A 57,671-nucleotide genomic window follows, 5' to 3' on the forward strand; every position below is an offset into this window, starting at 1 on the left:
CAACGCGGTCATTCAGAAAAACCGTGTCCACCGCTATTGCGACTGCTGCGCAGCCGGACGGGGATAAATCCCCTCACCACAGGGATTCATCCCCGCTGGGTTGCGAAGCGGCCCCAAAACCATTCAGCGCGGTGATTCAGAAAAACCGTGTCCACCGCTATTGCGACTGCTGCGCAGCCGGACGGGGATAAATCCCCTCACCACAGGGGTTCATTCCAGATTGTTCATGGCCGGGCCTTACTGTGGCGAGGGGATTTATCCCCGCTGGGTTGCGAAGCAGCCCCAAAACCATTCAGCGCGGTGATTCAGTCAGATCTGGCAAGCAGGATTTACGACTGCTGCGCAGCCGGACGGGATAAATCCCCTCGCCACAGGGGATTCATCCAGATTGTTTATGGCCGGGCCTTACTGTGGCGAGGGGATTTATCCCCGCTGGGTTGCGAAGCAGCCCCAAAACCATCCAGCGCGGTGATTCAGTCAGATCTGACAAGCAGGATTTACGACTGCTGCGCAGCCGGACGGGGATAAATCCCCTCACCACAGGGGTTCATTCCAGATTGTTCATGGCCGGGCCTTACTGTGGCGAGGGGATTTATCCCCGCTGGGTTGCGAAGCAGCCCCAAACCATTCAGCGCGGTGATTCAGTCAGATCTGGCAAGCCGGATTTACGACTGCTGCGCAGCCGGACGGGGATAAATCCCCTCACCACAGAGGTTCATTCCGATTGTTTATGGCCGGGCCATATTGTGGCGAGGGGATTTATCCCCGCTGGGTTGCGAAGCAGCCCCAAAACCATTCAGCGCGGTGATTCAGTCAGATCTGGCAAGCAGGATTTACGACTGCTGCGCAGCCGGACGGGGATAAATCCCCTCACCACAGAGGTTCATTCAGATTGTTTATGGCCGGGCCATACTGTGGCGAGGGGATTTATCCCCGCTGGGTTGCGAAGCAGCCCCAAAACCATTCAGCGCGGTGATTCAGTCAGATCTGACAAACAGGATCTACGACTGCTGCGCAGCCGGACGGGGATAAATCCCCTCACCACAGGGATTCATCCCCGCTGGGTTGCGAAGCGGCCCCGAAACCATTCAGCGCGGTGATTCAGGCAAATCTGGCAAGCCGGATTTACGACTGCTGCGCAGCCGGACGGGAATAAATCCCCTCACCACAGGGGATTCATTCCAGATTGCTTATGGCCGGGCCTTGAGCTGCGCTTCAGCCGCCGACGCCAGATCCGGCGGCAGGAAGTCCTTGTCCGGGTTGTAGTCGGCTTTCAGATAGCGCCGCAGATCTTCCAGGTCACCCGGATTCAGCGTTCCCGCCGCCTGCTTCAGGCGCAGGTTGTCGAGGATGTAGTCGTAGCGGGTGTTGTTGTAGTTGCGCACCGAGGTGTACAGCTGGCGCTGCGCGTCGAGCACGTCGACGATGTTGCGCGTGCCGACCTGATAGCCGATTTCCGTGGCTTCCACTGCACTTTGGTTGGAGATGATCGACTGGCGGCGCGCCTGCACCTGCTCAACGTCGGTGTTCACCGCGCGGTGCAGATTGCGGGTGTTTTCCACTACTTGCCGGCGCAGCGATTCGCGCTGCTTTTCGCTCTGATCCAGTTGCGCATAGGACTGACGCACTTGCGAACTGGTCAGCCCGCCGCTGTAGATCGGGATGTTCAGTTGCAGGCCCAGGGTGCTCTGCTCGACGTTACCGCCATAAGGCGCGCCGAACGAGTTGGGGTTGGCGAAGCCGAGGGCGTCGTTGTCGCCTTTCTCGTATTTCGCCACGGCGTCGAGGGTCGGCAAGTGGCCGGCCTTGCGCTGCTTGAGCGTCTGTTCGGCGGAGCTGACCGCGTAGTTGCTGGCGAGCAGATTGAGGTTCTGCCGCGCCGCCGTGTCGACCCAGGATTTCGCATCGTTGGGTGCCGGCGGCAGGATCGGCAGCGTGTGGACGATACCCTGGATCGAGTTGTACTGACGGTTGGTCAGGGTGATCAACGCCTGGAACGCATCATCGACCTGACGCTGGGCGACGATACGGTTGGCTCGCGCGGTGTCGTAACTGGCTTGCGATTGCAGCACGTCGGTCTTGTCCGAGAGGCCGACATCGAAACGCTCGTTGGACTGGTCGAGCTGACGTTTGAACGCCGCTTCTTCAGCCTTGGTCGAGGCCAGATTGTCCTGGCTGCGCAGCACGTTGAAGTAGCTTTCGGCCGATTGCAGGATCAGGTTCTGTTCGGTCGCCGACAGTTGCAGCGCGGCCTGTTCGTTGACGTCCTTGGCTGCTTGATACTGGAACCAGCGATCGGCGCGGAACAGCGGCTGCGCCAGTGTCGCCTGATAGGAATGCGCGCTGCGGTTGGCGATGGCCGAGGGTTGGTCGATCGAGGTGCGCACGTCGGCGACTTCGGCGCCACCGGACAGGTTCGGCAGCAGACCGGCGCGGGCCTGCGGCACCACTTCTTTCTGCGCGCCATACTGGGCGCGGGCCGCCGCGAGGTCGGCGTTATTGTCGACCGCTTCCTGGTAGACGCTGACCAGATCGGTTTTGGTCGACAAGGGTGCTTCCGCTGCCCAGGCCATTGTGTTGGACGCACAGGACACGGCAACAGCCAGTGAAAGTTTGCGCAGCATGAGGCGATCCCTAGCATGAATATTATGGAAGTAATCCGGGCGCCAAAGGTAAGGCGCAGCCCGCACAGCGTCAAGGCTGAGCAGGCCAAGCGAGTGTAGTTGCGCATTGCTCCGGCAACAATCGGCCAGCCTGGGTATTTACGCCATTCATCATGGCGTTTGCTGCGGTGTTGGCGTTCCTCGGTGGTTGTGTCTAGACTGGCCGGGTTCTTGTCGGGGTGCCTTGCTATGAGGCTGAGATCGAATAATTTCGGATCCCGTTGAACCTGATCAGGTTAGCGCCTGCGTAGGGAACAAGATTTCTCGTCACCCGGCGAGTCCTCTTGTGCTTCGTCCGGGATATTGTTCGACAATCGAACGCCATGACGAATGCACAGCACCGGTCCTGGTGCGTCCGTGCCTTTCAGGTTCTGCTCCGACAATCCACTGCTGGATGCTGTCTGGAGAGCCCGTGATGACAACAAAAGAAAAAAACGCGATCAACCTGAGTGACTCGGCCAAGGTCGACGAGCAGTCGGTCAAGCCGTTCACCCGTTCGCAAAAAGTCTACGTTCAGGGTTCGCGCCCGGACATCCGCGTACCGATGCGCGAAATCAGCCTCGATGTAACCCCGACCGATTTCGGCGGCGAGATCAACGCCCCGGTCACGGTCTACGACACCTCCGGCCCGTACACCGATCCGAACGTGGTGATCGACGTGCGCAAAGGCCTCGGCGATGTGCGTTCGGCGTGGATCGATGACCGTGGCGACACCGAGCGCCTGCCGGGCCTGAGTTCGAACTTCGGTCAGCAGCGTCTGGCCGATGCCGAACTGACCAAACTGCGCTTTGCCCACGTCAACAACCCGCGCCGCGCCAAGGTCGGGGCCAACGTCAGCCAGATGCACTACGCGCGCAAAGGCATCATCACTGCCGAGATGGAATACGTCGCCATCCGCGAAAACATGAAGCTGCAAGAGGCCCGCGCGGCTGGCCTGCTCAAGCAGCAACACGCCGGCCACAGCTTCGGCGCAAGCATTCCGCAAGAAATCACCCCTGAATTCGTCCGCGAAGAAATCGCTCGCGGCCGCGCAATCATTCCTGCCAACATCAACCACGTCGAACTGGAACCGATGATCATCGGCCGTAACTTCCTGGTGAAGATCAACGGCAACATCGGCAACAGCGCCCTGGGTTCTTCGATCGAAGAAGAAGTGGCGAAGCTGACCTGGGGCATTCGCTGGGGCTCGGACACGGTGATGGACCTGTCCACCGGTAAACACATTCACGAAACCCGCGAGTGGATCATCCGCAACTCGCCGGTGCCGATCGGTACCGTGCCGATCTATCAGGCGCTGGAGAAGGTCAACGGCGTCGCTGAAGACCTGACCTGGGAGCTGTTCCGCGACACCCTGATCGAACAGGCCGAGCAGGGCGTCGACTACTTCACCATTCACGCCGGCGTGCTCCTGCGCTACGTACCGCTGACTGCCAAACGCGTCACCGGCATCGTCTCCCGTGGCGGCTCGATCATGGCCAAGTGGTGCCTGGCGCACCACAAAGAGAACTTCCTCTACACCCACTTCGACGAAATCTGCGAAATCATGAAGGCCTACGACGTCAGCTTCTCGCTGGGCGATGGCCTGCGTCCGGGCTCGATTGCCGACGCCAACGACGAAGCGCAATTCGGCGAACTGGAAACCCTCGGCGAGCTGACCAAGATTGCCTGGAAGCACGACGTGCAATGCATGATCGAAGGCCCGGGCCACGTGCCGATGCAGTTGATCAAAGAGAACATGGACAAGCAGCTCGAATGCTGCGACGAGGCGCCGTTCTACACCCTCGGCCCGCTGACTACCGACATCGCGCCGGGCTACGACCACATCACCTCCGGTATCGGCGCGGCGATGATCGGCTGGTTCGGTTGCGCGATGCTCTGCTACGTGACGCCGAAGGAGCACTTGGGCCTGCCGAACAAGGATGACGTGAAGACCGGGATCATCACTTACAAGATCGCCGCGCATGCGGCGGACCTGGCCAAGGGACACCCGGGCGCGCAGATCCGCGACAACGCACTGAGCAAGGCGCGTTTCGAATTCCGCTGGGAAGACCAGTTCAACCTCGGCCTGGACCCGGACACCGCACGTTCCTATCACGACGAAACCCTGCCGAAGGACTCGGCCAAGGTCGCGCATTTCTGCTCGATGTGCGGGCCGAAATTCTGCTCGATGAAGATCACCCAGGAAGTCCGCGAGTATGCGGCCAACCAGCGCATCGACGCGGTCGACGTGGACGTCGCCAAAGGTCTGGCGGAACAGGCCGAGCGGTTCAAGAAGGAAGGCAGTCAGCTGTACAAGAAAGTCTAGCCACAAGCGGCAAGCTACAAGCTGCAAGATTAGAAGCAGTCCGCGTACCGCTTTAACTTGCGGCTTGCAGCTTTTTCACTGATCGTTCCCACGCAGAGCGTGGGAACGATCAAAAGTCTAGCCACAAGCGGCAAGCTGCAAGCTGCAAGCTGCAAGATTAGAAGCGGTCCCCGTACCGCTTTTAACTTGCAGCTCGCAGCTTGCAGCTTTTTTCTGCTCCTCTTTGAGATAACACCCTTGAGCATTCAACCCGGCACTTATTCCCCCGACCTCGCCGTGCCCGCTGACAAGCGTGTCTTCGGCGGTCGCGATCTGTTTTCCCTGTGGTTCTCCCTCGGCATCGGCCTGATGGTTTTGCAGACCGGCGCATTGCTCGCGCCGGGTCTGGGTCTGTCCGGTTCTTTGCTGGCGATTTTCCTGGGCACGCTAGTCGGCGTGCTGTTGCTGGCCGCCGTCGGCGTGATCGGCAGTGACACCGGCCTGTCGTCGATGGCGGCGCTGAAACTAAGCCTTGGCAGCAAAGGCGCGAGCCTGCCGGCGCTGCTCAATCTGCTGCAACTGATCGGCTGGGGCTCGTTCGAAATCATCGTCATGCGCGACGCCGCCAGCCTGCTCGGCACCCGCGCCTTCAGCGAAGGTTCGCTGTGGTCGAACCCGGTGTTGTGGACGCTGTTTTTCGGCGCGCTGGCAACGTTGCTCGCGGTCAGCGGGCCGTTGACATTTGTGCGGCAGATTCTGCGCAAGTGGGGCATCTGGCTGTTGCTCGCCGCGTGCCTGTGGCTGACCTGGAACCTGTTCGCCAAAGCCGACCTCGCGGCATTGTGGGCGCGCGCCGGTGACGGCTCGATGCCGTTCGCGGTGGGCTTCGACATTGCCATCGCCATGCCGCTGTCGTGGCTGCCATTGATTGCCGACTACTCGCGTTTCGGCAAGCGCGCGAAGAATGTGTTTGGTGGCACGGCTGTGGGTTTTTTCATCGGTAATTTCTGGCTGATGAGCCTTGGCGTGGCCTACACCCTGGCGTTCGCGCCGAGCGGTGAAGTCAATGCGTTGCTGCTGGCCTTGGCTGGCGCCGGTCTGGGCATTCCGCTGTTGCTGATTCTGCTCGACGAGTCGGAAAACGCTTTTGCCGATATACATTCGGCAGCGGTCTCGAGCGGGATTCTGTTGCGTCTGAAAGTCGAGCATCTGGCCTTGGCCATCGGCGTGATCTGCACGCTGATCGCACTGCTGGCGCCGTTGGCGCAGTACCAGAATTTCCTGCTGTTGATCGGCTCGGTGTTCGCGCCGCTGTTCAGCGTGGTGCTGGTGGATCACTTCATCCTGCGCAAGCGCAGTGCTCAGGTCGCGTCAGCCGCATTGCGCTGGCCGGCGTTGCTGGCGTGGCTGGGTGGCGTGAGCACCTACCACTTGCTGGCGAATCTGTATCCGGATGTCGGCGCAACCCTGCCGGCGCTGGTGCTGGCAGGGTTGCTACAACTGGTGCTGGGCCGGGCCTTCAGTTACGGCCGGGAAACAGCTCGGGCTTGAGAATGCCGTTCAGGCGCGGGTAAGGAATCTTCAGTTCGACGTGGCCCAGCGCATAGGGCGCGATGGTAGTCACGTCGTACTTGAGAATCACGCCACCGTAGGTCAGCGCCACGTGCGGGGTTTTCACGAACGGCCAGTTCGCAACGAATTCCGCCTCCTGATCGAGCTTGGTGCTGATCAGCCAACTGTTGTGCGCCACTTGCGCGGCTTTCCAGAATGCCTCTTCCTGACCCGGCAGCAACATGTCGGACAGGTTCAGCACCTTGTGCTGCTGGCGCGAATAGTTGATGAAACCGCGACCCGGCGTGCCGTGGGCGCCGCCGGTGTCGAGGTAGCTCGACAGCTCGATGATCACCAGTCCGTCATGCTGCTCGCGTACTTTCGCTTGCAGATAGCTGCTGTTGCGCGGGCCGGCACTGGCGAGGAACTGCTCGCGGTAGGCGGCCAGGGTTGGCGCGACCGGTGCGTTCTTCTCGGTGCGGGTCATTTGCAGCAGACGTTTTTCGATGATGCCGTCCAGTGCCGGCTCGTCCGGGAAGCGCAGGGTGTCGATGTTCACCAGCGGGCAATCGGGATTGGAACAGCCGGGTTTGAGTTGTTCCGAGGCGTCGCGGGTGGTTTCCAGCGGCGTGCGATAGTTGGGCTGGAACAGGCTGGCACAAGCGCCCAGAGTCAGGGCAATAGCGGCCACAGAGGCAATTTTGAAAAGCGACATGGGCGTCCTTTCGAAAGCAGGGGAAGGCGAAAAGTTACCGCTTCGACTCTCAACGGAGCAGTCAGTTCGCCACTAAGCTGATTAGAGTGTGTTTCACCGTCACCGTCCATCCCGCTGACGGTAAAGGGGCTGCATCAAACGGTGCGGGCGCGTTAGGATGGCGCGAAGTCGAGGTTGCCGGTTGTACATGGAAACCCCGTAAAGGATATGCAGTAAAGAGGATGATCATGACTGATTTTGCCAACGCCATTCCGACCGCCGTCGATATCGTGCGGCGCGAAAAATGCTACGAGGGCTTCTACAAGCTCGACCGTGTGCACTTGCGCCATGAGCTGTTCGCCGGTGGCATGAGCCGCGAGATCAACCGGGAAATCTTCGTGCGCCACGATGCCGTGTGCGTCCTGCCTTACGATCCGCAGCGCGATGAAGTGGTGCTGATCGAGCAGTTTCGCGTCGGCGCCATGGGCAAGACCGATAACCCGTGGCTGGTCGAACTGGTCGCCGGTCTGATCGACAAGGATGAGCAACCGGAAGAAGTTGCTCACCGCGAGGCGCAGGAGGAAGCTGGGCTGGACATCAAGGCGTTGTGGCCGATGACCAAGTACTTCCCCTCGCCGGGTGGCAGCAACGAGTTCGTGCATTTGTATCTGGGGCGTTGCAGCACCGACGGTGTCGGCGGTCTGCACGGCCTGGAAGAAGAGGCCGAAGACATTCGCGTAACGGTCTGGGCATTCGAAGATGCCTTGCAGGCCGTGCGTGACGGACGGATTGCCAACGCGGCGAGCATCATCGCCTTGCAGTGGCTGGCGCTCAACCGCGCCGAAGTGAGGGGGCTATGGTCGTAAACAAGCTGCGCGATCGTTATCGGGTTGACCTTGTGGGGCTGCAAGCCGCCTGCGAGGCCAACTACGCGCGCCTGATGCGACTGCTGCCGGACATGCGCAACGAACCCGAAGCGCGGCGTATCGCTGTGACCCAGGGCGAGCAGATGCTCGGCGTGCTCGCCCTCGAAGTGCTGCAGACCTGCCCGTACACCACGACCTTGCAGGTACGCCAGGAGCACAGCCTGCCATGGCTGCCGGTGCCGCAACTGGAAGTGCAGGTCTATCACGACGCGCGCATGGCCGAAGTGGTCAGCGCCGAACATGCACGACGCTTTCGCGGCATCTATCCTTACCCGAACGCCGCCATGCACCAGCCCGATGAAAAGGCCCAGCTCAATGTGTTTCTGGGCGAATGGCTGAGTCATTGCCTGGCGTTGGGGCACGAGTACGAAGTCGTTCGCTAGTTGTGAACTGCGTCCGCTTCGGCGGTTTCCCCTTTGTGTCATCCCCCAGCATAATTGCCGCACCCATCCATTGCGTGCCTAGCCCCGGGAGAGCGCCTTGCCCAGCGTATCGACATTGACCAGCGCCGACCCGGCGCTGCTGGTGCAGTTGTCCGACAGCCACCTGTTCGCTGAAGCGCACAGCAAGCTGCTGGGCATGAAGACCCGCGAGAGCCTGCAACAGGTCATCGACCTGGTGTTGGCGCAACAGGCGCAGATCGACCTGCTGCTGGCCACCGGTGATATTTCCCAGGACGGCACGCTGGAGTCGTATCGAGCCTTCCGCCAACTGAGCGCGCAGATCAATGCCCCGGCGCGCTGGATTCCCGGCAATCACGACGAGCCGATGGTCATGGCCGAGGCGGCGGTGCAGAGCACCTTGCTCGAATCGGTAGTCGATATCGGCAATTGGCGGGTGACGATGCTGGATTCGGCGGTGCCGGGTTCGGTGCCGGGCTATCTGCAGGATGATCAGTTGCAACTGCTGGCCCGCGCGCTGAGCGAGGCGCCGGAGCGTCATCATCTGGTGTGCCTGCATCATCATCCGGTGTCGATCGGCTGCGCGTGGATGGAGCCGATCGGCCTGCGTAACCCTGAAGCGTTCTTTGAAGTGCTGGATCGCTTTCCCCAGGTTCGCGCGGTGTTGTGGGGGCATGTGCATCAGCAAATCGATCGCGAACGCAATGGCGTGCGTTTGATGGCCTCGCCTTCGACGTGCATCCAGTTCGAGCCGGGGAGTGCGGATTTCAAAGTGGGCGAGCAGGCGCCGGGGTATCGGTGGTTGCGGCTGTTGCCGGATGGGCGACTGGAAACTGGCGTCGAAAGAGTGACCGACTTCGAGTTCACAGTCGATTACGGCTCCAACGGCTACTGAACTGACAATCAAAAACCCTCACCCCAGCCCTCTCCCGGAGGGAGAGGGGGCCGACCGCGGTGTCTTTGGCTGTGCATCGACCTGAAACAGCGATATCGATTATGGATTCGCAGCAAAACGTCAGGTCGGTGTAGCTCTCCAATATCCCCCATTCGGTCCCCTCTCCCTCCGGGAGAGAGGGGGCCGACCGCGGTGTCTTTGGCTGTGCATCGACCTGAAACAGCGATATCGATTATGGATTCGCAGCAAAACGTCAGGTCGGTGTAGCTCTCGAATATCCCCCAATCGGTTCCCTCTCCCTCCGGGAGAGGGCTAGGGTGAGGGCTGCTCTTGCTGTTACACCAATTTATCGAGCCCACCCCCAATCCGGCTCTTCTCACTGTAAACTCCGCTATCTTTCGCCGACAGCCAGGGAGCTCAAATGTCCGGTTCGATCCTCTATATCCACGGTTTCAACAGCGCGCCGGCCTCGAAGAAGGCCTGTCAGCTGGTCGCGGTCATGGAGCGGCTGGGTTTGAGCGAGCAATTGCGCGTGCCGGCGCTGCATCACCATCCGCGTGAAGCCATCGGTCAGCTCGAGCAGGCAATCGCCGAGCTGGGCCGGCCGCTGCTGGTGGGAAGTTCGCTCGGCGGCTACTATGCGACTCACCTGGCCGAGCGCCATGGCCTGAAAGCCCTTCTGGTCAATCCGGCGGTCAGCCCGCACCGGATGTTCGATGGTTATCTGGGCACGCAGAAGAACCTCTACACCGATGAAACCTGGGAATTGACCCACGACCACGTCACGGCGCTGGCCGAACTGGAAGTGCCACCACCGCAGGATCCGCAGCGTTATCAGGTCTGGTTGCAAACCGGCGACGAAACGCTGGATTATCGCCTCGCCCAACAGTATTACCGCGCCTGTGCCTTGCGCATCCAGGCTGGCGGCGACCACAGTTTTCAGGGCTTTGCCGGGCAATTACCGGCGTTGCTGAGTTTTGCCGGCATGGCTGCCGATATGTATCAGGCAATCGATTTCACCACGCTGTGAAGTCTTGCCCCTCTTTCATGAATGACTGACGACGAGACCTTATGGCCACTCCCAGCGCTAGTTCTTATAACGCCGACGCCATCGAAGTCCTCTCGGGCCTCGACCCGGTGCGCAAACGCCCCGGCATGTACACCGACACCAGTCGGCCGAACCACCTCGCCCAGGAAGTCATCGACAACAGCGTCGACGAAGCCCTGGCCGGCCACGCCAAATCGGTGCAGGTCATCCTGCACGCCGACCATTCGCTGGAAGTCAGCGACGACGGCCGTGGCATGCCGGTCGACATTCACCCGGAAGAGGGTGTGTCCGGCGTCGAGCTGATCCTCACCAAGCTGCACGCGGGCGGCAAGTTTTCCAACAAGAACTACCAGTTCTCCGGCGGTCTGCACGGCGTGGGTATTTCCGTGGTCAACGCGCTGTCCACCGAAGTGCGCGTTCGCGTCAAACGTGACGGCAACGAATACCAGATGACCTTCAAGGACGGCTTCAAGGCCTCCGAGCTGGAAATCGTCGGCACCGTCGGCAAGCGCAACACCGGCACCAGCGTGTACTTCGCGCCGGACCCGAAATACTTCGACTCACCGAAATTTTCCATCAGCCGCCTCAAGCACGTGCTCAAGGCCAAGGCTGTGTTGTGCCCGGGGCTGCTGGTCAGCTTCGAGGACAAAGGCACCGGCGAGAAAGTCGAGTGGCATTACGAAGACGGCCTGCGTTCTTATCTGGTTGATGCGGTCAGCGAATTCGAACGTCTGCCGAACGAGCCGTTCTGCGGCGCTTTCGCCGGTAATAAAGAAGCGGTCGATTGGGCACTGTTGTGGCTGCCGGAAGGCGGCGACGCGGTACAGGAAAGCTACGTCAACCTGATCCCGACTGCGCAGGGCGGCACGCACGTCAACGGTCTGCGTCAGGGCCTGCTCGATGCGATGCGCGAGTTCTGCGAATTCCGCAGCCTGCTGCCGCGCGGCGTGAAACTCGCGCCGGAAGACGTCTGGGAGCGCATCGCTTTCGTCTTGTCGATGAAGATGCAGGAACCGCAATTCTCCGGCCAGACCAAAGAGCGTCTGTCTTCCCGTGAAGCGGCGGCGTTCGTTTCCGGTGTGGTCAAGGATGCGTTCAGCCTGTGGCTCAACGCCAACCCGGAAACCGGTCTGGCCCTGGCCGAACTGGCGATCAATAACGCCGGTCGTCGCCTCAAGGCGAGCAAGAAAGTCGAGCGCAAACGCGTCACTCAAGGCCCGGCATTGCCGGGCAAACTGGCTGACTGCGCCGGGCAGGACCCGATGCGTTCCGAGCTGTTCCTGGTCGAGGGTGACTCCGCCGGCGGTTCGGCCAAGCAAGCGCGGGACAAGGAGTTCCAGGCGATCCTGCCGTTGCGCGGCAAGATCCTCAACACCTGGGAAGTCGACGGCAGCGAAGTGCTCGCCAGCCAGGAAGTGCACAACATCGCCGTGGCCATCGGCGTCGATCCGGGCGCGGCGGACATGAGCCAGCTGCGCTACGGCAAGATCTGCATCCTCGCCGACGCCGACTCCGACGGTCTGCACATCGCCACTTTGTTGTGTGCGCTGTTCGTCCAGCATTTCCGCCCGTTGGTGGATGCCGGTCACGTCTATGTGGCGATGCCGCCGCTTTACCGTATCGACCTCGGCAAAGAGATTTACTACGCCCTCGACGAGGCCGAGCGCGACGGTATTCTCGATCGCCTGGTGGCCGAGAAGAAACGCGGCAAGCCGCAGGTCACCCGATTCAAGGGTCTGGGCGAAATGAATCCGCCGCAACTGCGTGAAACCACCATGGACCCGAACACTCGGCGTCTGGTGCAGTTGACGCTGGGCGAAGACTTCGCCGAAACCTCGGAAATGATGGACATGCTGCTGGCGAAGAAACGCGCCGGTGACCGCAAATCCTGGCTGGAATCCAAAGGCAACCTCGCCGAGGTGCTGGCCTGATGCAGTTTGGCTGGGCCTTGGCGGGTGCGTTGCTGCTGAGTGCGCTGAGCGTGTCGGCCGAGCCGCTGCAACAATTGCGGCTGCTTTCCGAACACCCGGTCGAAGGCATGCGCGGCGGTAACCTGTCGGGTCTGGCCATGTGCGGCAATGAGCTGTGGACGGTTTCCGATCGCGATGACGAGCAGATCTATCGGCTCGATACCCGTGATCCGGTCTGGCAGGCGCAAACCGTGCACATCGACGTGCCGCCCGTGCCGGAGAGCGGCTTGCCGTGGGGTTTGAGTTCGCGCACCTGGGCTGCATCGTTCATTCGCGGTGGCGATCTGGATTTTGAGGGCATCAGTTGCGACAGCGTAGGCAATCGCTACATCGTCAGTGAGGCCCATGCGGCGGTGTTGCAGGTGCCGGTCAGTGGCCCGGCGAACTGGCTGAAAATCTCGCCGCTGCTGGTTCGCGAAGCGCGGGCGAGCGGCCTGCTGCTGAAGTTCAATTCGATCTTCGAAGGCCTGGCGATCAACCCGGCCGGTGATCAGATATGGCTGGCCGCCGAACGGCAAAAGCGCGGTTTGCTGCTGATCAAGCGCCAGCAGACGGTGTGGGATTGTGACGGTCGCTGTGTGCTGCTCAGTGAGGGCGGCAAGGAGATGCAGCCGCCACAGTTTCCGAAAGCGAAAGCGGTTCATCGCGACTTTTCCGACATTTCGTTGTTTAACGGCAAGCTGTTTACCCTTGAACGCAACGCTTTCGAGATCTGCCGTCGCGATGCACAGACGGCCAAAGTCGAGCAATGCTGGTCGTATGCCGGCGAACTGTTGCAGGAACAACGTCGCTACTCGCAGAACTACGGACTGGAGGAAGCGCTGATCATTGATGCCGAAGGTGCGTGGATCGGCGTCGACAACAATTTTGGCCCGCGTGCTGATGGCGAAGTCCGCCCGGTGGTCTGGCGCTTTGCCGCGCCGGACGGTGGCTGGAGTGCCAGGCCATGAGCCAGCAACCGCCGGGCAAGCGTGCCGGTCGGGTGTTGATGATCCTCGCCTGGTGCGCGGCGCTGTTTCTCGCGACGCGGTTTTTCGGTCAGTGGGAACAGCGCCAGCAGAACCCGAATATCGTGGTCACGTCGGAGCAGGGCGAAGGTTTTATCGAAGTGAAACTGGCGAGCAATGCCCAAGGGCATTTTGTCGCCAGCGGCCAGATCAACGGCGAACCGGTCGAGTTCATGCTCGACACCGGCGCGACCGATGTGGCGATCCCGGCGGATCTGGCCAAGCGTTTGAAGCTGCAAGAAGGTTTCGGCGTGACCCTGAGCACGGCCAACGGCCTGAGCCAGGGCTATCGAACGAAGATTGCCCGCCTGCAATTGGGCGACATCGTGCTGCGGGATGTCCGCGCACTGGTGGCGCCGGGGCTGCATGGCGATCAGGTGCTGCTCGGCATGAGCGCTCTGAACAAACTTGAATTTACCCAGCGCGGTGGCACCATGCTGCTGCGCCAGACAACGAACCGATGAGGCCCGCATGAGCGACTCCCTTGATCTCAGCCTGGACGGTGTAGAACGCCGATCGCTGGCTGACTTCACCGAAAATGCCTACCTCAACTACTCCATGTACGTGATCATGGACCGCGCCTTGCCGCATATCGGCGACGGCCTGAAGCCGGTGCAGCGGCGTATTGTCTACGCCATGAGCGAACTGGGGCTGGACGCCGATTCCAAGCACAAGAAATCGGCGCGTACCGTCGGCGACGTGCTCGGCAAGTTCCATCCCCACGGCGATTCGGCGTGCTACGAAGCGATGGTGCTGATGGCGCAGCCGTTCAGCTATCGCTACACGCTGGTCGACGGCCAGGGCAACTGGGGTGCGCCGGATGATCCCAAGTCCTTCGCCGCCATGCGTTACACCGAAGCGCGGTTGTCGCGCTATTCCGAAGTGCTGCTCAGCGAGCTGGGCCAGGGCACCGCTGACTGGGGGCCGAACTTCGACGGCACCCTGCAGGAGCCGCTGGTATTACCGGCGCGCCTGCCGAACATTCTGCTCAACGGCACCACGGGTATTGCCGTGGGCATGGCCACCGACGTGCCGCCGCACAACCTGCGCGAAGTCGCCACCGCCTGCGTGCGTTTGCTGGATGAGCCGAAAGCCACGGTCGAGCAGCTCTGCGAACACATTCAGGGTCCGGACTATCCGACCGAAGCGGAAATCATCACGCCGCGTGCCGACCTACTGAAGATGTACGAAACCGGCAAAGGCTCGGTGCGCATGCGCGCCGTGTACCACGTCGAGGACGGCGACATCATCGTTACCGCGCTGCCGCATCAGGTCTCCGGCGCCAAAGTGCTGGAGCAGATTGCCGCGCTGATGCAGGCCAAACCGTCGAAAGCGCCGCAGATCGCCGATCTGCGTGACGAATCCGACCACGAAAACCCCTGCCGCATCGTAATCATTCCGGTCAACAGCCGCGTCGATCACGAAGCGCTGATGCAGCACCTGTTCGCCAGCACCGAGCTGGAGTCGACCTACCGGGTCAACGTCAACATCATCGGTCTGGACGGCAAACCGCAGCTGAAAAACCTGCGTGCGCTGCTGGTCGAATGGCTGGAATTCCGCGTGCTGACCGTGCGTCGCCGCCTGCAATTCCGCCTCGACAAGGTCGAACGGCGCCTGCACCTGTTGGACGGTTTGCTGATCGCCTACCTCAACCTGGATGAAGTGATTCACATCATCCGTACCGAGGAACACCCGAAAGCCAAGCTGATCGAGCGTTTCGCCCTCAGCGAGATTCAGGCCGACTACATCCTCGACACCCGCTTGCGTCAGTTGGCGCGACTGGAAGAGATGAAGCTGCGCGACGAGCAGGACGAACTGCTCAAGGAACAAGCCAAGCTGCAAGCCCTGCTGGGCAGCGAAGCGAAGCTGAAGAAACTGGTGCGCACCGAGCTGCTCAAAGACGCCGAAACCTACGGCGACGACCGCCGTTCGCCAATCGTCGAGCGCGCCGAAGCCAAGGCGCTGACCGAACACGATCTGCTGCCGAACGAAAAAGTCACCGTCGTGCTGTCGGAAAAAGGCTGGGTGCGTTCGGCCAAGGGCCATGACATCGACGCCACCGGTCTGTCATACAAGGCCGGCGATGGCTTCAAGACCTCGGCGGCGGGGCGCTCCAACCAGTTTGCCGTGTTCATCGACTCCACCGGCCGCAGCTATTCGGTTGCTGCGCATACCTTGCCGTCGGCCCGTGGTCAGGGCGAACCGTTGACCGGCCGTCTGACGCCGCCACCGGGCGCCTCGTTCGAATGCGTGCTGATGCCTGAAGACGATGCGCTGTACGTGATTGCCTCCGATGCCGGTTATGGCTTCGTGGTCAAAGGCGAAGACCTGCAAGCGAAGAACAAGGCTGGCAAGGCGCTGTTGAGCTTGCCGAACAACGCCAAGGTCATCGCGCCGCGCCCTGTGGCCGATCGTGAGCAGAACTGGCTGGCCTCGGTCACGACCGAAGGTCGCCTGCTGATCTTCAAAATCAGCGATCTGCCACAATTGGGTAAGGGCAAAGGCAACAAGATCATCGGTATCTCCGGTGAACGCGTGGCCAGTCGCGAAGAATATGTCACGGACATCGCCGTCCTGCCGGAAGGCGCCACCCTGGTGTTGCAGGCTGGCAAACGGACCCTGTCACTGAAAGCCGACGACCTCGAGCACTACAAAGGTGAGCGTGGACGGCGCGGAAACAAACTTCCGCGGGGCTTCCAGAGGGTGGATGCGCTGCTCGTCGAAAACCTCAATTAGGCGAGAACGCCTTCCTAGAGCGTTCGATCTGCGATTAAACGCGTAGATCGACGCTTTGGCGCTGGAGTCGGAACGCATATTCACGGATGATATGGCCTTTCAAGCGCCGGCGTGGCCGAGCGTTCTTCATATTTATTGAGTATTTTCACTGTGGTCAGCCTTGTGGCGGCCACCTGGACGGGATGATGACTGCTCTACGCCCCCTTATTTTGTTGCTCGCCGGCGTTCTTGGCCTGGCGGGTTGCAGCGTTCACCAGCCGGTGTCGCTGTACCAACTGGACAGCGGAAGTCCGGTTCAGCCTGCGCAAAGCGCAGGCATGGCGGTTTTGCTGGGGCCGGTAGTTGTTGCCGATTACCTGCAACGCGAAACCCTGCTGCAACGTCAACCCGACGGTAGCCTGCAAGCAGCGACCGACGGTCGTTGGGCTGGCAGCCTTTCGTCGGATATCGATCAGTTGCTGATGCGTCAGGTCGCCGGTCACCTGGACAGCCAGCGTGTGGTGCTGGCGCCTGCTACTGCCGGATTCACGCCGGATGTGCAGGTTCTGCTGACCATCACCCGTCTGGATTCCGGGGCAAAACAGCCGGCGATTCTCGATGCGCAGTGGCGTTTGATCGATCGTCGCGGCAAGGTGCGTGATAATCGCATCATTCACCTGCAGGAAACGCACGCCGGCAGCACCGCGTCCCAGGTGCAGGCACAAGGGGTTCTGTTGCAGCGTCTGGCCGAGCAGCTGTCGGTGGCGCTCAAGCCACTGGCCAACCAGCCGCCAGTGGCCGAGGCACCGCGCAAGGCCGCGCCGAAACCCGCAGCGCCAGCGGCGGATGCCGAGAAGCAGCCGAAGATTCCGATGGCCTCGCCGATTCGTACCGATATGGAAGTGTTTCGCTTCTGAGGCTGGAACGCGTCAGAACAGAGCCCGCCTTGTGCGGGCTTTGTTGTGTCTGGAGGTGGGGTGGAAGATCCAAAGCCCCTCACCCTAACCCTCTCCCGGAGGGAGAGGGGACCGATTGGGGGATATTCGATAGCTACACCGACGTGAACGCGCGGAGGTGAATCCATAATCGCCAAGATCTGTCAGGTCGACATATGGCGCCAGACACCTCGGTCGGTCCCCTCTCCCTCCGGGAGAGGGCTAGGGTGAGGGGCTTTTCAGGGGTGCGCACGATTCCAATAACACCGCGCACAAAAAAGCCCGCAGACAATCACTCATCTGGGGGCTTTTGCGTATCGGGCCTAAGCCTTACGCCCGGCGCTCATGCATCCGCGCCAGTTGCCGTTCCAGCATCGACGGATAAGGCTCCATCAACCGCTCCACACAGCAAGCGCCCTCAGGGCTGGCGATCGGCCGGATCCGCGCACGCTGGCGGATCAACGCGTCATCGCTGATCTTGCGTTCAACCAGCAGCAGATTGCGGCTGTGTTGCGACAAGGCCAGTGCATCCTGGGCCGAATCGGTCAGCAGCAGATCAATCTGACTCAGACCGAACAACTCATCGCCCAAGGTCAGGCCCAACTGCAATTGCAGGGTGATGCCGCTGTCTGCGACCTCGATCTGCAACTGATGACCCAGAGCACGCAGCAGTTCGCCGCAGCAGATGGCATTGGTCAGGTAATCGTCGCCGCAATCTTCGGTGTGGAACAGCAACAGCGTGCTGCCATCGTTGAGGGTTTCGATTTCGCCCTGATACAGCGAAGCAGCCTGCTCAAGGCAGTCGCGATAGCGTTCCTGCAATTCTTCCAGACGTGCGCGAGGCAAGCGGCGCAATTGTTCCTGCGAACCCAATTGCACGGCCAGTACGGCGGTATGCTGCGGAACGTCAGGGCTCGGTTTGCGCGTGAGCGGTTGGACGGCGCCGTTCAGCGATTCGTCGCGCAGGTCGGCGAAGGCGTCATCGTCATCATCGTCTTCGACGGTGCTGACCAGGTGACGCGGCGCCGGTTTCTTCGCGGCCAGCGGGCGGCTTTCGTCGAAGCTCGGATCACGCAGGTTACGCACCTCGAATTCCGGCTCGTCTTCTTCCTCGGCGAATTCCGGCTCGGGTTCAGGTTCAGGCTCCGGTTCCGGGGCGTAGCTGGCGTGCAGCTGGCGCGCCAGATCGCCGATTTCATCCTGGCGATCGATGCCCGGTGTATGCGCGTCGATGCGGCGCAGCCACACGCGCAATTGCAGCAAGGGCGTCGACAGATAACGGCCCATGCGCAGGCTCAGAGCCAGCGACAGTGCCAGCAGAATCGCACTCAGAATGCCCATGCTTTGCAGGCTGATGGTCATTGGCTGCTGGAACTGATCCATGTCCAGGCTGATGCGCAGTTGCCCGGCAGTCACGTCCTGGAAAGTGATCTTGCTCTCATACATGCCCTCGGCTTCGCCCAGCAGGCTGTGCTTGGGACGCTGACCGGACTCGGCGAGGATGCGGTTGTCCACACTGTAGATTGCCGCGTGGGCGACCAGTTTGTTCTTGGTCAGATTGTTGAGCAGCACGTTGAGGCTGAGGATGTCGTTGGACACCAGCAGCTCGGTGGCGGAGGTGGCGGTCTGCGTGGTCAGGCTTTCGCCCAGCGCATCGGCCTGCTCGTGCATGGCCTGCTTGAATTGCAGCCCCATCACCCCGGCATAGATCACCAGGGCCAGAGCGACCAGGATCACGTTGTGGCTGGCAATGCGCAATGCAATCGGTACACGGCGATGGCGCAGTGCACGGAAGATCAGCAGGAAGAAGTTATCGGTTTTGACTGGCGTGGGCCGGTTCACTTGAGCTCGGCTCTTTGTCCGTGAAGTTGACGCGCAGTATAGCGACAGGCCCCAGACCGGCAAAGCGCTCGCGGTGCCCGATGGTCACTGAAAGTGGGTAGAATGCGGTTTTTTTCCAGTTGCGGGGGTGCGCGTTGCGCGAAATCGTCCTGATTAACATCACGGGAGTCGACCGTCCGGGTCTGACGGCGGCCATCACCGGTGTTCTGGCACAAGGTGGTGTGAACATTCTCGACATCGGTCAGGCGGTGATCCACGACACCCTGTCGTTCGGCATCCTGGTTGAAATTCCCGATTCCGAACAGGGCAAGTCAGTGCTCAAGGACATCCTGTTCAAGGGCTACGAACTGGATCAGCAAGTGCGCTTCACCCCGGTATCCGAAGAGGATTACCAGCAGTGGGTGGGCAATCAGGGCAAGAAGCGCCATATCGTTACCCTGCTGACGCGCAAAGTCACCGCCGGCCAATTGCAGGCGGTCAGCGCGATCACCGCCAAATATGGCTTGAACATCGACCATATCGACCGTCTGTCGGGGCGCATGCCGCTGGACACACCGGCCGACAAGGGCAAGGGTTGCATCGAGTTTTCCGTGCGCGGTGAAGCGGCCGATCCGCAGGCCTTGCGCGCCGAATTCCTCAGCGTTGCCCAGGAATTGAACGTCGATATCGCCTTCCAGGAAGATTCGCTGTTCCGTCGCAACCGGCGACTGGCCGTGTTCGACATGGACTCGACGCTGATCGAAGCGGAAGTCATCGATGAGCTGGCCAAGGCGGCCGGTGTGGGTGATCGTGTTTCGGAAATCACCGAGCGCGCCATGGCCGGCGAACTGGATTTCCGCGCCAGCTTCAAGGAGCGTCTGGCGCTGCTCAAGGGCCTCGACGTCAGCGTGCTCGACTCGATCGGCGCCTCGCTGCGCCTGACCGAAGGCGCCGAAACCCTCTTCGCCGAACTCAAACGCCTCGGCTACAAAACCGCCATCCTGTCCGGCGGCTTCACTTATTTCGCCAAGCAGCTGCAAGCCAGGCTTGGCATCGACTACGTGTTTGCCAACGAGCTGGAAGTGGTCGACGGCAAGTGCACCGGCGTGGCGATCGAGCCGATTGTCGATGCGCAGCGCAAGGCTGACTTGCTCAAGGAACTGGCGCACAAGGAAGGTCTGCGTCTGGAGCAGACCATTGCCGTCGGCGATGGCGCCAACGACTTGCCGATGCTGGCGATTGCCGGGCTGGGCGTGGCGTTCCGCGCCAAACCGCTGGTCAAGCAGTCGGCGAAGCAGGCGATTTCAACGCTGGGGCTGGATGGCGTGTTGTATCTGCTGGGCTTCCGCGATCGCGACGGGCAGCTCTGAGATCTCCATAAGCTGATCTGGCCTCTTCGCGAGCAGGCTCGCTCCCACGGGAAACCTCATTCCAGTGTGGGAGCGAGCCTGCTCGCGAAGGCCGCGCCTCGGTCTAGAGCGAATTCCACAACGAATCAAAATCTTCCTCACCCCCGCCATTCTGCGCAGGATCCAGCGAGCGATAGGCGAACTGGTTGAAGCTGTGCGTACTCGCCACCCGCCGATCCAGCCCGGCGCGGTGTTCTTCGCCCTGGGTGTTGATCAACACCTTGTTGCCTTCCTGAAAGGGCAGGCGCGGCGCAAGTACGGTCGCTGGCAAATCGATCGCACTGATTTCCGGCAGTAATAAGCCGCGCAAATACTGGCTGTGATCGTCTTTCGTTCGCACCAGTTGCAAGCCGCACGGCTGCGCGTGTGGCGCGACCAGTTCAATGCCTATCTGCGTGCCGCTGCCGCGCACCTGGCGGATCCAGCGAATCACCGCAATGCTCCAGCCTTTGCCCTCGCTGTCCTGAATGCCGAGCATTTCCCCGGCCTGCAATTCGGCCGGCACTTCGCTCGGCCAGGCCAGGCAATAGCCGCCGGGGCTATGGTTGATCACCGGCAAGGCGTAAGTCGGATAATTCGGCGCGTTCCCGGGGCCTTCTTCTTCGCTCAACTGGTCGTACTGGATTTCCTCGTACGGCAACAGCTCATCGTTACTTTGCGGGGCAGCGTCGAACGCCTGACTCCAGCTGTCCTTTTCGCCCTTAACCACCACGCTGCTGAAGTTTGCCGCGCGGGCACCGGGATGTTTGAGCAACTCGCTGAAGGTGCGCTCGCCGCCGAGGTAGAAGTGCAGGGCGCTCATGCCAACGCACACGGTCAGCGTGCCCTGGCCGGCGATGCGTTGAAAGCTGCGTTCGGCCGCTTGGCCCCAGGTAGCGTGCAGATGTTGCAGGGTGTCGACGCTGAGGCCTGCGGAAACGGGTAACGGGGTCGAGGTGGACTGGTGCAGCAGGTGCGTTTCGAGCTGTTTGACCAGCAGTTGCGGATCGAAGCCCAGCAGCCCGTTCTGTTGTTCGCTGCGAAACATCTTGCGGTAGCGCGGGCCGACATCGAGTTCCGGGCTGATGGCGAACAAACTGTCGTCGGCGCTGCCGGGATGCAGTTTGAGCAGGGCGCTCCACGGCTCGATCACCTCGGCCAGCCGGGCAATCTGGCTCTGGCGCAATTGATTGCAACGGGCACAGCCCAATAGCAGCGCGGCGATGTAGGTCTGTTCGACGCTCAGTTCGCTGGTCAAAAAGGCCAGATCATCGCGCAGCCGCCGTTGTTGCAGCTGAAATTGCGCCGCGCTGCGATACAGCTGGTGCAATTCGAACCACACATGTTCCGGCGGAGAACTGTACAACTGCGTGGCGCGCACCAGTTGCGCCTTGAGGGCATGCGCCGCGCGTTGCAATGCGGTGCTGACCAACGTCGCGCGGTCCTTGCTGTATTTGGGCAGTATGCGCAGAACGATCTGTTTATAGCCGATGGCCAACTGACCTTGCAGCGCCTGACACAGGTTGCTGACCTTGCGCGAGCGCTCGTCGAGCATGATCGCCTGATGGAGAAAGTGCCGTTCCAGATGCTGGCAGACGAAATACACCTCGGGCCGCAGCAGTTCCAGGAGTTGCAGGCGATTGTCGCTGGGAGTGAGCAACAGGTTCAGTTCGCCGAGGCCTTGATAGAGCAGGCGGGCGGTTTCGCCGATGTTGGCCTTGGGCAGGCCGGCGATCCAGCGCTTGAGATCACGCGGGCTGGCGTCGCAGAACGAGAGACGCGTTTGCGTGGGAATCGGAGCGCGCAGCTTGGGAGAAAAGTTGGTCTGGCTCATGACCAAAACCATAGCAGCAAATGCCGCAGTTTGCGGAAGCAGCGTCGGCTGCTTCCGCGAACAGGGTCACGCTTTCGGCAGCGCCAGACCCTGGCCCATCTGCACTGGCGAGCCGGCCACCAGTTCTTCGGCCCACTTCACCTGATCCGGACCAAACAGCACGATTGCCGTCGAACCGAGCTTGAAGCGCCCCAGTTCTGCGCCTTTTTCCAGATGAATCGGTGCGCGTGCGGCTTCGTCGTAGCGGAAGGTTTTCAGCTCGCGCTTCGGTGGTGTGACCAGACCGGCCCACACGGTCTCGATCGAAGCGACAATCATCGCGCCAACCAGCACCACGGCCATCGGCCCGCGTTCGGTGTCGAAAATGCACGCCACGCGCTCGTTGCGGGCGAACAGCTCCGGGACGTTTTCGGCAGTAGTCTGGTTCACCGAGAAAATGCGGCCCGGGATGTAGACCATTTCGCGCAGGGTGCCGGCCAGCGGCATGTGCACGCGGTGGTAGTCCTTCGGCGACAGGTAGATCGTGGCGAAGTCGCCGCCCATGAACGGCGCTGCGTTGGCCGCATCACCGCCGAGCAATTCGAGCACGCTGAAACTGTGGCCCTTGGCCTGGAACACGCGACCGTGCTCGATCGGGCCGAGCTGGCTGACCGCACCGTCGGCCGGGCTGAGGATCGCGCCCGGGGTTTCGTCCAGTGGACGCGCGCCGTCTTTCAACGCACGCGTAAAGAATGCGTTGAAGTGCTCGTAAGCAGTGAGGTCTTCGACCAGCGCTTGCGACATGTCCACTTGATAACGCTTGGCGAACCATTGGGTGAAGGCATTCTTGAACCAGCGCACGCGGCATTCGGCGATGCAGCCGGCCAGGCGCGACAGCAGGTGATGCGGCAGCAAGTATTGGCTGAGGATAAACAGACGCTCTTTCATTAGTTGTCCTTGGAAGCTTGAATCTCGACAGGCGTGTCGGGGTGGTTGCCCCATTCGCCCCAGGAGCCGGCGTAGCCCTTGACCCGCGGATAACCGAGGGATTTGGCCACCAGATAAGTGAAGCCCGACCGGTGATGGGTCTGGCAGTGGGTAATGATTTCCTTGTCCTTGGTGATCCCGAGGTTTTCGAGGATCTGCGGCATGTCGCTGCGGATGCGCAACTGACGCGTCTGGTCCATGCCGGCGGTCCATTCGAAATTGACCGCGCCGGGGATGTGTCCACCCTTGGCAGCGAGGACTTTCTCGCCGGAATATTCCAGCGGCCCGCGCGCGTCCCAGATCGCCAGATCGGCGGCGCCGAGACGGCTTTGCAGGTATTCGCGGGTGGCGGTCGGTTCATCGTGCAGGGTCAGCGAGACCGGGCCACCGACAACGGGTGGTACCTGGATCGACATCGGCATACCGTCCGCCAGCCAGGCCGGCAGACCACCGTCTATATAGTGGTACTTGTCGTGGCCAATGACATCGAGCAGCCAGATGAAGCGCCCGGCCCAGCCACCGCCCTCATCGTCATACACCACGTAGACCGCATCTTTGCGATGACCGAGCTCACCAAACAACGCTTCCAGATCGGCCTTCGCCGGCATCAGCCCGGGCGCCGGTGGCTGGCCGAGCTGGGTGCGTTTCGGGTCGACAAAACGTGCGCCGGGCAAGTGACCTTCGGCATACCGGGCAGGGCTGGTCAGGTCCACCAGAATCAGTTCCGGCGACTCCAGACGCGGCAGCAGGTCGCTCGGCTCGATGACAAGCGGCAAGCCAGAGAAGTCAGACATGTGAGGTCTCCAGAGCACAAAGGGGAGGATTGTAGCGCAGGCTCATTGGCCGCGGCTGCTAAAGCTGTGCAGGGCTTTTTCGATGCACTGCGCGGTTTTGCCGAAGGCTTGTACGGTGATGTCGGCGAACGGCCCGCCGCCCTGATCGGCAACGACAATCATGATCACCCGGCCGTTGTTGACCAATGAACGCAGGAACAGATGCTCGCCGCGAAACAGCGTGCGCAGGCTCGCCGGTAACAAGGCAGAGAATTGCACATTGTTCTCCGGCGAGATCCGCACCTGCGCCTGCTGAGCGAGCAGGCGTTGCAGGACCTTGCTCTGGCTGACGACAAAACTCAGCGCCGCCGCATCCTTCGGCAAACCGGCGGTCTGGTGCACGCGCAGGGTCGTGTGTGTGCGGTCGGCCATCAGAATCATCACCCGGCGCATGCCGCTCGCCACCAGTGCCTCGCGGGCGGCGACGGTCAGGCTCATGGCATTGGTGAAGCGGCTGGGTTCGGCTAGCAGTTCGGCGCATTGCCGACGCCACTGGCCCAAGTCATCCGCATTCGGCGCTGCGGCCGGGAGCATGCCGGCCGGCAAGCGACGAGTGCCCCACGGCCAGATCAGCGAAACCGCCGGGTGCCACAAATCAGGCATTGCATGCTGACGCGCGCTGTTCGCCGCTTGCTGGTGCAGCTGTTGCTGCACTTCGTCCATGGAAATCTGCAGATACAGGCTGGTCAGATACTGCCAGCGCTTGCTGTGCGGACTGTCCCAGGCCTGTTGCGCCGACAGCGCCAGGCCGTTGGCGAGCAGCACCGTATTGGCCGGTTGGTTGAGCCAGCGCCGCAGCGTCGGGTCATCGTCGAGGCGGTTCTGCTGACGTAGCGGGTGCTCGCTGTCACGGGCGATGCGCAGGACTTTGACCAGTTCGCGTTGTTCGCCGAGCAGCAATTTGTAGCCTTGCTCGACCCAGATCGGCAGATGCCAGGCCTCGACCAGTGCCTCGGCAATCTCCAACAGGCGCACGCCGAACAATTGCTTTTCGACCACCCGCGCCGACTCGCCCTTGTGGATCACCCGCAGTTCCCACTCCTCAAGCAACTGCGGATAGGTCAGTGCCAATGGCCACAGCGGCGACAAAAACAGCAGACTGCCCCAATGGATGTCCTGCCACAGCCGCGCCAGGCGACTGGCAAAAAAACCGTTGGCCTGCTGTGTCGCGTGTTGGCTGATCAGCTGCAATTGGCGCAAAGCCTTGGGGATCTGCCGGTGCGGTTCGGCGGGCAGGCGCGCGAGCAGTTCTTCGGTGCGCGCCAGGCCCAGGCGATTGATCGCCACCTCGAGATTTTCCGCTGGCGCGGCCATGGTGCCGTGGGTGTGACGATTCGCCTCACGGATGATGCTCAAGGCCAGCGCCGGGCTGTCCTGCATCAGATCGGCGATGTCACGCAGCGAGCTGCGGTTGTCGCGGATCGCCCGGCAGACTTTGTCGTGAGCCTCTTGTGGTACGGGCAGGCGGACGCTGTCGAGCAGCTTGACCCAGCCGTCGAGGGTGGTCGGTTTTGCGTGTGGGACGTTCGTTTCATTAGCCATGTCTGGACGAGATCTTCACTGACTGTAGACGCGCCCGGCATGGGCTAAATTGGCTTTTCGCCTGAACTGGCTATAGTCTGGCGCAGTTTTGCCGATAAGTAGAAGAAGAGATTTTTTAACTTCCGAATATGACCTTGAACCCGACTTAAACAAGTACCTTCTACCTATGGCTAAAATTATCGGCATCATCGTCGTATTCGCGAGCGTGCTCGGCGGATACGTGCTCTCCCACGGCAAGATTGCCGCCCTGATCCAGCCCTTCGAGGTGATGATCATCGGCGGTGCGGCCCTCGGTGCATTCCTCCAGGCCAACCCCGGTTACATGACGATGCACGTGCTCAAGAAATCCCTGAGCATGTTCGGTTCGCGCTTCACCCACACCTTCTACCTGGAAGTGCTCGGGCTGATCTACGAGATCCTCAACAAGAGCCGCCGCGAAGGCATGATGGCCATCGAAGGCGACATCGAAGATGCCGCCGCGAGTCCGATCTTCGCCAAGTACCCGGCGGTGCTCAAGGATGAACGCATGACCGCGTTCGTCTGCGATTACCTGCGCATCATGTCCTCCGGCAACATGGCTCCGCACGAACTGGAAGGCCTGTTCGACATGGAACTGTACAGCCTCAAGGAAGACCTCGAGCACCCATCCCACGCAGTCAACGGCATCGCCGACGGCATGCCCGGTTTCGGTATCGTCGCGGCGGTACTCGGTATCGTGGTGACCATGGCCTCGCTGGGCGAGGGCGACCAGGCGTCGATCGGTCTGCACGTGGGTGCGGCACTGGTCGGTACCTTCTTCGGTATTCTCGCGGCGTACGGTTTCTTTGGTCCGCTGGCGCATTCCCTGGCCCACGATGCCAAGGAAGAGCTCAACGTCTACGAAGCCATCAAGGCCTCGCTGGTGGCTTCGGCGTCCGGCATGCCGCCGTCGCTGGCGGTCGAGTTCGGGCGCAAGGTTCTGTACCCGGCGCACCGTCCAAGCTTCGCCGAGCTGGAACAAGCGGTTCGCGGTCGCTAAGTCATGGAAAATAATCAGCCGATCATCGTCAAGCGCGTCAAGCGCATTGCCGCCGGGCACCACGGCGGGGCGTGGAAAATCGCCTTCGCCGACTTTGCCACGGCGATGATGGCGTTCTTCCTGGTGCTGTGGCTGCTGTCCACTGCTACGCCGGAACAGAAGATCGCCATCGCCGGTTATTTCAAGGACCCGGTCGGCTTCTCCGAAAGCGGCACGCCGTACATCATCGACTTGGGTGGCACGCCGACCCTGGCGCCGGAAAACACCCTCAACCCGGAAGTGAAGTCGCAGCCACAGCCGGACAAGGTCACGGTCGACACCGATCAGGTTGAAGGCATGGCCGAGCAGGTCGAGAAGGAGCGTCTCGAACTGCTCCTGCAAGAACTGCAGAACAAGGTCGACGAGAACCCGCAACTGCAGAAGTTCAAGGATCAGATCCTCTTCGAAATTACGCCGAACGGCTTGCGCATCCAGATCATGGACGCCGAGAACCGACCGATGTTCGACTCAGGTTCCGCACGCCTGAAGCCGTACTTCGAAGACATTCTGCTGGCCATGGCTGACACCATCAAAGCGGTGCCAAACAAGATCAGCATCAGCGGCCACACCGACGCCAAGCCGTACATCGGCACTGGCGACTACGGCAACTGGGAGCTGTCGGCCAACCGTGCCAACGCCGCGCGTCGCGCATTGGTCGCCGGCAGCTATCCGGACGCGCAGGTGGCGCGGGTGGTCGGTTATGCCTCGTCGGCGTTGTTCGACCGGGAAAACCCGTTCAACCCGGTTAACCGCCGGATCGACATTGTCGTGCTGACCAAAAAAGCCCAGGCGGCGATTGAAGGTGCGCAGGGCCCTGAGGCGGCGAAACCGGCGGATCAGGGGCAGAACGGTGCTGCTCCGGCAGCCCCGGTTGATCCGGATGCGTTGCCGGCGGACAAGCAGCCAGTGCCGGCTCATGAGTTGCGCGAACGCTTGAATCTGTTTGATGACGCTGCGCCGAAGCCGGCTGAGCCGGGTGGGGCAGCGCCAGCGCCGAAGCAGTGATTTAAAAAGAAACCGACAGTGATGTCGGTTTTTTTTGGGCTGATTTTCGGCTTTGTATTTGGTGCGTTGCCAAGAACAACCCCCCTCACCCCAGCCCTCTCCCCCAAGGGGGGCGAGGGGGAAAGGGAGCCGATTTGTGTGCTTTTCGAATTCGAGTTCGACTCGGTATTTCAGGTCGGTGTACTTGGAACATTCACCTCGGTCAGTCCCCTCTCCCTCTGGGAGAGGGCTAGGGTGAGGGGCTTTTCGAAAGTAACGAAACTCTAGAACCCGCGACGAATCCGGTTCTTAAGCTGTTCATGAAACATCTCTGCATCGCGCTTGTACGCCCCTTTCACCGATTCGCTGATCGAATCCAGCGCCATCGACCGCTTGTTCGACACCTCATCCCGATACGCATCGATAAAGAAATCCAGGTCGCTGGCCGTGCTCAGCTTCGGCCACTTGTCCAGATAGATCGGCAGTTGTGCCGGCCCGGTCTTGAACGTACAGATCCGCCGGTTGCTGATCGTCGCCTCGCCAATCTCGAACGGCACCCACCACGACAGTGCAGTCTTCTCCGATACCACCGCCAGCAGATGCGTGCACTCGGTGATGTTGCGGGTAATGACCCCGGTGATGTCGTCGGTGGTCTGCGATTCCGGATCCAGCACGTCGAGGTAAGTCCTGATCTTCGCTTGGGTCAGACGGGTGTTGATGGCGATCGCATGAGTGCGATCCACATGGCGGTAGCTGATAAAGACTGGCATCAGAAATGTCCTTTGAGGGCGAGTTCGCGGTAATAGGCACCGAGTGCCGTCAGGCGGCAGCCGGTGGAGTGAATGGCGGCGTAGTACATGTGCTCGGCGTCGACCGGTTCGATCAGGCTGTGGCGGTTGCACTTTTGCAATTGGGCGAAGATCTCGCCGTGCTCCGGTATGAACGCCATTTCGGTGGGTTCGTAGCTGGGGTCGAGCGGGAAGACCGATTCGGCTTCGGCGAACCAGTCCGGCAATTTGCGCAGGATCTCCTTGGGAATCAGCGGCGAGACTTCGCGCAGGGAAATGAACTGCGACACATTGGTCTTGAACACCGGACGCTGCTCCCACGGGCCGAGCGCGTTGTCGACGAAGGAGTACAGGCTGCCGGGGGTGATTTTGCCGAGGATATTCGCCGCGCCGCCATGCAGCGCTTGCAGCAGCAGGCCGGTGAACACGCCGTGCTGCGCACCCTCCAGTGCCGGCTCGGCTTTTTTGCAGGCGGTGAGGATGGTCATGCCTTCGCTGACCATGCTGCTCTCGCTGCGCAAGGCGCGCACTTCGCCGGCCGAACCGCTTTCGCAGCAGTCGAGGATGATCATTTTGTTTTTGATCCGCGTGGCTTTGTCCGCCCAGTTGAGAATGTCGCTGATGCGGATGCCGTCCTTGGCGTTGCGGTAATCCTGCGGGATCAGCATGCCTTCGTCAGTGTCGGCGTCGAAACCGCCATGACCGGCGAAATACAGCAGAGCGACGTTGCAGTCGCCGGAAAACAACTCGCGGATCTGGTCTTCGAGTTTTTGCCGGCTCAGGTAATCCTCGGCGGACGTCAGTATCAGATTCTTGAAGTTGGGGTCGCCATTGGCGTTGGTTTTCAGTACCGAGGCCATGGCCATGGCGTCGTTGCAACAGCCGCTGAGCCCGCCAATATGCGTGTAATCGTTGATGCCGATGAACAGTGCCTTGCGCATGGTTACACCACCGTGAGCAGGCTGAACGCGCTGACGATTCTGTGGGGATAACGCAAGTGGGCGCAGCGAGACGAATGGCTGATGAATGAATGACAGCTTTGCATTGGATTCCTCTGAGATCGCGGTAAGCGAAGGAGGAAGCGAATGTAGGCCGCTGGCGCAGACCTACAAGGTCTGCGTGGCAAAACAGAAAGGTCCTGCGAGCAGGTGCGCAAAAGCCTACAGAAGAGACTGATGTTTAACAGCGAGAGGCGTGAGTCAGATGCAGTCCGACAGCCAACGGCCCTTAGTGCAGGGCCGCCGGCGTGACTGTTTAATAGCCGTTTTCAGGCAGGCTGGCGATGATCGAGCGATAGCTGTTCATCCGCTGCTGCTGGATGCGTCCGTCTTCGAGTGCCTTGAGCAGCGCACAACCCGGTTCGCGATCGTGCTTGCAGTCACGGAAACGGCAGGTGCCGAGCAGGTCGTCGAACTCGATGAAACCGGCTTCGACATCGGCGCGGCTGACGTGGCCCAGCCCGAATTCGCGGATGCCCGGGGAGTCGATCAGTTCGCCGCCGCCAGGGAAGTGGAACAGGCGCGCGGTGGTGGTGGTGTGCGTGCCCTGACCGGACAGCTCGGACAACGGTCCGACGCGGGTTTCGACTTCCGGCAGCAGGCTGTTGACCAGCGACGACTTGCCGACGCCGGACTGACCAACGAATACGCTGATGCGCCCGTCGAGCTGCTTTTGCAGCTGTTCCATGCCGTCGCCGTGGTGCGCCGAAACTTCCAGCACCGGATAACCCAGCGTGCGATACACCGCCAGCAACGCATTCAATGCCGGGGCGTTCTGCTCGTCGATCAGGTCGAATTTGTTCAGCAGCAGAAGCGGGCGGATGCCGGCATGTTCGGCGGCGACGAGATAGCGGTCGATCAGGTTGGCGTGAGGCTCGGGCAGCGGCGCGAAAACGATGACGATCATGTCGACGTTGGCGGCAACCGGCTTGAGCTGACCACGGCTGTCGGGGCGGCACAGCTCGGTGCTGCGCGGCAGTTGCGCGACGATCACGCCAATGCCCTGGTTGCCGGCGCGCCAGACGACTTTGTCGCCGGTGACCAGCGCTGGCAGGTTGGCGCGCAAGTGGCAGCGGAACACTTGACCGGCGAGTTCGCCGTCAACGGCTTCGACTTCGACCTGCACGCCGAAGTGGGCGATCACCAGGCCGTGTTGCTCTGGGCCAAGGTCGCCGCCCTCGAGGGCTTCGACCGCCGAGGACTCGCGTTTGGCGGCGCGTGCGGCGCGCTCGCCCTGGATCTTTTCGATGCGCCAGTTTTGACGACGATTGAGTTGGCGTTTGGCCATGGGTGTTCCGTCTGAAGAATGCAGCGATTAGGTAAAACGGCCGCGAGTTTAGCACGCCCGGCCACCGGCCTAGGCTAAACTGCGCAGCATTGCCTAGGAGCCCGAATATGCAAAACCCGCAGAACCTGATCTGGATCGACCTGGAAATGACCGGTCTGGACCCGGACAACGACGTCATCATCGAAATGGCCACCATCGTCACCGACAGTGAGCTGAATACATTGGCCGAAGGCCCGGTGATCGCCATCCATCACAGCGACGAAGTGCTCGCGCGCATGGACGAGTGGAACACCCGCACCCACGGCAATTCCGGCCTGACCCAGCGTGTACGCGACAGCCGCATCAGCATGGCTGAGGCAGAAGCTGAGACCATCGCCTTCCTGGAAAAGTGGGTGCCGAAGGGCAAATCGCCGATCTGCGGCAACAGCATCTGCCAGGACCGCCGCTTCCTTTATACCCACATGAAGGCGCTGGAAAGCTACTTCCACTACCGCAACCTCGACGTCTCCACGCTCAAGGAGCTGGCCGCGCGCTGGGCTCCGGATGTGCGCGACAGCTTCAAGAAGGGCAGCACCCACCTGGCGCTGGACGACATCCGCGAATCGATCGCCGAGCTGCAGCACTACCGCAAGCACTTCATCAAGTTCTGACGCGATCCCTGTGTAGGAGCTGCCGCAGGCTGCGATCTTTTGATCTTGGTTTTGCACCTGAAAAAGCAAAACTACAAGATCGCAGCCTTCGGCGGCGCCTGCAGGGAGTTGTGTTTGCTGAGGCGCCCTCTTCTGGTGCAGCACCGAAATGGCTAGACTGCGCGCCTTCCTGCCTGGACTGCCATCATGTTGCTGATGCTCTATCTGATCGCCATCACCGCCGAAGCCATGACTGGCGCGCTGTCCGCCGGACGACGCGGCATGGACTGGTTTGGCGTGGTGCTGATCGCCTGCATCACCGCGCTCGGTGGCGGTTCAGTGCGCGACGTGTTGCTCGGGCACTACCCGCTGACTTGGGTCAAGCACCCGGAATACCTGGTGCTGACGTCGGTGGCGGCAATGTTTACCGTGTTCACCGCACGCTGGATGCGCCACCTGCGCTCGTTGTTTCTGGTACTCGACGCGGTGGGCCTGGTGGCATTCACCTTGATCGGTTGCATGACCGCTCTGGAGATGGGCCACGGCATGCTGGTGGCATCTGTCAGCGGCGTCATTACCGGGGTGTTCGGCGGCATCCTTCGTGACATCTTCTGCAACGACATTCCGCTGATCTTTCGTCGTGAGCTTTACGCCAGCGTGTCGTTTGCCGCTGCGTGGTGCTACATGCTTTGCCTGTACCTGAACGTGCCAGGCGAGCAGGCGATTCTGATCACGCTGTTCGGTGGGTTCTTGCTACGCCTGCTGGCGATCCGTTTTCATTGGGAAATGCCCAAGTTTGTCTACAACGACGCGCCCTGACGCTCGGCATGCTGCCTGAGCGCCCACTCGACGTGTTCCTGCACCAGATCGGAAGGATAATCCCGTCGCGCCTTCAACGCTTCCAGCACCACAATCGTTGAAGGCGCATTGCCCAGGCCCACCGCCAGATTCCTCAACCAGCGCTCATATCCCGCCCGCCGCAACGGCGAACCTTCGGTGCTGCTCAAAAACTTATCTTCATCCCACAAAAACAACTCCGCCAGTTCGGCATTGTCGAGGTTGTGCCGTGGCTTGAAATCGCTTTCCCCGGAAGGCTTGGCGAAACGGTTCCACGGACAGACGATCTGGCAGTCATCGCAGCCAAACACCCGATTGCCTATCAATGGCCGCAATTCTTCGGGAATCGCGGTTTTCAGTTCGATGGTCAGGTAGGAAATGCAGCGTCGCGCGTCCAGCACGTACGGGCCGACAAAAGCGTTGGTCGGGCAGATATCCAGACACGCGGTGCAGCGCCCGCAATGTTCGCTGCTATGCGGCTCGTCCACCGGTAGCGGCAGATCGACGAACAGCTCGCTGAGGAAGAAATAACTGCCGGCCTTGCGGTTGAGGACCAGGGTGTTTTTACCGATCCAGCCCAGCCCGGCCTGTTCGGCGATGGCTTTTTCCAGCACCGGCGCGCTGTCGACAAAGGCACGAAAACCGAACGGGCCGATCTCTGCCTGGATCCTGTCGGCCAATTGTTGAACACGTTTACGGATCAATTTGTGGTAATCGCGGCCCAAGGCATAACGCGACACGTAAGCCTTTTCCGGTTCAGCCAGGCGTTTGGCCATTTCGGTATCGCCCGGCAAGTAGTCCATGCGCAGGGAAACCACGCGCAACGTGCCCGGCACCAGCTCGTCGGGGTGCGAGCGTTTGCTGCCATGGGCGCCCATGTAGTCCATTTCGCCGTGATAGCCGGCCTCTAGCCAGCGCTGTAGATGCTGCTCGTGTTCGGCCAGGTCCAGACCGCTGATGCCGACTTGCTGGAAGCCCAGCTCGCGGCTCCAATCCTTGATCGATTGGGCGAGGGCGGGCAGGTCTGTGGTGATGGCGGACATGAGGCGAGAGAAACCGGAGCTGAGGTGCGTATAATTCTGCCAGACATCGGAGCCCGAAGACGCATGCCGCAGACGAAAGATGAATTACCCGACGCGCTGTACCGCGCCGCGCAGGTGCGCGAACTCGACGCGCGGCTGATCGCCGCCGGCACGCCGGGCTTCGAATTGATGCAACGCGCCGCCCGCGCGACGTGGCGCGCACTGGTGCGCAAGTGGCCGGCAGCGAACGAACTGACGGTGCTCGCCGGGCACGGCAACAACGCTGGCGACGGTTATCTGGTGGCCGGGCTGGCGCTGCGGGCCGGTTGGATGGTGCGCGTTCTCGCCGTCGGCGATCCGCAGCGTTTGCAGGGTGATGCCGCGCTGGCCCATGTCGAATCGGTGGCCGCAGGTGTTGTGGTGCAAGGCTGGCAGGCGCAAAGCGAGCTGCACGGTGTCGTCCTCGATGCCTTGCTCGGCACAGGCCTGAGCGGCGAAGTGCGTGAGCCCTATGCATCGGCGATCAAGGCGATCAACGCCTGCGGTTTGCCGGTAGCGGCGGTCGATATTCCTTCCGGGCTATGTGCCGATACCGGGCGTGAACTGGGTGTCGCGGTCCGCGCCGATCTCACGGTGACATTCATTGGTATGAAGGTCGGGCTGTTGACCGGCGATGCGGCGGATCATATCGGCGAACTGGTGTTCAACGACTTGCAAGCCACCGACGAAATTTTCAGTGACATTCCCGTCTGCGCTCAACGCCTGAGCGCCGCTAATCTTCCAGCACTTGCGCCGCGCGCGCCGACCTCGCACAAGGGGCGCTTTGGTCATGTGTTACTGATCGGCGGCGATCACGGGTTCGGCGGAGCGATTCTGCTCAGCACGGAAATGGCCTTGCGCGGCGGCGCGGGCATGGTTTCGCTGGCGACTCGCCCAGAGCATGTGCCGGCGGCGCTGACTCGGGTGCCGGAGGCTATGGCGCTCGGCACCTCGTCAGCCAATCAACTGATGGGTCTGCTGGAAAAGGTTTCGGTATTGGTGGTCGGGCCGGGCCTCGGTCAGGCCAGTTGGGGCCGTGCCCTGTTGTCGGCTGCCGCCAATGCGCCGCTGCCGCAGGTGTGGGACGCTGACGCGTTGAACCTGCTGGCCAGCGATTTTGTCCAGTTGCCCAAGGATTGCGTGATCACCCCGCATCCGGGTGAAGCGGCGCGCTTGCTTGGCGTCAGCACCACCGAGGTGCAGGCCGATCGCCCGGCCGCTGCTCTGGCGTTGAGCAAAAAGTATTCAGCGGTAGTGGTTCTGAAAGGTGCCGGCAGTCTGATCGCCCATCCAGACGGGCGTCTGGCCCTCTGTCATCAGGGCCATCCGGCGATGGCCACGGGCGGGCTCGGCGATGTGCTGGCCGGTCTGGCCGGCGCATTGCTGGCCCAAGGCATGGACGCGTTCGATGCGGCATGCCTGGCCGTCTGGCTGCATGCCAACGCGGGTATGCAACAAGGCAAATTCGGCCGTGGGCTGGCGGCCAGTGATCTGATTCCAGCCATTCGTCAGTTGTTGGAGGAGCAAGCACCGTGTCTGAAGTAACCCTGTACCTGGCCGATGAACAGGCGATGAGCGACTTTGGCGCACGGATCGCCCGCGTCACCCAGGGCCATGGCCTGATTTTTCTCGAAGGCAATCTGGGTATGGGCAAAACCACGCTGTCGCGGGGCATCATTCGCGGTTTGGGGCATGTTGGCGCGGTAAAAAGTCCGACCTTCACATTGGTCGAGCCCTACGAGATCGGTGACATTCGTGCCTTCCACTTCGACCTCTATCGCCTGGTCGATCCCGAGGAACTGGAGTTTCTCGGCATCCGCGACTACTTCGAAGACGATGCCCTGTGCCTGATCGAGTGGCCCGATAAAGGTGCAGGCTTTTTGCCAAAGCCTGACCTGACCATTACCATTGGCCCGCAAGACAGCGGGCGTTCGCTGAAAATTTTAGCCCAGGGCTCGCGTGGCGAGGCCTGGTGTGCCGCTTTGGCATTGGAATCCAATTAAATGATGGGGTTTGGTATGCGCTTTCGCGCGTTGGTGGCTGCCGCTGGACTGATGTTGATGGCAGTAACCGTCAACGCTGTGGCCGATTCAAAGGTCAACAGCGTGCGCCTGTGGCGGGCGCCGGACAACACGCGACTGGTCTTTGACCTCAGCGGCCCGGTGCAGCACAGCGTTTTCACCCTGACAGCCCCGGACCGGCTGGTCATCGACATAAACGGCGCCACCCTCGGCGCGCCGTTGAACGTGCAGACCGCGAACACGCCGATCACTGCGATGCGCTCGGCTCAGCGCACACCGACCGACCTGCGCGTGGTCATCGACCTGAAAAAAGCCGTCACCCCGAAAAGCTTCTCGCTGGCGCCGAACGCGCAGTACGGCAACCGTCTGGTGGTCGATCTGTTCGACAACCCGGCCGATGCCGCGCCGCCGCCGGCCCCGACGCCGTCGGTGGCGACTGTGCCGGCAGTGCCGGTTACCCCGACTGAGCCGGCGATCAAGTTGCCGCCAGCCCCGGCCGGCAAGCGCGACATCATTGTGGTGATCGACGCCGGCCACGGTGGTGAAGACCCGGGCGCGTCCGGTTCGCGCGGCCAGCGTGAGAAAGACGTGGTACTGCAGATCGCTCGCGAGTTGCAGCGTCAGGTCAACGGCATGAAAGGCTTCCGCGCCGAGCTGACCCGTACCGGCGACTACTTCATTCCATTGCGCGGGCGAACCGAAATCGCACGCAAGAAGGGCGCCGATCTGTTCGTCTCGATCCACGCCGACGCCGCGCCGTCCGCAGCAGCTTTCGGTGCTTCGGTGTTCGCCCTCTCTGATCGTGGCGCTACGTCCGAGACCGCCCGTTGGCTGGCCGACAGTGAAAACCGTTCCGACCTGATCGGCGGTGCCGGCAACGTCAGCCTCGACGACAAGGATCGTATGCTGGCGGGCGTGTTGCTCGACCTGTCGATGACAGCGTCGCTGACCTCCAGCCTCAACGTCGGCCAGAAGGTCCTGACCAACATTGGCCGGGTCACGCCACTGCACAAACAGCGCGTGGAACAGGCCGGCTTCATGGTGCTGAAGTCGCCGGACATCCCGTCGATCCTGGTCGAAACCGGCTTTATCTCCAACGCCAACGAAGCGAACAAACTGTCCGCATCGAGCCACCAGCAAGCGCTGGCCCGTTCGATCAGCAGCGGCGTGCGCCAGTTCTTCCAGCAGAATCCGCCACCGGGCACCTACATCGCCTGGCTGCGTGATTCCGGCAAGATTGCCCAAGGCCCGCGCGACCACCGTGTCGGCCCGGGTGAAACCCTGGCGATGATCGGCGTGCGCTATCAGGTTTCGCCGGCCACCTTGCGTGCTGCCAATAACCTGAAAAGTGACGAGTTGAAAGTCGGTCAGCACCTGACCATTCCCGGCACCGAACTGGCGTCGAAAGAATGAGCCAGGTATCGAACACGGCGCGCATCGAGCTTCTCAGTCCACGACTGGCGAACCAGATCGCCGCCGGAGAGGTGGTTGAGCGCCCGGCTTCGGTGATCAAGGAGCTGCTGGAAAACAGCCTCGACTCCGGCGCCAGGCGTATTGATGTCGATGTCGAACAGGGCGGCGTCAAGTTGCTGCGCGTGCGCGACGACGGCAGCGGCATCTCCGCCGACGACCTGCCGCTGGCCCTGGCCCGTCACGCCACCAGCAAGATCCGCAATCTCGAAGACCTCGAACAGGTGATGAGCCTGGGTTTCCGTGGCGAGGCGCTGGCGTCGATCAGCTCCGTGGCGCGTCTGACCCTGACCTCGCGTACCCGCGATGCCGACCAGGCCTGGCAGGTCGAGACTGAAGGCCGGGACATGGCGCCGCGCGTGCAGCCGGCGGCGCATCCGGTCGGCACTTCGGTAGAAGTCCGCGACCTGTTCTTCAACACCCCGGCGCGGCGTAAATTCCTCAAGACCGAAAAAACCGAATTCGATCACCTGCAAGAAGTGATCAAGCGTCTGGCGCTGGCGCGCTTCGACGTGGCTTTTCATCTGCGCCACAACGGCAAGACCATCCTCAGCCTGCACGAGGCCCACGATGATGCAGCCCGCGCAAGGCGGGTGGCGGCGATCTGCGGTTCGGGTTTTCTTGAGCAGGCGTTGCCGATCGAGATCGAACGCAATGGCTTGCATCTGTGGGGCTGGGTCGGTTTGCCGACCTTCAACCGTAGCCAGGCTGACTTGCAGTATTTCTTTGTGAACGGTCGGGCAGTGCGCGACAAACTGGTCGCCCACGCGGTGCGTCAGGCTTATCGCGATGTGCTGTTCAATGGCCGGCACCCGACCTTCGCGCTGTTTTTCGAGGTCGATCCGGCAGCGGTAGACGTCAACGTGCACCCGACCAAACACGAAGTGCGTTTCCGTGACGGGCGCATGGTCCATGATTTCCTTTACGGCACGCTGCACCGTGCGCTGGGCGATGTGCGTCCGGAAGATCAACTGGCCGGCTCGGTCACCACGGCGATTGTTCGGCCGAGTGGCATCGAGGCTGGCGAGTTCGGCCCGCAGGGAGAGATGCGTCTGGCCGCCAATGCGCTGCTGGAGCAGCCGCAGGCCCAGCCGGCTTTCAACACTACTTCCGGCGCCAGCGCTGGCGGCGCTTATCAGTATCAATACACGCCGCGTCCGCAATCGGTGGTGCCCGCTGCCGAGGCGCAAGCTGCTTACAAGGAGTTCTTCGCGCCGCTGCCTGAAGCCAATGCCAGTGCGCTGCCGACCGGTCAGGAAGATATCCCGCCGCTCGGCTATGCACTGGCGCAGCTCAAGGGCATCTATATTTTGTCCGAGAACGCCCATGGCCTGGTGCTGGTGGACATGCATGCCGCGCACGAGCGAATCATGTATGAGCGCCTGAAAATCGCCATGGCCAGCGAAGGTCTCAGTGGCCAGCCGTTGCTGGTGCCGGAGTCGCTGGCCGTGAGTCAGCGCGAGGCCGATTGTGCTGAAGAACACGCCGCGTGGTTTCAGCGTCTTGGTTTTGAATTGCAGCGGCTGGGGCCGGAAACCCTGGCGATCCGGCAGATTCCCGCCTTGCTCAAGCAAGCCGAAGCCAATCGACTGGTCGGCGACGTGCTCTCTGATCTGATGGAATACGGCACCAGCGATCGTATCCAGGCGCACCTCAACGAACTGCTCGGCACCATGGCCTGCCACGGCGCGATCCGCGCCAACCGGCGTCTGGCCCTGCCGGAAATGAACGGCCTGCTGCGCGACATGGAAAACACCGAGCGCAGCGGTCAATGCAACCATGGCCGACCGACCTGGACCCAGTTGGGCCTGGACGATCTGGACAAACTGTTCCTGCGCGGTCGTTGATGAGCCAGCTTCCTCCAGCGATTTTCCTGATGGGCCCGACCGCTGCGGGCAAGACCGATCTGGCCATCGAGCTGACCAAGGTGCTGCCGTGCGAATTGATCAGTGTCGATTCGGCGCTGGTCTACCGCGGCATGGACATCGGCACGGCCAAACCTTCGAAAGAACTGCTCGCCGAATATCCGCACCGGCTGATCGACATTCTCGATCCTGCTGAAGCGTATTCCGCTGCCGATTTTCGTCGCGACGCGTTGCAGGCCATGGCCGAGATCACTGGGCGAGGAAAGATCCCGCTGCTGGTCGGCGGCACCATGCTCTATTACAAGGCTCTGGTCGAAGGTCTGGCGGACATGCCGGCGGCCGATCCCGAGGTCCGTGCGCAGATCGAGGCAGAAGCTGCACGCCTCGGCTGGCAAGCGCTGCACGAGCAGTTGGCGCAAATTGATCCGGTGTCGGCGGCGCGCATTCATCCCAATGACCCGCAGCGCTTGAGTCGGGCGCTGGAAGTATATCGAGTCAGCGGGCAGAGCATGACCGCCCTGCGCGAGCAACAATCTGCGCAAAGTACTGAAGCAGCCGCTTCGGGACGCCAACAATTGCCCTATACTGTCGCGAACCTGGCCATTGCTCCGGCGAATCGCCAGGTTCTGCACCAGCGAATTGAACAAAGATTCACAAATATGTTGGAACAGGGATTCATCGACGAGGTCGTAGCCCTGCGTAAGAGAAGTGACCTGCATTCGGGGTTGCCGTCTATACGTGCGGTAGGCTACCGCCAAGTCTGGGATTACCTGGACGGCAAGCTGACATTGGCCCAGATGCAGGAGCGGGGCATCATCGCCACGCGCCAATTGGCCAAACGCCAGTTTACCTGGCTGCGCAGCTGGGACGATTTGCACTGGCTGGACAGTCTTGATTGCGACAATCTGCCACGCGCCTTGAAATACCTCGGGACCATCTCCATATTGAGCTGAGTCCTTGCAATTGCCGTCTATCCTTGGGGGTGTGACGGCCGAAGCCATCTGAATTCACCTGTTTTTCATTATTGAATCCTTAAAGGAGTGCGGCACATGTCAAAAGGGCATTCGCTACAAGACCCTTACCTGAACACTTTACGTAAAGAGAAAGTCGGGGTTTCCATCTACCTGGTCAACGGTATCAAGCTGCAAGGGACGATCGAGTCGTTCGACCAGTTCGTGATCCTGCTGAAAAACACCGTAAGCCAGATGGTCTACAAACACGCTATCTCGACCGTCGTGCCGGTTCGTCCAATTCGTCTGCCTAGCGCAACCGAAAACGAACAGGGCGATGCCGATGCAGCGCCGGGTAACGCCTGATAGGAGTCTCCTTTGTTCTTTGAGCGCCACGGTGGTGGTGAACGAGTCATCCTCGTTCACTTGGATGGACAGGACCCTGAGGCGCGCGAAGATCCGCAGGAGTTTCAGGAGTTGGCAAATTCGGCTGGCGCCGAGACCGTCGCGTTTTTTAACGTGCCGCGTCATCGGCCAACCGCCAAATATCTGATCGGCAGCGGCAAGGTCGAAGAACTGCGCGACCTGGTTAAGGCTGAAGAAGCCGATCTGGTGATTTTCAATCACATCCTCACGCCCAGTCAGGAACGCAACCTCGAACGTGTTTTCGAGTGCCGCGTGATCGACCGTACCGGGCTGATTCTCGATATTTTTGCCCAACGCGCCCGTACCCATGAGGGCAAGCTGCAGGTCGAACTGGCTCAGCTTGACCACATGAGCACGCGGCTGGTTCGCGGCTGGACTCACCTTGAGCGTCAGGGTGGTGGTATCGGTATGCGTGGTCCGGGTGAAACCCAGCTGGAAACCGACCGCCGTCTGCTGCGGGTTCGCCTGCGCCAGATCAAGGGGCGGCTGGAGAAGGTGCGCAGTCAGCGCGAACAGTCGCGCCGTGGCCGATCCCGTGCGGACATTCCCACCGTTTCGCTGGTGGGCTACACCAACGCCGGCAAATCGACACTCTTCAACAACGTGACGAAGTCCGAGGTGTACGCGGCCGATCAACTGTTCGCCACACTCGACCCGACCCTGCGCCGGCTGGAGCTTGACGACCTCGGTCCGATTGTCCTCGCCGACACCGTGGGGTTCATTCGTCACCTGCCGCACAAGCTGGTCGAGGCATTTCGGTCTACGCTCGAAGAGTCGAGCAATTCCGACCTGCTGCTGCACGTGATCGATGCGGCCGAACCGGATCGCATGTTGCAGATCGAGCAGGTAATGGTGGTGCTGGGCGAGATTGGTGCCCAGGACTTGCCGATCCTCGAGGTCTATAACAAACTCGATTTGCTTGAGGGCGTCGAGCCGCAGATCCAGCGCGATGCCGATGGCAAGCCGCAACGGGTCTGGCTCTCGGCGCGTGATGGTAGCGGTCTGGAGTTGCTTGAACAGGCCATCGCCGAGTTGCTCGGCAGTGATCTGTTCGTCGGTACCTTGCGCTTGCCGCAACGCTTCGCTCGACTGCGTGCGCAGTTCTTCGAACTCGGTGCGGTGCAGAAAGAAGAATACGATGAAGAAGGTGTCAGCCTGCTGGCCGTTCGTTTGCCCCGGATCGAGCTGAATCGATTGGTAAGCCGCGAAGGATTGCAGCCGATGGAATTCATCGAGCAACACACTTTGCAATAAAAGCCTGACAAAGCGGTTGTGCCGCAACGGCAGGCATTCTGTAGCATTGGTCGGCGCGCCGTGGGTGCGTCTTTGCTTTATCAGATGGAGAGCGCTATGGCTTGGAATGAGCCGGGTGGCAACTCGAATAATCAGGATCCCTGGGGTGGCAAGCGCCGCAATAACGGCGACCGCAAGGGACCACCGGATCTCGACGAGGCCTTCCGAAAGCTGCAGGAAAGCCTGAACGGGTTGTTCGGTGGTGGTAAGAAACGCGGTGATGACGGCGGCGGATCGGGGCGCAGCAGTGGCGGCTTCGGCGGTCTGCTCGGCATCGGCCTGGTGGTGCTGGCGGCTGTCTGGCTGTACAGCGCGGTCTACGTGGTGGACGAGCAGGAGCAAGCCGTGGTGCTGCGCTTCGGCAAGTACTACGAGACTGTCGGCCCGGGCCTGAACATCTACTTCCCGCCGATCGACAAGAAGTACATGGAGAACGTGACGCGTGAGCGTGCGTACACCAAGCAGGGCCAGATGCTGACTGAAGACGAGAACATCGTCGAAGTGCCGCTGACCGTGCAGTACAAGATCAGCAACCTGCAGGACTTCGTGCTGAACGTCGATCAGCCGGAAATCAGCCTGCAGCACGCGACTGAAAGTGCGCTGCGTCACGTGGTCGGTTCCACCGCCATGGACCAGGTGCTGACTGAAGGTCGTGAATTGATGGCCAGCGAAATCAAGGAGCGTCTGCAACGTTTCCTCGATACCTATCGCACCGGTATCACCGTCACCCAGGTCAACGTACAGAGCGCAGCGGCACCGCGTGAAGTACAGGAAGCCTTCGATGACGTGATCCGCGCCCGTGAAGACGAGCAGCGTTCGCGCAACCAGGCCGAAACCTACGCCAACGGCGTGGTGCCGGAAGCCCGTGGTCAGGCCCAGCGCATCATCGAAGATGCCAACGGTTATCGCGACGAGACCATCTCGCGCGCCAAGGGTGAGGCCGATCGCTTTACCAAACTGGTCGCCGAGTATCGCAAGGCACCTGAAGTCACACGCGAGCGTCTGTACCTGGACACCATGCAGGAAGTCTTCAGCAACACCAGCAAGGTCCTCGTGACCGGCAACAAGAACGGCCAGAGCAATCTGCTCTACCTGCCGTTGGACAAGATGATCCAGAACAGTTCGGGTAATGCACCGGTGACCGGTTCGGCCGCCAGCAACAACACGGACGTCACGCCGCATGTCACCGACGTGCCGCAGACGCGTACAAGGGAGACCCGCTGATGAGCAATAAATCGCTGATCGCCCTGATCGTTGGCGTCGTTGTGGTACTGGTGGGCTGGAATTGCTTCTACATCGTCGCTCAGACCGAGCGCGCGGTGCTGCTGCAATTCGGTCGTGTGGTTCAGGCCGATGTCCAGCCGGGTCTGCATGTGAAAGTGCCTTACGTCAACCAGGTGCGCAAATTCGACGCGCGTCTGCTGACGCTGGATGCACCGACGCAACGCTTCCTGACTCTGGAAAAGAAAGCCGTGATGGTCGATGCCTACGCCAAGTGGCGGGTCAAAGATGCCGAGCGCTTCTACACCGCGACTTCGGGTCTGAAGCAGATCGCCGACGAGCGTTTGTCCCGTCGTCTCGAATCCGGTCTGCGTGACCAGTTCGGCAAGCGCACCCTGCACGAAGTGGTGTCGGGTGAGCGTGATGCGCTGATGGCTGACATCACTGCGTCGCTGAACAAGATGGCGGAAAAAGAGCTGGGTATCGAAGTGGTCGATGTCCGGGTCAAGGCCATCGATCTGCCGAAGGAAGTGAACCGCAGTGTGTTCGAGCGTATGAGCACCGAGCGTGAGCGTGAAGCTCGCGAGCACCGCGCCAAGGGTAACGAGCTGGCCGAAGGCATCCGTGCCGACGCCGATCGTCAACGCCGCGTGCTGCTGGCCGAAGCCTATCGTGAATCCGAAGAGGTTCGCGGTGACGGTGACGCCCAGGCTGCTGCGATCTACTCCAAGGCTTACGGTCAGGATCAGGAGTTCTACGGTTTCTACCGTAGCCTGCGTGCCTACCGTGAAAGCTTCGCGAACAAATCCGACGTCCTGGTCCTCGACCCAAGCAGCGACTTTTTCCGTTATCTGGAAAAAGCCAAACCTTGATACGACGTTGACCTGAATCAGTCCGCCCGGCGGCTAAAACCTCGGGCGGGGTGATCCTTTCGGAAAACGTGTGTATGATGCGGCAGCCGGGAAATTCCCGGCTTTTTTGCGTCTGCACGTTTGATTGCTGTTTTTGTTGCAGGCTTCGGGTTTGTACGGCCCGAGCGTTTTTCGAGGAAAGTGATGGGCGAAGCCGGTAAGGCCTTTCGCTGCGTCGTTCATGCGCGTGCGTTTTGAACGCCCCGGTCATTTTCTGCTTCACTCAAGGCTCGCCCTCGTGCTGGCCGCCCGGATCAAAGGGGAATGGCGTAATGGCAACGGTAGACCGCTGGCTGCTGCCAGATGGCATCGAAGAAGTACTGCCACCGGAGGCGGCGCGCATTGAAGTCGCGCGTCGTCAGGTGTTGGATCTGTTCCAGAGCTGGGGTTACGAGTTTGTCGTGACTCCCCATATCGAGTACCTGGAATCCCTGCTGACCGGCGCGGGCCAGGACCTGGATCTGCGTACCTTCAAGGTCATCGACCCGCAATCGGGCCGGCAGATGGGTTTCCGAGCCGACATCACGCCGCAGGTCGCGCGCATCGATGCGCACACCCTGCGTCGCGAAGGCCCAAGCCGTCTGTGCTACGCCGGCAGCGTGCTGCACGCCCAGCCGCGTGCATTGTCGTCCTCGCGCAGCCCGATCCAGCTGGGCGCCGAGCTGTACGGCGACGCCAGTCCGAGCAGTGACGTCGAAGTCATCAGCCTGATGCTGGCCATGCTGCAACTGGCCGACGTGCCGGATGTGCACATGGACCTCGGGCATGTCGGCATCTATCGTGGTCTGGCGCGCGCCGCCGGTCTGTCCGGTGAAGTCGAGCAGCAGTTGTTCGATGCCCTGCAGCGCAAGGCCATCGATGAAGTGATTACCCTGACCGAAGGCCTGCCGGCCGATCTGTCGGGCATGCTGCGCGCACTGGTTGATCTGTGTGGCGGCCGGGAAGTGTTGAGCGCTGCCCGCGAGCGTCTGGCCAATGCGCCGGCGCCGGTGCTGGCGGCGCTGGAAGATCTGCTGGCGATCGCCGAGCGTCTTTCCGTGCGCTTCCCGCAGCTGCCGCTGTATTTCGACCTCGGCGAGTTGCGCGGCTACCACTACCACACCGGTGTGGTGTTCGCGGTGTTCGTGCCGGGCGTTGGCCAGTCCATCGCTCAGGGCGGTCGTTACGATGACATCGGTGCCGACTTCGGTCGCGCCCGTCCGGCGACTGGTTTCTCTACCGATTTGAAAACCCTGGTGACCCTGGGGCGTGCTGAGATCGAGCTACCGTCTGGCGGTATCTGGATGCCTGACAGTACGGATGCGGCACTCTGGCAGCAGGTTTGCCAGTTGCGCAGTGAGGGTCAGCGTGTCGTTCAGGCCTTGCCTGGACAACCTTTGGCCGCCGCCCGTGATGCGGACTGCGACCGGCAATTGATTCAGCAGAACGGGCTTTGGCAAGTATCGCCACTGGCTTCTTGAGTTTTCCTGCCGGCCATCGCCGGCACCAAGTTTGCGCGAATGAGGACAAGTGTTATGGGTAAGAATGTCGTAGTCCTGGGCACCCAGTGGGGTGATGAGGGCAAAGGCAAGATCGTTGATCTGCTGACCGAACATGCTGCCGCCGTAGTGCGCTACCAGGGTGGCCACAACGCGGGTCACACGCTGGTGATCGACGGCGAGAAAACCGTCTTGCACCTGATTCCGTCGGGCGTGCTGCGCGAAGGCGTGCAATGCCTGATCGGCAACGGCGTGGTGGTTGCACCTGACGCCCTGCTGCGCGAGATCACCAAGCTGGAAGAGAAAGGCGTACCGGTGCGCGAGCGCCTGCGTATCAGCCCGTCCTGCCCGCTGATCCTGTCCTTCCACGTTGCGCTGGACCAGGCCCGTGAAAAGGCCCGTGGCGAGCTGAAGATCGGTACTACCGGTCGCGGCATCGGCCCGGCTTACGAAGACAAGGTTGCCCGTCGTGGCCTGCGTGTCGGCGACCTGCTGAACATGCCGCGCTTCGAAGACAAGCTGCGTGAACTGGTGGAATACCACAACTTCATGCTGGTCGGTTACTACAAGGAACCAGCCATCGAGTTCGAAAAGACCCTGGCCGAGTGCAAGGAATACGCTGAGCTGCTCAAGCCGCTGATGCTCGACGTGACTGCCGAGCTGCACGACCTGCGTCGTGCCGGCAAGGACATCATGTTCGAAGGCGCGCAAGGTTCGTTGCTCGACATCGACCACGGCACCTACCCGTACGTGACCAGCTCCAACACCACCGCGGGTGGCGTGGCGACCGGTTCGGGCGTTGGTCCGATGTTCCTGGACTACATCCTGGGCATCACCAAGGCCTACACCACTCGCGTCGGTTCCGGCCCGTTCCCGACCGAGCTGTTTGACGAAGTCGGTGCGCACCTGGCCAAGCAAGGTCACGAGTTCGGCGCCACCACCGGCCGTGCCCGTCGTTGCGGCTGGTTTGACGCCGTCATCCTGCGTCGCGCTATCGACGTGAACAGCATTTCGGGCATCTGCCTGACCAAGCTGGACGTACTCGACGGTCTGGAAACCATCAACATCTGCGTTGGCTATAAAGATGCGCAGGGCAACGCCGTTGCGCCGACCGACGCTGACAGCTATGTCGGCCTGCAGCCGGTGTACGAAGAAGTGCCGGGCTGGAGCGAATCGACCGTGGGTGCCAAGACCCTGGAAGAGCTGCCGGCCAATGCTCGTGCCTACATCAAACGCGTTGAAGAGTTGATCGGCGCGCCGATCGACATTATTTCGACGGGCCCGGACCGCAACGAAACCATCGTTCTGCGTCATCCGTTCGCTTGATAAGTCGTTGATGTAAAAAACAAAGGCCCCTTAATCGGGGCCTTTGTCGTTTATGCCTGTTGGACGGCATGACCTTTGCTGTGAATCTGTCTACAAGAGTGCCATCAAATTAATGGCGTCAGAAGTAGAGGGATTTAAAGTGTCAGCCGTTCTCTCACTGTTACAAAGCCGTTTGTTGCGGCCGGTGTTCGTTACCCTTGGTATCGCCCTTTTGGTGCAGGTGTTGGTGGCGGTTGCCCTGACGCGGAGCACGGTCACGGCGCTCGAAGCTGATCTGGCTGTGCGCTTGGGTGCCGACAGCCAGAAACTCTCCGGTGAGCTGGAGCAGGCGGGGCGTGAAGTCACTTCAAGTCTTGATGCGTTATCGGCCAGCACTCGTCAGCGCCTCACGGCTGGCCTGTCCACACGCCTCAAAGAAGAGCAGGCGCAACTGCGGGCGACGCTGGAAAAGGATCTAAAGGATTCGGCCAACGACATGGCGCAGTTGCTTGCATCCGTAGCGCCGCGTGCGATGTGGGACAGCGACGTGCCGACGCTGTCGGAGTTCGCCCGTCGCGCCCAGCGCAATCCCAACGTGCTGTTCGTGGTGTATGACGACGCCACCGGCCAGCATCTGACCCGTTATCTCAACCGTGAAAATCCGATCAACAAGGCCTTGCTGGAAAAAGGTCAGGGCGAGCGTGCGCTGGATAAAGTACTCGATGCGGCGAAAAACGATCCTTCGGTTTACTACCTCGAAGCCTCGATCAATCCCAATGGCGTGGAAATCGGCAAAGTGCTGATGGGCGTGTCCACGGCCTCGGTAGAAACCGATCTCGCCGAGCTCGACAAGCGCTTCCTCGCGCTAATTGCCAGCAGCGATCAATTGGTCGGCGACAGCCTCAAAGGCGCAGCGGCGGACAGCGCCAAGGCAATGCAGGCGCGCCTGCAATCGGCGCAGGGCACCGCTGGCGAAATGAAAGCCAACACCGCACAAACCGTTCAAGACGCTGCCGCGACACTGCGCTGGCGTATCGGCCTTGGCCTGGCACTGGTCGGTTGCGGCGTGCTGCTATTGCTGGCCGTGGTGCTCGGTCATCGTGTGGTCAATCGTCTGAAAATGCTCAATGCGGCGATGGACGATCTGGCAGCGGGCGAGGGAGACCTCACCAAGCGTGTGCAGATCAACAGCAAGGATGAAATCGGCGACATGGCCTCGGCGGTCAATCGCTTTGTGGATAAATTGCAGCCGATCGTACGCGAGGCGGGCGATGTCGCTCAGCGCACTGGCGTGGAAATCGGCGCGATGACTTTGCGCAACGCTGGCGCCGATGCGGCTGCCGGAATGCAGCGCGATGAAGTTGCAGAAAGCCTTCGCGCGCTGTCGCAAATGGCAGACGAGGCGCAGTCGGAAAGTCAGGCAATGCAGGCGGCGCTGAAGCAGGTTGTCGATATTCGTCAGGCCACCGATGAGAACACTCGTACTTCCGCCAAGGTCGGCAGCCTGATCGAAGCGCTGGCCGGGCAGGTCGATACCGGGGCGAAGGTCATCGAGCGACTGGCGCAGCAGAGTGAGCAAATCGAGGTGGTGTTGACGGTGATTCATGGCATCGCTGAACAGACCAACCTGCTGGCGTTGAACGCTGCGATCGAGGCGGCGCGGGCCGGTGAGACCGGGCGTGGTTTCGCCGTGGTCGCCGATGAAGTGCGTGCGCTGGCGAGCAAAACGCAGAGCTCGACGGGTGATATTCAAGCGCACATCGTCGCTCTGCAGCAGGGCGCACGTGAGGCGGTCGAGGCGATTGGTCAGGCCGGACGGCAGGCCAGCGAAGGTTTGCTGGTGTTGCGCGACAGTGCGCGGTTGCAGCAGTCGGTGCAGGCTTCGGTTGAGCAGGTGCATGCGGCGATCGGTCTGGCGACGCAAGCAGCAGCGCATCAGGCGCAGGGTGCACAGGCAGTGCGTGGGCGGGTCGAGACGATTCATGCACAGGCCGAGAAAGCGGCGCAGGCAGTGGTGGAGACCACGGCCAGTGGCAAGGTGCTGGATGGCCTGGCTGCGCAATTGAAGGCTAGCCTGGGACAATTCCGCGCTTAAGATCAAAAGATCGCAGCCTGCGGCAGCTCCTACAGGGAAACGCAAATTCCGATGTAGGAGCTGCCGAAGGCTGCGATCTTTTAGCGGCTCAGATACATCCGCGTCGTCAGCAGATAAACCGGCAACCCCGAGACCACAATCAACAACGCCGCATAAGGCGCCGCCGCCGCAAACTCGACATTCGCCGTATGCGCCCAGACTTCGGTCGCCAATGTATTGAGTCCGGTTGGGCTGAGCAGCAACGTTGCCGTCAATTCCTTCATCGCATCAAGAAATACCAGCGCAAACGCTGCGCCCAGTGCCGGGAAAATGATCGGTAAGGTCACCCGGCAAAACGCGGTGAACGACGATGCGCCTAATGTCCGCGCCGCTTCTTCCAGCTGCGGTGCAGCCTTGTTCAGCGCAGTGCGGATCGGCGCCTGCGCCAATGGCAGGAACAGCAGCGCATAGGCGATCAGCAGCAAGCCCGACGTCTGATACAGCACTGGCACGTAATGCAGGGCGAAATACACCAGCGTCAACGCAATCACCAGCCCCGGCAGCGCGTGCAACAGATAAGGCAGGCGTTCGGCCCAGATTGCCAATCGGCCTTTATAGCGCACCACCAGCAACCCGACCGGCACCGCCAGCACCAGGCACAGCGCCGCACCGCCCAATGACAATGCCAGCGATGACAACAGCGCCTCGGTGATCGCCGCTACCGGGAACGCCGCCGATGAGCCGACCGCCAGCCAGTAGGCCAACATGCCCAGCGGAACGCCGCTGCCGATAATCGCCAGCAACAGGCAATACAACTGACCTGCCGCCGCCCATGGCCCAAGCTTCACTTGCTCAGGCTGTCGCGCCGCGCCTTGGCCGGTGCGCACATGCCGGCCCTTGCCACGCACCCGCAGCTCCAGCCACAACAGCAGCAGACACAGCGCCAGCAACACCGCCGAAAGCATCGCGGCGTTGGCATTGCTGAATTCCAGTTCGAATTGCTGGTAGATCGCCGTGGTGAAGGTTTGCAGGCCAATGATCGACAGCGCGCCGAATTCCACCAGCATGTGCAGGGCAATCAGCAGCGAACCGGCCAGCAGCGATGGCCACAGCAGCGGCAGGGTGACGCGGAAAAATACGCCCCAGCGATTCTGTCCCAACGTGCGGGCGGATTCTTCGAGGGAGGGATCGAGATTGCGCAGGGTCGCCGCTACTGGCAGGAAGATCAGCGGATACTTCGACAGGCTCATCACCAGAATCGCCCCGCCTAGGCCTTCGAATTGCGCGCTGAGCGAGACCCAGGTGAAGCTGCTGACAAACGCCGGCACCGCAAACGGCAGGCACAGGATCACGCCCCACAGGCGCCGCCCTGGCAGATTGCTGCGCTCCAGCAGCCACGCTAGCGACAGACCTATCACGGCGCAGGTAACCGTCACGCCGACCATCAATGCCAAGGTGTTGCGCAGCAGGCCAAACACATACGGGCGCCACAACAAGTGCAGCGCCTCGGCCCATCCGGCCTGCCAGGCTTTCAGTCCGACATAGGCCAGTGGCAGCAGGCTCATGACCACCAGCAGCAACACCGGCAGCACCAGCCAGATCGACGGACGTTTGCGCCTTGGTACATAACCCCCGCGCGCGGCGGGGGGCGATAACGATGCTGCCATCAGTTCAGGCCAACTTCGCGTTCCAGTTCCAGCGCTTCTTCAGCGTTGCCCAGATCCGCCGGGGTGACGTTCGGCGCTTCCAGTTCGCTGAACGGCTTGAGGCCGCGATCCGATTCCATGCCTTTGTGCAGCGGGTATTCAGCGGTGGTCTGAGTGATCACGCGCTGACCTTCTTCGCTGGCCATGAAGGCGAGGAATTGCTGGGCTTCTTTTGGATGTTTGCTGGATTTCAGCACGGCAGCACTGGACACGGTGATCAGGCCGCCAGCGTCGCCGCCGGTGAAGTAATGCAGTTTGGAATCGAGCTTGCCTTTCTCGCGTTGCAGGGCGAACCAGTAGTAGTTGTTCACCAGCACGGTAGCGACTTCGCCGTTTTCCACAGCTTTGAGCGCGACCATGTTGTTGCTGTAGGTCTTGCCGAACGCGCGCAGGCCGGTCAGCCATTCTTCGGCAGCGTCACGCCCGTGCAGTTTGATGATTGCTACAGCTTGTTCCTGGAAGGCGCCACTGGTCGGCACGAAGCCGACCTTGCCCTGCCACTGCGGCTCGGAAAATTCCATTACCGATTTCGGCAGATCTTTTTCATCGATCAGTTTCGGGTTGAACGCGACCACGCGGACGCGGGCGGTAACGCCAATCCAGGTACCGTTGGCGGCGACGTATTTTTCCGGCAAAACCGCTAGGGTGGCGTCATCGGCCTTGGCCAGCAGACCCTGTTCGCCGAGGTTGTTCAGCGGCGGCGACTCTTCGGTGTAGATCACATCGGCGGGCGAGCGGTCGCCTTCTTCGATGATCTGGCTGGCGAGCTGATTGCTGCTGCCTTTGCGCACGTTGACGTGGATGCCGGTCTTGGCTTCGAAAGCCTTGGCAATCGCGTCGCCGACTTCCTTGTGCTGGCCGTTGTAGAGAGTCAGGGAAACCGCATCGGCAGCCTGGGTGAGGGGAGTGGCGAGTGCCAGGCCGAGGAGGGTGAAGGTCAGGCCTCGGCGCAGGGTATTTCGAAACGTCATTCGCAGGGTTCCTCACTGTCGCATTGCAAAAACTTGCAACAATGATAAACGATATTGTTTCTCAAGTGCGCCTTGTGCGGGGCGAGGTGATCTTGTAGGAGCTGCCGAAGGCTGCGATCTTTTGATTTTGCTTTTGATGATAAAGATACGGGCAACAGCAAGATCAAAAGATCGCAGCCTCGTTGCACTCGTCAGCTCCTACAAGCTCTTACAAGACCTGCGGAAATTCAGGAAGCCAGAAACGCAAAAACCCGCTTTCGCGGGTTTTTGTGAAGTCCAAGGCCTGAACCTTGAATTTGAATTGGTGCCCAGAAGAAGACTCGAACTTCCACGACCGTAAGGTCACCAGCACCTGAAGCTGGCGTGTCTACCAATTTCACCATCTGGGCAATCATCGCAAGCGTTGCCGCTGTTGATGTGGCGCACTATACGGAGGCCTTTTTGATCTGTAAACCCCTGATTTGGTTTTAATAAATCAGTGTGAACAAAAGCTTTCCCGCAAATGCAAAAAACCCGCTTTCGCGGGTTTTGTGTGAGTGTTGAAACTGATCTAGTCTCAAACTCGAAATTGGTGCCCAGGAGAAGACTCGAACTTCCACGACCGTAAGGTCACCAGCACCTGAAGCTGGCGTGTCTACCAATTTCACCACCTGGGCATCATCGAAAGCGCTTGTGCGTCGTCGATGGCGCGCACTATACGGAGCGTCTTTTTAACTGTAAACCCCTGCCGCAGAAAAAACTGAATTTTTTTACCAGCGGCGTTCAAAAGCGTATCAGAGCGTTGATACAGGGCCTTGAAAGGTCCTATAGAAGCGGAAATTTCCCGTTTCACGGCGCCTATGCCAAACTAACCCGCATATAGACAAGGTGAAAACTCTCTAATGGCCGATTGGCAGTCCCTCGATCCCGAGGCCGCTCGTGAAGCGGAAAAATACGAAAACCCTATTCCCAGCCGCGAACTGATCCTGGCGCACCTCGCCGATCGGGGTTCGCCTGCTGCCCGCGAGCAACTGGTCGAAGAGTTTGGTCTGACCACAGAAGACCAGATCGAGGCCCTGCGCCGCCGCTTGCGCGCCATGGAGCGCGACGCTCAACTGATCTACACCCGCCGGGGCACTTATGCGCCGGTGGACAAGCTCGACCTGATTCTCGGCCGCATCAGCGGTCATCGTGACGGTTTCGGTTTCCTGGTGCCGGACGACGGCAGCGACGACCTGTTCATGAGCCCGGCGCAAATGCGTCTGGTGTTCGACGGTGACCGCGCCCTGGCCCGGGTTTCCGGTCTCGACCGCCGTGGTCGCCGTGAAGGCGTGATCGTCGAAGTGGTATCCCGCGCTCATGAAACCATCGTCGGTCGCTACTTCGAAGAAGGCGGCATCGGTTTCGTGGTTGCCGACAATCCGAAGATCCAGCAGGAAGTGCTGGTGACGCCGGGCCGCAACGCAAACGCGCAGATCGGTCAGTTCGTCGAAGTGAAAATCACCCACTGGCCAACGCCGCGCTTCCAGCCGCAAGGCGATGTGGTCGAAGTGGTCGGCAACTACATGGCGCCGGGCATGGAAATCGATGTTGCCCTGCGCACTTACGACATTCCGCACGTCTGGCCTGAAGCGGTTGTGAAAGAAGCCGCCAAGCTCAAGCCGGAAGTCGAAGAAAAAGACAAAGAGAAGCGCATCGATTTGCGCCATCTGCCGTTCGTCACCATCGACGGCGAAGACGCCCGCGACTTCGATGACGCGGTCTACTGCGAAGCCAAACCGGGCAAGCTGCGCCTGTTCTCCGGTGGCTGGAAGTTGTACGTGGCGATTGCCGACGTTTCCAGCTACGTGAAGATCGGCTCGGCGCTGGACAACGAAGCTCAGGTTCGCGGCAACTCGGTGTACTTCCCCGAGCGCGTGATTCCGATGCTGCCGGAGCAACTGTCCAACGGCCTGTGCTCGCTGAACCCGCAAGTCGATCGTCTGGCTATGGTTTGCGAGATGACCATCTCCAAGTCCGGCGAAATGACCGACTACTGCTTCTATGAGGCGGTGATCCATTCCCACGCCCGTCTGACCTACAACAAGGTCAGCGCGATGCTGGAAACGCCGAAGGCGACCGAAGCGCGCAAATTGCGCGGCGAGTACACCGACGTCGTGCCGCACCTCAAGCAGCTCTACGCCTTGTACAAAGTATTGCTGGCTGCCCGTCACGTGCGTGGCGCGATCGATTTCGAAACCCAGGAAACCCGGATCATCTTCGGCTCCGAGCGCAAGATCGCCGAAATCCGTCCGACCGTGCGCAACGATGCGCACAAGCTGATCGAGGAATGCATGCTGGCGGCCAACGTGGCCACTGCCGAATTCCTCAAGAAGCACGAAATTCCTGCGCTGTATCGCGTTCACGCCGGTCCGCCGCCAGAGCGTCTGGAAAAACTGCGCGCGTTCCTTGGTGAGCTCGGTCTGTCCCTGCACAAAGGCAAAGACGGTCCGTCGCCGAAGGATTATCAGGCTTTGCTGGCGAGCATCAAGGATCGTCCGGATTTCCACCTGATCCAGACCGTGATGCTGCGCTCATTGAGCCAGGCGGTGTACAGCGCTGAAAACGACGGCCACTTCGGCCTGAATTACGAAGCCTATACCCACTTCACCTCGCCGATCCGTCGTTACCCGGACCTGCTCACGCACCGGGCAATTCGCAGCGTGATCCATTCGAAACAGGATACCCCGCACGTTCGTCGTGCCGGTGCGATGACCATTCCCAAGGCGCGCATCTATCCGTACGACGAAGCAGCGCTGGAGCAGCTCGGCGAGCAGTGCTCGATGAGCGAGCGCCGTGCCGACGAAGCGACCCGCGACGTGGTGAACTGGCTCAAGTGCGAGTTCATGAAGGATCGCGTCGGCGAGTCGTTCCCGGGCGTGATCACCGCCGTGACCGGTTTTGGTCTGTTCGTCGAACTGACCGATATCTATGTTGAAGGCCTGGTACACGTCACCGCGCTGCCGGGTGATTACTACCACTTCGATCCTGTGCATCACCGCCTGGCGGGCGAGCGCACCGGTCGCAGTTTCCGTCTCGGCGACACCGTTGAAGTACGCGTCATGCGCGTTGATCTTGACGAGCGCAAGATCGACTTCGAGATGGCCGAGAAAACCATCAGCGCGCCGATCGGTCGCAAGAAACGTGGCGCCGAAACCGCTGCGCCTGCTGCCAAGGCTGCGGAAGAAAAGGCTCCAGCGAAAACCGCCGGCCGTCGTCCGGCCAAGGAAAAGGTTGCCGAAGCCTATCGCCCGAGCGATGCCGTGGCGAAAAACGCTGAACTGCGCAAAAGCCGTGAATTGAAGAAGGCCTTGCTGGCCGATGCGAAAAACGGTGGTAAAGCGGCGTCCGGGGGAAAGACCGGACGGTCGGCGCCTGACAGGGCGACCGACGGCAAGCCAGCCAAGCCAAGCAAACACCGTAAGGGCCCGCCAAAAGCGGGTTCCGCTCCAGCCAAGAGTGGCGGGGCGCGTAAACCGAAGGCGAAGTCATGAGTCAGTTGGAAAAAATCTACGGCGTTCACGCGGTAGAAGCGTTGCTGCGTCACCATCCCAAGCGCGTCAAGCAGATCTGGCTGGCGGAAAGCCGCAACGATCCGCGCGTGCAGACGCTGGTCGAGCTGGCCAATGAAAACCGTGTTCAGGTCGGCCAGGCCGAGCGCCGCGAAATGGACGCCTGGGTTGAAGGCGTGCACCAGGGCGTGGTCGCGGAAGTCAGCCCGAGTCAGGTCTGGGGCGAGGCGATGCTTGATGAGTTGCTCGATCGCACCGAAGGCGCTCCGCTGCTGCTGGTGCTCGACGGCGTGACCGATCCGCACAACCTCGGCGCCTGCCTGCGTTCGGCCGATGCGGCCGGTGCGCTGGCGGTGATCGTGCCAAAAGACAAGTCGGCCACGCTGACGCCGGTGGTGCGTAAAGTTGCCTGCGGCGCGGCGGAAGTGATTCCGCTGGTGGCCGTGACCAACCTGGCTCGCACTCTGGAAAAACTCCAGCAGCGCGGTTTGTGGGTAGTCGGCACCGCTGGTGAAGCCGAGGTCAGCATTTATGACCAGGACCTGACCGGCCCGACCATTCTGATCATGGGCGCTGAAGGCAAAGGCATGCGCCGCCTGACCCGCGAGCACTGCGACTATCTGGTGAACCTGCCGATGGCCGGCAGTGTCAGCAGCCTCAACGTCTCGGTCGCCACAGGCGTGTGCCTGTTCGAAGCCCAGCGCCAGCGCGGCGCAAAAGCCAAGGCTGCCGCAAAAAAATAAGCTTTACTGCGAGGCCTGTAGGAGCTGTCGAGTGAAACGAGGCTGCGATCTTTTGATCTTGCTTTGAAAAAATCAAAGTCAAAAGATCGCAGCCTTCGGCAGCTCCTACACGGGTCGCCCGGTGGTTGTTCAAATAATCACCAATTGCCTTGCGCCCCCGCAGTCCCTTCTCTACAATTGCGCCCCTTGCTGTGACGGCAGGCACGCATGTGCCCCGCGCCAGCAAGTCCATAAGTGTCATTCACTCCTTGTCTGACCGTTTTTGAGCGGCAGGCTACAACCCGTAAGGAGCATTCATGCGTCATTACGAAATCATCTTTCTGGTCCACCCGGATCAGAGCGAGCAAGTCGGCGGCATGGTTGAGCGTTACACCAAGCTGATCGAAGAAGACGGCGGCAAAATCCACCGTCTGGAAGATTGGGGCCGTCGTCAACTGGCCTACGCAATCAACAATGTTCACAAGGCTCACTACGTGATGCTGAACGTTGAGTGCACTGGCAAGGCCCTGGCCGAGCTGGAAGACAACTTCCGCTACAACGATGCAGTGATCCGTAACCTGGTCATCCGTCGCGACGAAGCCGTTACCGGCCAGTCCGAGATGCTCAAGGCTGAAGAAAACCGCAGTGAGCGCCGTGAGCGTCGCGACCGTCCTGAGCACGAAGGCGCCGAAGGCACCGACAGTGATGACAGCGACAACAGCGATAACGCTGACGAGTAATCCACGGACCTTATTAAGGAGCCTATCAAATGGCACGTTTCTTCCGTCGTCGTAAATTCTGCCGCTTCACCGCTGAAGACGTGAAAGAGATCGACTACAAAGATCTCAACACTCTGAAAGCCTACGTATCCGAGACCGGCAAAATCGTTCCAAGCCGCATCACCGGTACCAAAGCTCGTTATCAGCGTCAGCTGGCCACCGCTATCAAGCGCGCCCGCTTCCTGGCCCTGCTGGCCTACACCGACAGCCACGGCCGCTGAGACCGGGCAGTCGACAAGTAGCAAAGGATTGAATGCATGCGCGCCTTAGCTGAGTTCATCATGCGAGGCCGAATGCAGGCCACTCTCGTGGTGGCTGGATGTGCAACATTGCCGTTGTTGTATTGGTTGGGTGCTGCCGCCGGGAGCCTTGTGCTGCTGCGGCGCGGATTGACGGACGCCCTGGGCGTTCTGTCACTGGGACTGCTGCCGGCCTTGATCTGGTGGCTGTATGCCGACGACCCACGGGCACTTCTGGTGCTGCTGGGGTCTTCGGGGCTTGCGTTGGTTTTGCGCGCAAGCGAATCCTGGGTCCGCACGCTGCTGGTCAGCGTAGTGATCGGAGTGGTGTTTTCAGTGGTGCTCGGGGTCGCGTTTGCGGCCCAGATCGAGATGCTCGCACAGGCCCTTATAAAGGTCATGCCGGCACTTCTCGGTGAGACCTACAAGCAATTGTCGGTCGATGAGCAAGCGCGTTTTGCGTCCCTGATTGCACCGGTCCTGACCGGACTGATTGCGGCCTTGTTGCAGATCGTCAGCGTGCTGAGCCTGATTGTCGGGCGGCATTGGCAGGCGTTGTTGTACAACCCGGGTGGTTTCGGTCGCGAGTTTCGCGCCATCCGCATCCCGCTGGGGCCGGCGATGTTACTGCTGGCGTTGATGCTTCTGGGCCCGAATCTCGGTGCACAGATGGCCATGTTGACGCCGTTGTGCAGTGTACCGCTGGTGTTCGCCGGGCTGGCCCTGATTCACGGGCTGGTCGGGCAGAAGCGACTGGCCGGTTTCTGGCTGGTGGGGTTGTACGTCACGCTGCTGTTGTTCATGCAGCTGATCTATCCGTTGCTCGTGGTTCTGGCCATTGTCGACAGCCTGATTGATTTTCGCGGTCGTCACGTGTCGAAAGACACCGACAGCGCGAACGGTGAAGGTTAAAAGTTAGAGGATTTTCACATGCAACTGATCCTTCTGGAAAAAATCGCCAACCTGGGCAACCTGGGCGACAAAGTAAACGTTAAGGCCGGTTACGGCCGTAACTACCTGCTGCCTTTCGGCAAGGCTACCGCTGCGACCGCTGCCAACCTGGCTGCGTTCGAAGAGCGTCGCGCCGAGCTGGAAAAAGCCGCCGCAGACCGTAAGGCATCGGCTGAAAGCCGTGCTGCCCAACTGGCCGAGCTGGAAGTGACCATCACTGCCACCGCTGGCGACGAAGGCAAGCTGTTCGGTTCGATCGGTACTCACGACATCGCTGACGCACTGACCGCCTCCGGCGTTGAAGTGCAGAAGAGCGAAGTTCGTCTGCCGAACGGCACCATCCGCAACGTGGGTGAATTCGACGTGGCTGTGCACCTGCACGCCGAAGTTGAAGCCACCGTACGCGTTGTCGTGGTAGCAGCTTAAGCAACACGGATCGGCTGGCGGCTTGTCCGTCAGGCGGTTAACATCGGGCACGATCCTGTTTACAGGTCGTGCCCTTTGTCTTTCTGAATTCCCTGCTTTTCACTAATACTCAAGTGGCCATGAACGATATCTCCGCTCCCGAGCAATACGATCTGCAAACCGCTGCCCTGAAGGTGCCGCCGCATTCCATCGAGGCCGAACAGGCTGTACTCGGTGGT

48 protein-coding genes, 2 tRNA genes and 1 riboswitch (1 of these 51 cut by a window edge) are annotated in these 57,671 nt (G+C 60.9%); of the genes, 35 read left to right on the plus strand and 15 right to left on the minus strand.

Annotated features, from left to right (window positions below; translation table 11 throughout):
• Positions 1-1,190: 1,190 nt before the first annotated feature.
• Positions 1,191-2,624 (minus strand): TolC family outer membrane protein, encoded by a 1,434-nt coding sequence (locus ND528_RS18685; RefSeq protein WP_263470891.1) that lies wholly within the window; start codon positions 2,622-2,624, stop codon positions 1,191-1,193.
• Positions 2,625-2,828: 204 nt separating this feature from the next.
• Positions 2,829-2,934: riboswitch (TPP riboswitch) on the plus strand.
• Between the two features lie 144 nt (positions 2,935-3,078).
• On the opposite strand from ND528_RS18685, the gene thiC reads away from it, so the two are divergent.
• Both thiC and cytX read left to right on the plus strand, forming a co-directional pair.
• Positions 3,079-4,968: a phosphomethylpyrimidine synthase ThiC gene (gene thiC / locus ND528_RS18690; protein WP_263470892.1), complete on the plus strand. Its 1,890-nt coding sequence runs from the start codon at positions 3,079-3,081 to the stop codon at positions 4,966-4,968.
• Between the two features lie 237 nt (positions 4,969-5,205).
• A complete protein-coding gene (cytX, locus tag ND528_RS18695) occupies positions 5,206-6,498 on the plus strand; it encodes a putative hydroxymethylpyrimidine transporter CytX (RefSeq protein WP_263470893.1) in 1,293 nt (430 codons plus the stop codon).
• Here cytX and ND528_RS18700 read toward each other — a convergent pair.
• A complete protein-coding gene (locus ND528_RS18700; protein ID WP_016771974.1) occupies positions 6,467-7,213 on the minus strand; it encodes an RsiV family protein in 747 nt (248 codons plus the stop codon). The genes cytX and ND528_RS18700 overlap by 32 nt on opposite strands.
• A 227-nt stretch (positions 7,214-7,440) precedes the next feature.
• On the opposite strand from ND528_RS18700, the gene ND528_RS18705 reads away from it, so the two are divergent.
• The 9 genes from ND528_RS18705 to ND528_RS18745 all read left to right on the plus strand — a co-directional run bounded on the left by ND528_RS18705 (position 7,441) and on the right by ND528_RS18745 (position 17,071).
• Complete coding sequence (locus ND528_RS18705; RefSeq protein ID WP_263470894.1) at positions 7,441-8,058, plus strand: NUDIX domain-containing protein; 618 nt, start codon at positions 7,441-7,443, stop codon at positions 8,056-8,058.
• Positions 8,049-8,501 carry a DUF1249 domain-containing protein gene (locus ND528_RS18710; protein ID WP_016771972.1) on the plus strand — a complete coding sequence of 151 codons (453 nt, stop codon included), beginning with the start codon at positions 8,049-8,051 and terminating at the stop codon, positions 8,499-8,501. The genes ND528_RS18705 and ND528_RS18710 overlap by 10 nt, the downstream gene beginning before the upstream one ends.
• A 97-nt stretch (positions 8,502-8,598) precedes the next feature.
• A complete protein-coding gene (cpdA, locus tag ND528_RS18715) occupies positions 8,599-9,414 on the plus strand; it encodes a 3',5'-cyclic-AMP phosphodiesterase (RefSeq protein ID WP_263470895.1) in 816 nt (271 codons plus the stop codon).
• A 421-nt stretch (positions 9,415-9,835) separates the two neighbouring features.
• On the plus strand, positions 9,836-10,444 hold the full coding sequence (locus ND528_RS18720) for a YqiA/YcfP family alpha/beta fold hydrolase (protein WP_076565352.1): 609 nt from the start codon (positions 9,836-9,838) through the stop codon (positions 10,442-10,444).
• Positions 10,445-10,485: 41 nt separating this feature from the next.
• Positions 10,486-12,393 carry a DNA topoisomerase IV subunit B gene (parE, locus tag ND528_RS18725; protein WP_024011346.1) on the plus strand — a complete coding sequence of 636 codons (1,908 nt, stop codon included), beginning with the start codon at positions 10,486-10,488 and terminating at the stop codon, positions 12,391-12,393.
• Positions 12,393-13,382 (plus strand): esterase-like activity of phytase family protein, encoded by a 990-nt coding sequence (locus tag ND528_RS18730; RefSeq protein ID WP_122881201.1) that lies wholly within the window; start codon positions 12,393-12,395, stop codon positions 13,380-13,382. The genes parE and ND528_RS18730 overlap by 1 nt, the downstream gene beginning before the upstream one ends.
• Complete coding sequence (locus ND528_RS18735) at positions 13,379-13,903, plus strand: retropepsin-like aspartic protease family protein (protein WP_071174225.1); 525 nt, start codon at positions 13,379-13,381, stop codon at positions 13,901-13,903. Before ND528_RS18730 ends, ND528_RS18735 begins: the two co-directional genes overlap by 4 nt.
• A gap of 7 nt (positions 13,904-13,910) precedes the next feature.
• The gene (gene parC / locus ND528_RS18740; protein WP_130909839.1) at positions 13,911-16,175 is read left to right on the plus strand and encodes a DNA topoisomerase IV subunit A; all 2,265 of its coding nucleotides are present in this window, start codon (positions 13,911-13,913) and stop codon (positions 16,173-16,175) included.
• Positions 16,176-16,360: 185 nt separating this feature from the next.
• The gene (locus ND528_RS18745; protein WP_024011350.1) at positions 16,361-17,071 is read left to right on the plus strand and encodes a PqiC family protein; all 711 of its coding nucleotides are present in this window, start codon (positions 16,361-16,363) and stop codon (positions 17,069-17,071) included.
• Between the two features lie 348 nt (positions 17,072-17,419).
• Here ND528_RS18745 and ND528_RS18750 read toward each other — a convergent pair whose 3' ends face one another.
• Entirely contained in the window at positions 17,420-18,931 is a 1,512-nt protein-coding gene (locus ND528_RS18750; RefSeq protein ID WP_130902880.1) for an AhpA/YtjB family protein, read from the minus strand.
• Positions 18,932-19,065: 134 nt separating this feature from the next.
• Between ND528_RS18750 and serB the strand changes: the two genes are divergently transcribed.
• The gene (gene serB, locus ND528_RS18755; RefSeq protein ID WP_041477650.1) at positions 19,066-20,280 is read left to right on the plus strand and encodes a phosphoserine phosphatase SerB; all 1,215 of its coding nucleotides are present in this window, start codon (positions 19,066-19,068) and stop codon (positions 20,278-20,280) included.
• A 103-nt stretch (positions 20,281-20,383) separates the two neighbouring features.
• Here the strand turns inward: serB and ND528_RS18760 are convergent, their stop codons facing one another.
• The 4 genes from ND528_RS18760 to ND528_RS18775 all read right to left on the minus strand — a co-directional run bounded on the left by ND528_RS18760 (position 20,384) and on the right by ND528_RS18775 (position 25,473).
• Positions 20,384-22,132 (minus strand): molecular chaperone, encoded by a 1,749-nt coding sequence (locus ND528_RS18760; protein WP_263470896.1) that lies wholly within the window; start codon positions 22,130-22,132, stop codon positions 20,384-20,386.
• A gap of 66 nt (positions 22,133-22,198) precedes the next feature.
• Entirely contained in the window at positions 22,199-23,059 is an 861-nt protein-coding gene (gene asd, locus ND528_RS18765; protein WP_024011354.1) for an archaetidylserine decarboxylase, read from the minus strand.
• Positions 23,059-23,892: a thiosulfate sulfurtransferase gene (gene rhdA / locus ND528_RS18770; protein ID WP_263470897.1), complete on the minus strand. Its 834-nt coding sequence runs from the start codon at positions 23,890-23,892 to the stop codon at positions 23,059-23,061. Before rhdA ends, asd begins: the two co-directional genes overlap by 1 nt.
• A 42-nt stretch (positions 23,893-23,934) precedes the next feature.
• On the minus strand, positions 23,935-25,473 hold the full coding sequence (locus ND528_RS18775) for an HDOD domain-containing protein (RefSeq protein WP_263470898.1): 1,539 nt from the start codon (positions 25,471-25,473) through the stop codon (positions 23,935-23,937).
• Positions 25,474-25,639: 166 nt separating this feature from the next.
• Between ND528_RS18775 and motA the strand changes: the two genes are divergently transcribed.
• Together motA and motB are read left to right on the plus strand one after the other, a co-directional pair.
• Positions 25,640-26,491 carry a flagellar motor stator protein MotA gene (gene motA, locus ND528_RS18780; RefSeq protein ID WP_024011357.1) on the plus strand — a complete coding sequence of 284 codons (852 nt, stop codon included), beginning with the start codon at positions 25,640-25,642 and terminating at the stop codon, positions 26,489-26,491.
• A 3-nt stretch (positions 26,492-26,494) separates the two neighbouring features.
• The gene (motB, locus tag ND528_RS18785; RefSeq protein WP_137215194.1) at positions 26,495-27,535 is read left to right on the plus strand and encodes a flagellar motor protein MotB; all 1,041 of its coding nucleotides are present in this window, start codon (positions 26,495-26,497) and stop codon (positions 27,533-27,535) included.
• A gap of 263 nt (positions 27,536-27,798) precedes the next feature.
• Here motB and ND528_RS18790 read toward each other — a convergent pair whose 3' ends face one another.
• From ND528_RS18790 to rsgA, 3 genes are all read right to left on the minus strand, one after another.
• Positions 27,799-28,284 carry a toll/interleukin-1 receptor domain-containing protein gene (locus tag ND528_RS18790; protein ID WP_137215195.1) on the minus strand — a complete coding sequence of 162 codons (486 nt, stop codon included), beginning with the start codon at positions 28,282-28,284 and terminating at the stop codon, positions 27,799-27,801.
• Positions 28,284-29,243, minus strand: a complete 960-nt coding sequence (locus ND528_RS18795; RefSeq protein WP_130909633.1) for a caspase family protein — start codon at positions 29,241-29,243, stop codon at positions 28,284-28,286. The genes ND528_RS18790 and ND528_RS18795 overlap by 1 nt, the downstream gene beginning before the upstream one ends.
• 313 nt (positions 29,244-29,556) lie before the next feature.
• Positions 29,557-30,588, minus strand: a complete 1,032-nt coding sequence (gene rsgA / locus ND528_RS18800; protein ID WP_024011360.1) for a small ribosomal subunit biogenesis GTPase RsgA — start codon at positions 30,586-30,588, stop codon at positions 29,557-29,559.
• A 107-nt stretch (positions 30,589-30,695) separates the two neighbouring features.
• Here rsgA and orn point away from each other — a divergent pair, with 107 nt between their 5' ends.
• Both orn and ND528_RS18810 read left to right on the plus strand, forming a co-directional pair.
• Positions 30,696-31,238 carry an oligoribonuclease gene (orn, locus tag ND528_RS18805; protein WP_016771957.1) on the plus strand — a complete coding sequence of 181 codons (543 nt, stop codon included), beginning with the start codon at positions 30,696-30,698 and terminating at the stop codon, positions 31,236-31,238.
• A 183-nt stretch (positions 31,239-31,421) separates the two neighbouring features.
• The gene (locus ND528_RS18810; protein ID WP_178081165.1) at positions 31,422-32,036 is read left to right on the plus strand and encodes a trimeric intracellular cation channel family protein; all 615 of its coding nucleotides are present in this window, start codon (positions 31,422-31,424) and stop codon (positions 32,034-32,036) included.
• Here ND528_RS18810 and queG read toward each other — a convergent pair.
• Positions 32,018-33,097 carry a tRNA epoxyqueuosine(34) reductase QueG gene (gene queG / locus ND528_RS18815; RefSeq protein ID WP_263470899.1) on the minus strand — a complete coding sequence of 360 codons (1,080 nt, stop codon included), beginning with the start codon at positions 33,095-33,097 and terminating at the stop codon, positions 32,018-32,020. The genes ND528_RS18810 and queG overlap by 19 nt on opposite strands.
• A gap of 63 nt (positions 33,098-33,160) precedes the next feature.
• Here queG and ND528_RS18820 point away from each other — a divergent pair, with 63 nt between their 5' ends.
• From ND528_RS18820 to ND528_RS18875, 12 genes are all read left to right on the plus strand, one after another.
• Positions 33,161-34,660, plus strand: coding sequence for an NAD(P)H-hydrate dehydratase (locus tag ND528_RS18820; RefSeq protein WP_212615158.1), 1,500 nt, complete (start codon positions 33,161-33,163; stop codon positions 34,658-34,660).
• Complete coding sequence (tsaE, locus tag ND528_RS18825) at positions 34,648-35,118, plus strand: tRNA (adenosine(37)-N6)-threonylcarbamoyltransferase complex ATPase subunit type 1 TsaE (RefSeq protein ID WP_130910048.1); 471 nt, start codon at positions 34,648-34,650, stop codon at positions 35,116-35,118. Before ND528_RS18820 ends, tsaE begins: the two co-directional genes overlap by 13 nt.
• 51 nt (positions 35,119-35,169) lie before the next feature.
• Positions 35,170-36,549 carry an N-acetylmuramoyl-L-alanine amidase gene (locus ND528_RS18830; RefSeq protein ID WP_370593506.1) on the plus strand — a complete coding sequence of 460 codons (1,380 nt, stop codon included), beginning with the start codon at positions 35,170-35,172 and terminating at the stop codon, positions 36,547-36,549.
• Positions 36,546-38,453 carry a DNA mismatch repair endonuclease MutL gene (mutL, locus tag ND528_RS18835; protein ID WP_263470900.1) on the plus strand — a complete coding sequence of 636 codons (1,908 nt, stop codon included), beginning with the start codon at positions 36,546-36,548 and terminating at the stop codon, positions 38,451-38,453. The genes ND528_RS18830 and mutL overlap by 4 nt, the downstream gene beginning before the upstream one ends.
• The gene (gene miaA, locus ND528_RS18840; RefSeq protein ID WP_263470901.1) at positions 38,453-39,424 is read left to right on the plus strand and encodes a tRNA (adenosine(37)-N6)-dimethylallyltransferase MiaA; all 972 of its coding nucleotides are present in this window, start codon (positions 38,453-38,455) and stop codon (positions 39,422-39,424) included. The genes mutL and miaA overlap by 1 nt, the downstream gene beginning before the upstream one ends.
• A gap of 96 nt (positions 39,425-39,520) precedes the next feature.
• Entirely contained in the window at positions 39,521-39,787 is a 267-nt protein-coding gene (gene hfq, locus ND528_RS18845; protein ID WP_016771947.1) for an RNA chaperone Hfq, read from the plus strand.
• A 12-nt stretch (positions 39,788-39,799) separates the two neighbouring features.
• A complete protein-coding gene (gene hflX / locus ND528_RS18850) occupies positions 39,800-41,101 on the plus strand; it encodes a ribosome rescue GTPase HflX (protein ID WP_016771946.1) in 1,302 nt (433 codons plus the stop codon).
• 96 nt (positions 41,102-41,197) lie between these two features.
• Entirely contained in the window at positions 41,198-42,364 is a 1,167-nt protein-coding gene (gene hflK / locus ND528_RS18855) for an FtsH protease activity modulator HflK (protein ID WP_024011368.1), read from the plus strand.
• Complete coding sequence (gene hflC, locus ND528_RS18860) at positions 42,364-43,233, plus strand: protease modulator HflC (protein ID WP_016771945.1); 870 nt, start codon at positions 42,364-42,366, stop codon at positions 43,231-43,233. Before hflK ends, hflC begins: the two co-directional genes overlap by 1 nt.
• Before the next feature lie 311 nt (positions 43,234-43,544).
• Entirely contained in the window at positions 43,545-44,732 is a 1,188-nt protein-coding gene (locus tag ND528_RS18865) for an ATP phosphoribosyltransferase regulatory subunit (protein ID WP_016771944.1), read from the plus strand.
• A 54-nt stretch (positions 44,733-44,786) separates the two neighbouring features.
• Positions 44,787-46,076: an adenylosuccinate synthase gene (locus ND528_RS18870; protein ID WP_263470902.1), complete on the plus strand. Its 1,290-nt coding sequence runs from the start codon at positions 44,787-44,789 to the stop codon at positions 46,074-46,076.
• Between the two features lie 139 nt (positions 46,077-46,215).
• Entirely contained in the window at positions 46,216-48,150 is a 1,935-nt protein-coding gene (locus ND528_RS18875; RefSeq protein WP_122601478.1) for a methyl-accepting chemotaxis protein, read from the plus strand.
• Positions 48,151-48,230: 80 nt separating this feature from the next.
• Here the strand turns inward: ND528_RS18875 and ND528_RS18880 are convergent, their stop codons facing one another.
• The 4 genes from ND528_RS18880 to ND528_RS18895 all read right to left on the minus strand — a co-directional run bounded on the left by ND528_RS18880 (position 48,231) and on the right by ND528_RS18895 (position 51,462).
• Positions 48,231-49,796, minus strand: a complete 1,566-nt coding sequence (locus ND528_RS18880) for an ABC transporter permease (protein WP_263470903.1) — start codon at positions 49,794-49,796, stop codon at positions 48,231-48,233.
• Positions 49,796-50,806 (minus strand): extracellular solute-binding protein, encoded by a 1,011-nt coding sequence (locus ND528_RS18885; RefSeq protein ID WP_016771941.1) that lies wholly within the window; start codon positions 50,804-50,806, stop codon positions 49,796-49,798. The genes ND528_RS18880 and ND528_RS18885 overlap by 1 nt, the downstream gene beginning before the upstream one ends.
• A gap of 302 nt (positions 50,807-51,108) precedes the next feature.
• Positions 51,109-51,195, minus strand: a tRNA-Leu gene (locus ND528_RS18890).
• A 180-nt stretch (positions 51,196-51,375) separates the two neighbouring features.
• A tRNA-Leu gene (locus ND528_RS18895) sits at positions 51,376-51,462 on the minus strand.
• A gap of 225 nt (positions 51,463-51,687) precedes the next feature.
• Here ND528_RS18895 and rnr point away from each other — a divergent pair.
• The 7 genes from rnr to dnaB all read left to right on the plus strand — a co-directional run.
• On the plus strand, positions 51,688-54,318 hold the full coding sequence (gene rnr / locus ND528_RS18900) for a ribonuclease R (protein ID WP_263470904.1): 2,631 nt from the start codon (positions 51,688-51,690) through the stop codon (positions 54,316-54,318).
• Positions 54,315-55,079 (plus strand): 23S rRNA (guanosine(2251)-2'-O)-methyltransferase RlmB, encoded by a 765-nt coding sequence (rlmB, locus tag ND528_RS18905; RefSeq protein ID WP_024011372.1) that lies wholly within the window; start codon positions 54,315-54,317, stop codon positions 55,077-55,079. Before rnr ends, rlmB begins: the two co-directional genes overlap by 4 nt.
• Positions 55,080-55,375: 296 nt before the next feature.
• Positions 55,376-55,798 carry a 30S ribosomal protein S6 gene (gene rpsF, locus ND528_RS18910; RefSeq protein WP_016771938.1) on the plus strand — a complete coding sequence of 141 codons (423 nt, stop codon included), beginning with the start codon at positions 55,376-55,378 and terminating at the stop codon, positions 55,796-55,798.
• A 29-nt stretch (positions 55,799-55,827) separates the two neighbouring features.
• On the plus strand, positions 55,828-56,058 hold the full coding sequence (gene rpsR, locus ND528_RS18915) for a 30S ribosomal protein S18 (RefSeq protein ID WP_002551829.1): 231 nt from the start codon (positions 55,828-55,830) through the stop codon (positions 56,056-56,058).
• A gap of 36 nt (positions 56,059-56,094) precedes the next feature.
• The gene (locus tag ND528_RS18920) at positions 56,095-56,988 is read left to right on the plus strand and encodes a hypothetical protein (protein ID WP_016771937.1); all 894 of its coding nucleotides are present in this window, start codon (positions 56,095-56,097) and stop codon (positions 56,986-56,988) included.
• Positions 56,989-57,006: 18 nt separating this feature from the next.
• Positions 57,007-57,453 (plus strand): 50S ribosomal protein L9, encoded by a 447-nt coding sequence (gene rplI / locus ND528_RS18925; RefSeq protein ID WP_003221136.1) that lies wholly within the window; start codon positions 57,007-57,009, stop codon positions 57,451-57,453.
• Positions 57,454-57,572: 119 nt separating this feature from the next.
• Positions 57,573-57,671 carry the start of a replicative DNA helicase gene (gene dnaB, locus ND528_RS18930; RefSeq protein WP_039756905.1) on the plus strand. Its footprint extends 1,299 nt past the window's final position, so 99 of the gene's 1,398 nt are visible here — the first part of the coding sequence; its start codon is at positions 57,573-57,575; the stop codon falls past the right edge of the window.

The sequence above is a fragment of the Pseudomonas mercuritolerans genome, from assembly GCF_025706525.1.
Classification (GTDB): domain Bacteria; phylum Pseudomonadota; class Gammaproteobacteria; order Pseudomonadales; family Pseudomonadaceae; genus Aquipseudomonas; species Aquipseudomonas mercuritolerans.

Bases quoted from the DNA above. Each gene is read 5' to 3' on its own strand.
- ND528_RS18685 (WP_263470891.1), bottom strand. From the start codon at position 2,624: ATGCTGCGCAAACTTTCACTGGCTGTTGCCGTGTCCTGTGCGTCCAAC.
- thiC (WP_263470892.1), top strand. From the start codon at position 3,079: ATGACAACAAAAGAAAAAAACGCGATCAACCTGAGTGACTCGGCCAAG.
- ND528_RS18700 (WP_016771974.1), bottom strand. From the start codon at position 7,213: ATGTCGCTTTTCAAAATTGCCTCTGTGGCCGCTATTGCCCTGACTCTG.
- ND528_RS18705 (WP_263470894.1), top strand. From the start codon at position 7,441: ATGACTGATTTTGCCAACGCCATTCCGACCGCCGTCGATATCGTGCGG.
- ND528_RS18710 (WP_016771972.1), top strand. From the start codon at position 8,049: ATGGTCGTAAACAAGCTGCGCGATCGTTATCGGGTTGACCTTGTGGGG.
- ND528_RS18720 (WP_076565352.1), top strand. From the start codon at position 9,836: ATGTCCGGTTCGATCCTCTATATCCACGGTTTCAACAGCGCGCCGGCC.
- parE (WP_024011346.1), top strand. From the start codon at position 10,486: ATGGCCACTCCCAGCGCTAGTTCTTATAACGCCGACGCCATCGAAGTC.
- ND528_RS18730 (WP_122881201.1), top strand. From the start codon at position 12,393: ATGCAGTTTGGCTGGGCCTTGGCGGGTGCGTTGCTGCTGAGTGCGCTG.
- ND528_RS18735 (WP_071174225.1), top strand. From the start codon at position 13,379: ATGAGCCAGCAACCGCCGGGCAAGCGTGCCGGTCGGGTGTTGATGATC.
- parC (WP_130909839.1), top strand. From the start codon at position 13,911: ATGAGCGACTCCCTTGATCTCAGCCTGGACGGTGTAGAACGCCGATCG.
- ND528_RS18745 (WP_024011350.1), top strand. From the start codon at position 16,361: ATGACTGCTCTACGCCCCCTTATTTTGTTGCTCGCCGGCGTTCTTGGC.
- ND528_RS18760 (WP_263470896.1), bottom strand. From the start codon at position 22,132: ATGAGCCAGACCAACTTTTCTCCCAAGCTGCGCGCTCCGATTCCCACG.
- asd (WP_024011354.1), bottom strand. From the start codon at position 23,059: ATGAAAGAGCGTCTGTTTATCCTCAGCCAATACTTGCTGCCGCATCAC.
- rhdA (WP_263470897.1), bottom strand. From the start codon at position 23,892: ATGTCTGACTTCTCTGGCTTGCCGCTTGTCATCGAGCCGAGCGACCTG.
- ND528_RS18775 (WP_263470898.1), bottom strand. From the start codon at position 25,473: ATGGCTAATGAAACGAACGTCCCACACGCAAAACCGACCACCCTCGAC.
- motA (WP_024011357.1), top strand. From the start codon at position 25,640: ATGGCTAAAATTATCGGCATCATCGTCGTATTCGCGAGCGTGCTCGGC.
- motB (WP_137215194.1), top strand. From the start codon at position 26,495: ATGGAAAATAATCAGCCGATCATCGTCAAGCGCGTCAAGCGCATTGCC.
- ND528_RS18790 (WP_137215195.1), bottom strand. From the start codon at position 28,284: ATGCCAGTCTTTATCAGCTACCGCCATGTGGATCGCACTCATGCGATC.
- ND528_RS18795 (WP_130909633.1), bottom strand. From the start codon at position 29,243: ATGCGCAAGGCACTGTTCATCGGCATCAACGATTACACGCATATTGGC.
- rsgA (WP_024011360.1), bottom strand. From the start codon at position 30,588: ATGGCCAAACGCCAACTCAATCGTCGTCAAAACTGGCGCATCGAAAAG.
- orn (WP_016771957.1), top strand. From the start codon at position 30,696: ATGCAAAACCCGCAGAACCTGATCTGGATCGACCTGGAAATGACCGGT.
- queG (WP_263470899.1), bottom strand. From the start codon at position 33,097: ATGTCCGCCATCACCACAGACCTGCCCGCCCTCGCCCAATCGATCAAG.
- ND528_RS18820 (WP_212615158.1), top strand. From the start codon at position 33,161: ATGCCGCAGACGAAAGATGAATTACCCGACGCGCTGTACCGCGCCGCG.
- ND528_RS18830 (WP_370593506.1), top strand. From the start codon at position 35,170: ATGTTGATGGCAGTAACCGTCAACGCTGTGGCCGATTCAAAGGTCAAC.
- mutL (WP_263470900.1), top strand. From the start codon at position 36,546: ATGAGCCAGGTATCGAACACGGCGCGCATCGAGCTTCTCAGTCCACGA.
- miaA (WP_263470901.1), top strand. From the start codon at position 38,453: ATGAGCCAGCTTCCTCCAGCGATTTTCCTGATGGGCCCGACCGCTGCG.
- hfq (WP_016771947.1), top strand. From the start codon at position 39,521: ATGTCAAAAGGGCATTCGCTACAAGACCCTTACCTGAACACTTTACGT.
- hflK (WP_024011368.1), top strand. From the start codon at position 41,198: ATGGCTTGGAATGAGCCGGGTGGCAACTCGAATAATCAGGATCCCTGG.
- hflC (WP_016771945.1), top strand. From the start codon at position 42,364: ATGAGCAATAAATCGCTGATCGCCCTGATCGTTGGCGTCGTTGTGGTA.
- ND528_RS18865 (WP_016771944.1), top strand. From the start codon at position 43,545: ATGGCAACGGTAGACCGCTGGCTGCTGCCAGATGGCATCGAAGAAGTA.
- ND528_RS18870 (WP_263470902.1), top strand. From the start codon at position 44,787: ATGGGTAAGAATGTCGTAGTCCTGGGCACCCAGTGGGGTGATGAGGGC.
- ND528_RS18880 (WP_263470903.1), bottom strand. From the start codon at position 49,796: ATGGCAGCATCGTTATCGCCCCCCGCCGCGCGCGGGGGTTATGTACCA.
- ND528_RS18885 (WP_016771941.1), bottom strand. From the start codon at position 50,806: ATGACGTTTCGAAATACCCTGCGCCGAGGCCTGACCTTCACCCTCCTC.
- rnr (WP_263470904.1), top strand. From the start codon at position 51,688: ATGGCCGATTGGCAGTCCCTCGATCCCGAGGCCGCTCGTGAAGCGGAA.
- rlmB (WP_024011372.1), top strand. From the start codon at position 54,315: ATGAGTCAGTTGGAAAAAATCTACGGCGTTCACGCGGTAGAAGCGTTG.
- rpsF (WP_016771938.1), top strand. From the start codon at position 55,376: ATGCGTCATTACGAAATCATCTTTCTGGTCCACCCGGATCAGAGCGAG.
- rpsR (WP_002551829.1), top strand. From the start codon at position 55,828: ATGGCACGTTTCTTCCGTCGTCGTAAATTCTGCCGCTTCACCGCTGAA.
- ND528_RS18920 (WP_016771937.1), top strand. From the start codon at position 56,095: ATGCGCGCCTTAGCTGAGTTCATCATGCGAGGCCGAATGCAGGCCACT.
- rplI (WP_003221136.1), top strand. From the start codon at position 57,007: ATGCAACTGATCCTTCTGGAAAAAATCGCCAACCTGGGCAACCTGGGC.